Below are 54441 nucleotides of genomic sequence, written 5' to 3'. Positions count from 1 at the left end.
CGGGCCAGAAGGGTCATTTCCCGCATGGCGGCCTGCGGCACCTCGGCCAGGCCCGCATCGCTCAGCCAGCGACGGATCTCCTCCTCTCCGGGGGGATCGTCATAGATGGGGGCGCAGACGGCCTGGCCATGGGTTTCGAACAGCTTGCGCAGGGCGGAGGATTTCTTGAGGCTGCCCGCAGTGACCACCACGACCGCATCGCCCGCGCGCCATTCCGACAGCGCCTGGGCCACGGCGTCGGCGGCACTGTCGGGCGCGTCGTCGACCAGCACGACGCGCGGGCCGGGAAAGAAGCCCACCTCGCGGACGGCATCGACCAGCTGCGCGCGGTCCTTGTTCAGCCCCGCACCCGCCATGCGGGTCAGGCGCATCTCCTCGTCGGCCTTCTCGCCCACCAGCGCCTTCACGGCCTCGGCCCGCTTCAGGGCCACCCGCATCGCGTCCTGTCCGTGGATCAGCAGCCCCGGCCGCGACGGATCGGGCCGCGAAAGATAGCGCGCGATCTCGGCCCCCTTCAGCAGCATGTCAGCCCGGCAATCGCATCGAGGCCGCCAGAAGCCGCGTCACCACCTGATCGGCCAGCATGATCGCCAGCCGCTGACGCGCATCGGCTTCGGCCGACAGGGTCGAGACGGTCGTCCCCGTCGTGGAATAGGAGGTGAAGTTGCTGACGCGCCCGCGCGTGATCTGCGCGCCATCCGGTCCGGTCAGCACGAAATCCGCCGTGCCGTTCAGCGAATAGCGGGTCGTCACCTCGTCGGGGGTGATGGCCTGGCTGACCACGCCCACGCTGATGCGGTAATCCAGATCGTAGACCGGCGCATCCTCGGGGCCCAGCCGTTCGGACAGGCGGCTGTTGAAGAAGAAGTCGATCGGCGTTTCGGGGTCGCGAAGGCGGATCTTGCCCAGAAGCCTGGTGCCCCCGCCATCCGGTCCGTAGACCGGGGTCAGTCCGCAACCTGCCAGGGCCAGAAGCCCCAGCAGCGCGGCGCGGCGATGCGGTTCACGCGACCACATTGACGATCCGTCCCGGCACGACGATCAGCTTCCTGGGGGCCGCCCCTTCGAGGAAACGCTGCACCGTCTCGTCGGCCATGACCAGCGCCTCGATCTGATCCTTGGCCATGTCCTTGGGCACGGTGATCTCGGCCCGGCGCTTGCCGTTGATCTGGATGGGCATCGTCACGCTGTCATCCTGCAGCAGCGCCGGGTCGGCCTTGGGCCAGGGCGCATCGACGACCAGCCCCTGCCCGCCCGCCAGCGACCAGACGTCTTCAGCCAGGTGCGGGACCATCGGCGCCAGAAGCTGGGCGGTGATGCGCAACACCTCGCGGCGCTGTTCGCCCCCGGCCTTCGATTTGCCGATGGCATTGGCCAGCTCATAGAGCTTGGCGACCGCCTTGTTGAAGGCGAAGCCCTCGATCGCCTTGGTCACATCCGCGATGGCGCGATGGGCCGCGCGGGCCAGATCGGCATCCTCGGGGCCGTCGGCGGGCGCATCCTCTGCCAGGCGATGCACGCGCCCGAGGAACTTGGCCGCGGCCTCGGCCCCCGCCGCCGTCCATTCGACGTCGCGTTCGGGCGGGCTGTCGGACAGCATGAACCAGCGCGCGGTATCGGCGCCGAAGCCCTGCACGATATTCACCGGATCGACGACGTTCTTCTTCGATTTCGACATCTTGGCCGAGGGGATGACCGTCACCGCCCGACCGTCGGCCAGCTTGCCGTCGGTCACATCCTCGGGCAGGTGATAGACGGGCCGGTCGCGGTCGTCCCGCGTCATGTAGATTTCATGCGTGACCATGCCCTGCGTGAACAGGGCATCGAAAGGCTCCTTGGCCTTTTCGGGCAGATGGCCGGTCTTGACCATCGCGCGGGCGAAGAAGCGCGAGTACAGCAGGTGCAGGATCGCGTGCTCGATCCCGCCGATATACTGGTCCACGTTCATCCAGTAATCGGCATCGGCGCGGTTCGTCGGCGTGTCGGCACCGGGGCTGGTGAAGCGGGCATAATACCAGGACGAATCGACGAAGGTGTCCATCGTGTCGGTTTCGCGGGTGGCGGGTGCGCCGCATTTCGGGCAGGTGGCCTGCCGCCATGTCGCGTGACGGTCCAGCGGGTTGCCCGGCACGTCGAAGGTCACGTCCTGCGGCAGCAGCACGGGCAGGTTCTCCTTCGCCTCGGGGACGGTGCCGCAGCTGTCGCAATGCACCACCGGGATAGGGCAACCCCAATAGCGCTGGCGCGAGATGCCCCAGTCGCGCAGGCGGAACTTGGTCACGCCCTCGCCATAGCCCTGCGCCTCGGCATGGGCGATGGCGGCGTCCACCGCGGCCTCTCCGGTCTGGTCGGCATCGCCCGCGAAACCGCGGACATAGGTGACGGACTCGGACTTCATCGGCACGAAGGGCGCGGCGGCGACCAGCTCGTCCGCCTGTTCCAGCGTCATGCCCGGCTGCCCGAAGGTCGCGCGGATGGGCAGGCCGTACTTGGTGGCGAATTCGTGGTCGCGTTCGTCATGCGCCGGGCTGCCGAAGATCGCGCCCGTGCCGTAATCCATCAGCACGAAATTCGCGATCCAGATCGGCAGCTGCCAGTTCGGGTCCAGCGGATGGGTGACGGTCAGGCCGGTATCGAAGCCCAGCTTGGGCGCGGTCTCGATCGCCTCCTCGGTGGTGCCGATGCGCTTGCATTCCTCGATGAAGGCGGCGACCTCGGGGCGGGTTTCGGCCAGCTTCTTCACCAGCGGATGATCCGGCGACAGCGCGGCAAAGCTTGCGCCCATCAGCGTGTCGGGCCGCGTGGTATAGACCTCGATCGCGTCGAACCCTTCGGGCGCATCGACTGTGGCAAAGCGGAACTGCAGCCCGCGCGACTTGCCGATCCAGTTGGCCTGCATCAGGCGCACCTTTTCCGGCCAGCCCGACAGCCCGTCCAGCGCCGACAGCAGCTCGTCGCTGTAATCGCTGATCCTGAAGAACCACTGGGTCAGCTCCTTGCGCTCGACCGTGGCACCCGACCGCCAGCCCTTGCCGTCGATGACCTGCTCGTTGGCCAGAACGGTCATGTCGACCGGGTCCCAGTTCACCTGCGCCGACTTGCGCGTGATCAGGCCCGCATCCAGCATGTCGAGGAACATCGCCTGCTGTTGATGGACGTAATCGTCGTCGCAGGTCGCGAATTCGCGGGACCAGTCGATGGACAGGCCAAGCGGCTTCAGCTGATCGCGCATGGTCGCGATATTGGCATAGGTCCAGTCGCGGGGGTGGCCGCCCTGTTCCATCGCGGCGTTCTCGGCGGGCATGCCGAAGGCGTCCCAGCCCATCGGGTGCAGCACGCTGAAGCCCTGCGCGCGCTTGAACCGCGCCACCACGTCGCCCATCGTGTAGTTGCGCACATGGCCCATATGGATGCGCCCCGAGGGATAGGGGAACATCTCCAGCACGTAATATTTGGGGCGTTCGTCGCGGATGGCGGCAAAGCTGCCGGCATCTGCCCAGGCCTTCTGCCAACGGGCTTCGCTGCTGGACGGATCATAGGGCATATCGGACCTCGGGCATCATGACTTGCCCGCAGGGTTTATACGCGCCCGTTCAGCGGGTCCAGCCCGCCGCGGCCCTTACAGGCGACCGTCGCGGATGCGCAGCTGGCGGGCGCGGGTCAGGATCGCATCCTCGACCGCGCGCGAGGTGCCCGGCGCGACCGCGGCCCCGCCCGGACCCTGCAGCGACAGGCGCAGGCTGCGCGCGTCCAGCGCCGGGTCCGACACCTGGATCGTCGCGCGATAGGGGCGCCCCCCGCCCGGCGGCGTGCCATATCCGGTCTGGATCACGCCCGTGAAGGGATCGATCGTCTGCACCGGCAGAAAGTCCAGAACCTCGAGGCTGGCATTCCACAGATACTTGTTCACGCCCACGGTGCGGTTCGGATTCTCGGACCGTGCGAAGACGTCCTGGATCCGGGTCGAGCGCTGCGATTCACGCATGTCCGCGCTGGTCAGGATCGAGGCCGTCTCGTTCTGGCGCCCGGCATCGTTGCCGCAGGCGGCCAGCCCCGCGCAAAGCGTCGTGACGATCATCAGGCGCGCGGCGCGTGCGTTGGTCATGCGATCCCCCGGTCTTTCATTCGCGCCCAGCATTAGCCCGGAACAACCGGACAAAACAAGCGCCTTGACCCTTGGGCACGCCCCCCGGAACGGCAATTCGGCGGTAACATCGCACTCACGGAAAGGTGTGGCGCTTGTGCATCACAGGTTTCCGGATCGGCTCACGGCTGCTCGCGATTTCGTTGCATCACAAGTTCGAAAGCGCGAAACCTTGCACATCCCCAGGGCGGAACCCCGATCTGGGCATCAGAGAGACAAGAGGGAACACCACCATGAAAAAGGCTCTTATCGCCTCGACCGCGCTGGTTCTGACCGCCGGCATCGCCGCTGCAGACGTGACCATCTCGGGCTATGGCCGTACCGCCGTTGACTACCAGGAAGACCGCGGTGACGGTCAGGAAGATACGCAGATCTCCTCGCGCGTCCGCCTGAACATCCACGGCACCACCTCGACCGACCAGGGCGTCGACTTCGGTGCCCGTTACCGCATCCAGTGGAACCAGGGCGATGCAGGTGTCGACAACGTCGCTCCGGGCCAGATCTACGTCACCTCGAACGGCCTGACCGTCGCCGTCGGTAACGTCGGTACCGCCTTCGACAACGCCGGCCTGATCTACGAATCGGAAATCGGTCTGATCAGCCGTTCGTACGGTAACGCTCAGGGCGACTTCTACGCCTACAGCTCGACCGGCTACGGCGACGACAACGGTGACCGCCTCGGCGTCGCAGTCGAATACTCGGTCGACGCGCTGACCGCTCGCTTCTCGTATGTCGACCCGGACCAGAACACCACCGACAGCACCAACGAAGAGCTGGGCCTGTCGGTTGACTACCAGTGGAACGACATCGCGCTGTCGGCTGCCGCAGTCAAGAACGCCGCTGGCACCGCAGACGCTGACAAGTACTTCGTCGGCGCCTACTACACCATGCCCGGCACCGACAACGGCATCGGCCTGAACTACATCGACGAAGATTCGGATGCCGACAACTACGGCACCACCATCGTCCTGTACGGTGACTATGTCGTCGCACCGATGACCACCGTCAGCGCCTACGTCGCCAACAACGATGCAGACGGCAACGAAACCGACACCGCATTCGGCATCGGCGCACGTTACGACCTGGGCGGCGCCTACCTGGCCGGCTCGCTGGAGCGTAACTACGAAGAGAACCTGCGCGGCGACTTCGGCGTCCGCTTCGACTTCTGATCCACGGATCAAGTCGCTTCGACCGAGAGAGCGGGCCTTGCGCCCGCTCTTTTCTTTTTGTCTTCTGCGCCCATGGGACTGGATGACATTACACGCCGCCTGCGCGCGGCCGAACGGGATGCGGGCCGCGAAGCGGGCAGCGTGACGCTGATCGCGGTCAGCAAGGTGCAACCGAACGACCGGGTCGAATCGGTGCTGGATGCCGGCCACCGCGTCTTCGGCGAAAATTACGTGCAGGAGGCTCAGGGCAAGTGGCCCGACTGGCGCGCGCGCTTTCCCGATGTCTCGGTCCACATGATCGGGCCGGTCCAGTCGAACAAGGCCAAGCCCGCCGTCGCCCTGTTCGATGCGATCCACACGCTGGACCGCATGACCCTTGCCCGCAAGCTGGCCCAGCAGATCGACGAACAGGGCCGCAGTCCCGAACTGTTCGTGCAGGTCAATACCGGGGACGAGCCGCAGAAGGCGGGCATCCTGGTCGATGAACTGCCGACCTTCCTGTCGTCCTGCGCAGAACTGGGACTGCGCCCGCAGGGGCTGATGTGCATCCCGCCCGACGGCCAGGACCCCCGCCCGCATTTCCGCCTGCTGCGCGAACTGGCCACCGATCACGGGCTGCCCAAGCTGTCCATGGGCATGAGCGCCGATTTCGAGATCGCCGTGGCCGAAGGCGCGACCCATGTCCGCGTCGGTTCGGCCATCTTCGGGGCGCGCGATTACGGCTGACCGGCCAACCCTTCGGGAATGACGATTCGCGTGCCGGGAACGGCACGGGCGGCGATGTCGATCAGGTCGCGCCGCGCAAAGGCGATGCAGCCCTCGGTCCCGAATCGTGGGCGTCGCCACTGGTGCAGGAAGATCGCCGACCCCCAGCCCGGCACCGCGTCGGGCCAGTTCCAATCCGTCGTCAGGATCAGATCATAGAGCGGGTCCGCCCGGCGCAGTCTTTCATGGCTGACCTCCAGCGGGGCGCGCGCATGGTGGTTGTAGGCCGGATGCCCCGGCGCGTCGCACCACAGATCCCCGGGCCCGATGGGCCGCGCCCAGGGTGCCGGCGGCACCAGCCGATCAGGGCGATACCACAGGCCGGTGACATGCAGGATGCCCGCGGGCGTGGCCTTGTCACCCTCGCGCTTGTTGCGCGTCACGCCTGTCCTGCCGATGCTGCAGGGATAGATGCGCCCCTGGAAACGCAGCCCCTGCGGGGTCAGCACCATGTCGGCGGCGCTCATAGCAGGTGCCCCGACTTGCCCGCCTTCACGTCTAGGTAATCGGTGTTGTGACGATTGCGCGGCACGATCAGGGGCACGCGCTCGGCCACCTTCACGCCCTGGCCTTCCATCATGGCGATCTTGCGCGGGTTGTTGGTCATCAGCCGCACCGATGCGAATCCCAGCCGCCGCAGCAGCGCCGCGCCGATGCGGAAATCGCGCTCGTCATCCTCGAATCCCAGGCGGTGATTCGCCTCGACCGTGTCGAATCCCTGGTCCTGCAGGCTGTAGGCACGCATCTTGTTGGCCAGCCCGATGCCACGCCCCTCCTGGTTCAGATACAGCAGCACGCCCGCACCCGCCTGCCCCATCGCCGCCAGCGCGGCCTGCAGCTGCGGGCCGCAATCGCATTTGAGGCTGCCCAGCACGTCGCCGGTGAAGCAGGCCGAATGCAGCCGTGCAAGGACGGGCGCATCGCGGGGCGGATCGCCGATCTCGACCGCGTAATGTTCCTCGGCCCCGTCGTCGGGGCGAAAGATGTGCAGCCGCGAACGTTCCGCCGCCAGCAGTGGCACGCGCGCGCCCGCGACCGGGGCCATCGCGGTTTCCGCGGCCAGCTGCGCCAGCGTGGCCGCCGGGTTCAGCGCGGTCAGTCCGGGCATGTCGCCCGTCACTGGCACGACCAGCGCGGCGGGCAGAAGCTGCGCCGATTTCGCCATCGCAAGCGCCGCGCGATGGGCCGCGACATCGCCGTCGCGTTCGGTCGCAAGCGGGCCCTTCAGGGGCGACATCAGATCGCCCGCCGGATCGGCCAGCGCGCGCAGCCAGCGCAGATCGACATCGGATGGCAGGCGCACCCGCGCCAGGCCCTCATCATAGGCGCGCGCCTTCAGCGTCCCGGCCCTGCGTGCGGTCAGCGCGACAACGGCCGGTCCCAGGGCGCGCAGATCGGCCAGGCGTTCGGGGGACAGGGTCTCGACCGCGACGGCCAGGTGATCGCCAAGACGCACCGGCAACCCCATGCGCAGGTCGGCGCGGGCGCGGGCGATGGTTTCGGCAAGGGTCGGAATCAGGCTCATGGTGCCACGCGGTTTTGAAACATACTGAAACATAAGCCTGCGAAACCCTGAACTCCATGTGAGAATCCCGACATGTCGCTGGACGTGGCGCAGGGCCGTGCCCACTGATTGCCCCAAGCAAGTCAAAGGAGGCAACATGGCCGGACTCAAGAAAATCCTGCTGATCGACGACGAGGAAGACCTGCGCGAGGCCCTGGCCGAGCAGCTGGCTGCCACCGACGAATTCGACGTGACCGAAGGCGGCAGCGGGGCCGAGGCGGTCGAGGCCACGAAGAACGCCATCTTCGACCTCGTGGTGCTGGATGTGGGCCTGCCCGACACCGACGGGCGAGAGCTGTGCAAGAAGCTGCGCAAGCTGAACGTCAAATGCCCCATCGTGATGCTGACCGGGCATGACACCGATGCCGACACCATCCTGGGCCTGGACGCCGGCGCGAACGATTACGTCACCAAGCCGTTCAAGTTCCCGGTCCTGCTGGCCCGGCTGCGCGCCCAGCTGCGCACGCATGAACAGTCCGAGGACGCGATCTTCCAGCTGGGGCCGTACACCTTCAAGCCCGCGATGAAGATGCTGATCGATCAGAAGGACCGCAAGATCCGCCTGACCGAGAAGGAGACGAACATCCTCAAGTTCCTCTATCGCGCCCAGGACGGCGTGGTGCCGCGCGACGTGCTGCTGCACGAGGTCTGGGGATACAATGCGGGCGTCACCACGCACACGCTGGAAACGCATATCTATCGTCTGCGCCAGAAGATCGAACCCGATCCCGGCAATGCACGGCTGCTGGTGACGGAATCGGGCGGCTATCGCCTGGTATCCTAAGCCTTCGAAGGCCCGCCGCTCAGGCGGGCCTTTTCGTTCCCGCGCGACGCAGGCGCGGCATGGGCGCGGTCGTCCAGAACAGGCAGGCCACGATCAGCCCCACGCCGACCCAGCCATGTGCGGCCAGGCGTTCGCCCACCAGCGTGACGGCCAGCACCGCCGCCACGACCGGCTCGAACAGGGTGATGGTCGTCGCAAGGCTGGTCGAGATCGCGGCCAGCCCCAGCCCGAAGGCGACATAGCCCAGGAACATCGGCACCAGCGCCATGTAGGCCCCCACGGCAAGATTGCCCCCCGACGCCAGGAACGGCCCGCCGGTCACGGCCAGCACGGGCATCAGCAGCAGCCCGCCCAGCCCGAAGATCGCCCCCATCGCGGCACGGCTGGGGACGCCCGTCCGCATGATCCGGCGCGCGCACCAGCTGTAGGCCGCATAGGTCCCGCCCGCGATCAGCCCCAGCCCGACGCCCAGAGGCACGTTCGGCGCAAGCTGGTGATGCCCGCCCTCGGCCACGCTCAGCAGCGCCATCCCGACCAGCCCGATCGCCGCGCCGCCGGTCCAGCGCATCGTCAGGCGCTGCCCGTCCAGCCGGTTCTCGATCAGGGCGGATATCAGCGGCGCCGACCCGATCGAGATCACCGTGCCGATCGTCACCCCCGCCATCCGCATCGAGGAATAGAAGGCCAGCGGATAGACCGCGACCGCGATGGCCCCGATCGCCAGAAGCAGCGGGTTGGCCAGCAGCGCGGTGCGCGCCCGCCGCATCGCGCCAAGCGCGATCGCGGCCTGGAGGAACCCGCCGATACCCATGGCGGCGGCACCGATGGCGATGGCCGGAACGTCGGGCGCAAAGCTTGCGACGGTGCCGGTGGTGCCCCACAGGGTCGCCGCGATCAGGCAGAAGAAGACGCCTGCCGAATGCCCGGTCACGCGATGGCCCCGAGCATGTCGGCGGCCATCGCGCGGGCCTCGTGGACGCGGCGGCTGCTGCCGTCGAGACCCGCGCGGGTGATCGATCCTTCCAGCAGATAGGACAGATGATCGGCCATCCGCGCGCGGCGGTCCTCGTCCGGGATCAGGTCGGTCAGGGCGTCGGCCAGCATGGCCTCGACCTCTTCCTTGTGGCGTCGCACGGCGGCGCGGGCCGGGTCGTCGGCGGTCAGTTCGGCCGCGGCGTTCAGCAGCCCGCAACCGCGAAAGCCGCGCTCGTACGCGTCCTCGGCATGGTCGGCATAGGCGTCGAAGACCGCCAGGATGCGCGCCTTCGGACCAGCCGCTGCCGCATGTCGCCGCGCATGCAGGGCCAGCCATTCGGCATGGCGCGCCTCGACATAGGCGGCGATCAGGTCCGATTTCGATGCGAAATTGTTGTAGAGGCTCTGCTTGGCGACACCTGCCCGCCGGGTGATCGTGTCGATCCCCGTTGCGGCAATGCCATCGTTGTAGAACAGCGCAGCCGCCGCATGCAGCAGGCGGTCGCGGGCGGAAAGCGGCTTGTCCATCGAAAAACCCCCAGGGATTAGACAGACCGTTCTACCTAATTTCTGCCTCGCGTCAATACGACAACCTGACCGGGAACCCATCGCGATGTCGGGACGTTCAGATGACGAAGCCCAGTGGCCGGTGGATGCGGTCACACCCTCCCTCTACTCTCTGAACTCGCCCCGGCCTTGCGCCGGGGCTTCTTTCTTTGATGCGCCCGGACGTTCAGCGTCCGTGGGGCGCGTTCCAGTCGGCATCCGGCCCGATGGGGACGATCCGGTGCGGATTGATCATGTCGTGGCTGTAGTAGTAGTGGTGCATGAAATGGTCCCGATGGACCGTCCCCGCCACCCCCGGCCACTGATACAGCTCGCGCGCCCATCCCCACAGGTTCGGATAATCGACGATCCGCCTGCGGTTGCATTTGAAATGCGTGTGATAGACCGCATCGAAGCGCAGGACGCTGGTGAACAGCCGCCAATCCGCCTCGGTGATGCGGTCGCCGGTCAGGTAACGCCCCTCGCCCAGCAGCCCCTCGATCCAGTCGAGGCTTTCGAAAAGCGGCCCGACCGCCTTGTCATAGGCCTGCTGGCTGGTCGCGAAACCGGCCTTGTAGACGCCGTTGTTGACCGTGTCGTAGATGCGGGCGTTCACATCGTCGATGCGGGGGCGCAGGTCTTCGGGGTGATAATCGTCGCGATTGCCGGTGATCCGGTCGAAGGCGCTGTTGAACATGCGGATGATGTCCGCGCTTTCGTTCGACACGATGGTGTTCGTCCGGCTGTCCCACAGCACCGGCACCGTCACCCGCCCCGAGGCATCGGGCTGGGCACGCAGATAGACCTCGCGCAGGTAATCGTATCCGAATTGGCGATCGCCCGTCGCACCGTCGAAATCGGTGCGGAATTCCCACCCCTCGGACAGCATCTCGGGATGGACGACGGACACGCCGATGTGATCGTCCAGACCCTTCAATGCACGAAAGATCATCGTGCGATGCGCCCAGGGGCAGGCATGGCTGACATAGAGATGGTATCGCCCGCTCTCGGCCGCGAAGCCGCCTTCGCCGGTGGGACCGGGCGCACCGTCGGGCGTCACCCATGACCGGAACCGGGACGTGTCCCGGACGAATTCGCCCCCGTTGCTGTCGGTATCGTACCACTGGTCCTTCCAGACACCCTCGACAAGCTGACCCATGATCCGTCCTTTCTGCTGAAACGTCGCGGGCATCCGCCGCGACCGGCTGCCTTCACAGCGCGGCACGGCGGATGCGGGTTCCTGCGATCAGCCGATCGCCCTGTCGCGCGTATCGGTGCGGACCGCCAGCAGCGCGCCGGCTGCCAGCACCAGAAGGCCCGCGAAGACCCCGATGGCGACGCCGAACCCCTGGGCGAAGACGACCGCCAGCAGGCTGGGCGCCAGGATGCCCCCCGCCCGCGCCATCGCGCTGGCGGTGCCCATGCCGGTTCCGCGCAGATGCGTCGGATACAGTTCCGGCGTAAAGGCATAGAGCGCGCCCCAGCTGCCCAGCAGCGCGAAGGACATGATCAGCAGCGACAGCGCCACCATCACCGCCCCGCTGGACAGGGTGAACAGGAAGCATGCCGCCGCGCTGAGCAGCAGGAAGCCCATCAGCGTGGCACGACGGCCCACGGCCTCGACCCCCCAGGCGGCCAGCGCGTATCCCGGGATCTGGGCCAGCGCCAGCGCGACGATGAAGCCGTATCCCCGGATGAAGCCGAAGCCCTCGGCGGCCAGCTGCGCGGGCACCCAGATGAAGACCCCGTAATAGGACAGCGACACGAGGAACCAGACCGCCAGCACCGCGATGGTCGCGCGGCGCAGGGGCTCGGACAGGATGGATTTCGCGGCCCCGGCAGGCACGGTGGCCGCGACCAGATGCGCCTCGGCCGGCAGGGGATCGGCGCCGTTCACGCGCAGCACGCGGTCGATGACGGCGCGCGCCTCGGCCTGGCGCCCCTTGCGAACCAGGTACATGGGCGATTCCGGCACCCACATCCGCAGGACGAAGCCGATCAGCGCGGGCAGCGCGGCGATCAAGAAGATCCAGCGCCACGGCGCCTCGGCCCCCAGGGTGACGGCCAGCCAGGCGGTCAGGGCCACGACCAGCGTGCCGATGGCCCAGAACCCCTCCAGCCAGACCAGCCAGCGGCCGCGGTTCCGGGGCGGCAGGAATTCGGCCATCATCGCGTAATCGACGGGCAGCGTGCCGCCCACGGCGATCCCGGTCAGGAAGCGCAGCACCAGCAGCAGCGTGAAATCCCCCGCCATGACCGAGGCCAGCCCGAAGATCGCATCCATCGCCACGGTGCCGATCAGCACCCAACGGCGCCCCACGCGGTCGGCCACGCGCCCGAACAGGAACGCGCCCACGAACATGCCCAGGAAGAACACCGTCCCGATCTGGAATGCGGTCACCCGTTCGATCCCGAAGGTCGCCGCGACGGAAGGGGCCGCGAAGCCCACGGCGATGACCTGCATCGCATCGGCGGCCCAGACCAGGCCGAATATTCCCAGAAGCCGCCATTGGAACGGGCCTATGCCGCCGCGCCCCAGGGCCTCGTCGATGGTCAGTTTCATCGCGTCCCTCCGCTGTTCACGTCAATTTTTGGGACATGCATAGACCAGCCCCGGCATATGGCAAGCTTGCCGTGGCAGCCGCTCGACAGGGGGGCGGGCCGCCGCTAGGGTCTGCCCGCAAAACGGAGACGCCCCATGTTCACCATCGCCACCTGGAACATCAACTCGGTCCGCCTGCGCGAGGGACTGGTCGCACGCCTTCTGTCCGAGGAGGCGCCGGACGTTCTCTGCCTGCAGGAATGCAAGTCCCCGGTCGAGAAGATCCCCCTGACCGCCTTTGCGGAACTGGGCTATCGCCATATCGTGGCGCGGGGGCAGAAGGGCTATAACGGCGTGGCGATCCTGTCGCGCCTGCCGCTGGAGGATGCGGGCGACCGCGATTACGCCGGGATGGGCCATGCCCGCCATGTCGCCGCGCGGATGGAGAACGGCGTCACCATCCACAACATGTACATCCCCGCGGGCGGCGACGTCCCCGACCGCGAGGTGAACGTGAAATTCGGCCAGAAGCTGGATTTCCTGACCGAGATGCGCGACGTGTTCCACGCCGACAATCCCGCGAAGTCGATCATGGTCGGCGATTTCAACATCGCCCCGCGCGAAGACGACGTCTGGTCGCACAAGCATCTGCTGAAGGTCGTGAGCCACACCCCCATCGAGGTCGAGCATCTTCAGGCCGCGCAGGATGCGGGCAAATGGGTGGACATCACGCGCCAGGACATCCCGACGGGGCAGCTCTATTCCTGGTGGTCCTATCGCGCCAAGGACTGGGATGCGGCCGACAAGGGGCGCAGGCTGGATCACATCTGGGCTAGCCCCGACATTTCCAACGCGGCCCATTCCAGCCGCGTGCTGCGCCCCGTGCGCGGCTGGGAACAACCAAGCGATCACGTTCCCGTCTTCGCGACCTTCGACCTGTGACCCCGGCAAGGGCGGCATCCGCCCTTTCGTTCGCGCGTTCGAAGTCCCATATTGACGCCAGAAACAGGCACCGAAGACCGGGGACCCCATGACCATTCTTTTCGACGGACCGCAGGACGCGCCGAACACCGGCGATTTCATCAAGGACGTGACCGAGGCCGACTTCATGGCCGAGGTCGTCGAGGCCTCGATGCAGGTCCCCGTCATCGTGGATTTCTGGGCCCCCTGGTGCGGCCCCTGCAAGACGCTCGGCCCCGCGCTGGAGGCCGAGGTGGCCAAGCACAAGGGCCGTGTCCGCATGGCCAAGGTCAACGTGGACGAGAACCAGATGATCGCGGGCCAGCTGCAGGTGCAGTCGCTGCCGACCGTCTATGCCTTCTTCCAGGGCCGCCCCGTCGATGCGTTCCAGGGCGCCCTGCCCGCCAGCCAGATCAAGCAGTTCATCGACAAGGTCGTCGCGATGGGCGGCGATGACGGCGGGCTGGCCGATGCCATCGCCGCCGCCGACGAGATGCTGGAGAACGGCGAATTCGCCGATGCGGCCGAGACCTTCACCGCCATCATCGGCGAACTGCCCGACAGCCCCGAGGCATGGAGCGGCCTGATCCGCGCGCAGCTTGGCGCGGGCGACGCCGCCGCCGCATCCGCGACCCTGTCGCAGGTGCCCCAGCCCATCGCCGGCAGCGGCCCGGTCGAGGCCGCCCGCGCCCAGCTGGAACTGGCGCGCCAGGCCGAGGATGCAGGCCCGCTGGCCGATCTGCAGTCGCGCGTCGATGCGGACCCCGCCGATCAGCAGGCGCGGCTGGACCTGGCCCGCGCGCTGCATGCCGCGGGCCGGATCGAAGAGGCCGTGGACGTGCTTCTGGACAGCTTCCGCCGCGACCGCGAATGGAACGACGGCGCGGCCAAGGCGCAGCTGCTGACCATCTTCGACAGCCTCAAGCCCGGCGATCCCGTCGGCCAGAAGGGCCGCCGCCGCCTGTCCTCGCTGATCTTCGCGTGATCCCGGAGGGCCGTCGATGACCCTGCATTTCGACTTGCCCGATCGCGTGCCGCTGTTCCCGCTTCCGGGGGCGGTGCTGATGCCGCGTGCGCGCCTGCCGCTGCACATCTTCGAGCCACGCTATCTTCAGATGATCGAGGACGCGTTCAGGACCGAGCACCGCCTGATCGGGATGATCCAGCCCGAGGGCGACGGCCTGGCCACCATCGGCTGCGCGGGGCGCGTCGTCGCCTTCCAGGAGAACGACGACGGGCGGCTGATGATCACGCTGCAGGCCGTGTCGCGCTTTCGCCTGTCCGAGGCCGAGGAGGGCTTCGCCCCCTATCTTCGCGGCCGCATCGACTGGTCCAGCTTCGGGCGCGACCGTTCGGGCAGCGAACGCGATCCGGGCCTCGACCGGGACGCGCTGTTCCCGCTTCTGTCGCGCTTCATGGAATCCGAGGGCCTGTCCACCGATTGGGAAGCCGCCGCCAAGGCCGAGGACGAGATGCTGATCAACTCGCTCTCGATGATGCTGCCCTTCGGGCATGGCGACAAGCAGGCGCTGCTGGAATCCCCCACCCTTGCCGACCGGCGCGAATTGCTGGTCGGCCTCATCGAATTCGCGCTGCATGGCGGCGATACCGAGGAACCACTGCAATGAGCGAGACCCCAGGTTTCGACCGCCACATGCTCGAGGCGCTCGTCTGCCCCGTGACCCATGGCCCCCTGTCCTATGACGCCGACCGGCAGGAACTGGTGTCCCGCGCGGCGGGGCTGGCCTTTCCCATCCGCTCGGGCATTCCGATCATGCTGATCGACGAAGCCCGCCAGATCCGCGCCGATGACTGACGTCCCGCGCGTTTCCGCCCCAAGGCTGGCCCCGCCGCATCTGCCCGGCTGGACCAAGGCGGTCATCCTGGTCTGCTGCGCGGTCGAGCTGCTGCTGATGGCCGCACCCGTCCTGGGTTTTGCGCAGGGGCGTGTGACCTCGTCGCTGCTGGGCGGCTTCTGGTCGCCGCTGATGTGGGGCGCGACCGGGATCTATCCGGCGCAGGGCGTGGCGATGTTCGTCACCTACGGGTTCCTCCATGCGGGGCTGCTGCACCTGGCGATGAACATGATCTCGCTTGCGGCCATCGCGCGGGAACTGAACCGCATGATCGGCGCACGAGCGATGGCGCTGTCCTACGTGCTGTCGCAGATCGCGGGCGGGGTGGCATTCGCGGCCATGCTGCCCACGGGCGGGCCGATGATCGGGGCCTCGGGGGCGGTCTTCGGGCTGGCGGGCACGCTGGTCGGCTATGCCGCGATCAACCTGCGTCTGCGGGGGCGGTCGATGACGCCGCTGCTGCGATCCGTCGGCATGATCCTTGCGCTGAACATCGGGTTGACCCTGCTGATGCCCCAGATCGCATGGGAGGCGCATCTGGGCGGTGCGCTGATGGGCACGGTGATCGGCGCCGCCCTGGCCTTCCGGCGGCGCTGAGGGTTCAATCCGCGGGCTTGTCGTCCGCGGCCGTCGCCTGATCCTCGGGGTCCTCCGGCTCCTCGACGCCCTCGACGGCCATCAGGCGCCGCAGGGCGGGGCGGAAGGCATCGGCCCGCATCGCCAGCAGCGCGGCGTGTTCGGCGGGGCCTTCCTCGGACAGGTGCTGGGCGATCAGGCGATGCGCGATGGCCCAGCCCGTTCCCTTGCGGATCTTCCCGCGCCCGAGGAACCATTCGTCGAAGCTGAAATCGTGACGCGACCAGATGTTCGCCGCCTGCCGCAGCGATCCGCCGGCAGGACGGGCCGCATCGCGCGGATCGACCGGGCCGCCCAGGACCTGATGCGCGAAATGCCCGGCCAGACCCTCGCTGACCAGAACCTCGCCCAAGGAGCGACCGTAACCCGGACCCGCCCAACGCGCGACATGGTGCAGTTCCCGCATCAGGATGCGGCGCAGATCCTGCGCCGTCACCCGGTCGGGCGTCAGCGTCAGGTCGATCACGCCGGGCTGCGAATTGCGCGCCAGAAGCCCGCCATCGGGGATGGGGGTCTCGGATGCGCGCAGGACCAAGTCGAATCGCGGCAGGTCGATATGGGCCTCGGCCAGGGCGACGGCCTCTCGGGCGGTCGCGCGGGTTTCGGCCATGATGGGCGTCAGCGCGTTTCGCGCGTTCAGCATGTGGATGTGCCAGATCGTCATGCCCGCCATATACCCCCAGCACCGGGCCCGCGCCAGATCATGGCTCAGGCCTCGGGAACCAGCACCTCGCGCTTGCCGACATGGTTGGCCGAGCTGACGACGCCCTGCTCCTCCATCTGTTCGACAAGACGCGCGGCCTTGTTGTAGCCGATGGCCAGCTTGCGCTGGATGTAGCTGGTCGAGCATTTGCGATCCCGCGCCACGATCGCCACCGCCTGATCATAGAGCGCGTCGTCGCCGTTGTCGCCGCCGCCAAGGCCCAGCACCGCATCGATATTGTCGGCCTTGTCATCCTCGGGTCCCTCGACCACGCCGGACTTGTAGTCGGGCGGCCCGAAGGATTTCAGGTGGGTCACCACCTCCTCGACCTCTTCGTCGCTGCAGAAGGGGCCGTGGATACGCGTGATCCGCGCGCCGTTGCCCATGTAGAGCATGTCGCCCTGGCCCAGCAGCTGCTCGGCCCCCTGTTCGCCCAGGATGGTGCGGCTGTCGATCTTGGAGGTCACCTGGAAACTGATCCGGGTGGGGAAGTTCGCCTTGATCGTGCCGGTGATGACATCGACCGAGGGGCGCTGCGTGGCCATGATCAGGTGGATGCCCGATGCCCGCGCCATCTGCGCCAGGCGCTGGATGCAGGCCTCGATCTCCTTGCCCGCGACCATCATCAGGTCGGCCATCTCGTCGACGATCACGACGATATAGGGGAAGGTCTCGGGCTGGAATTCCTCGGTTTCCCAGATGGCGTCGCCCGTATCCTCGTCAAAGCCGGTCTGGACGGTGCGCTTGAACATCTCGCCCTTGGACAGCGCCTCGCGGACGCGGCCGTTATAGCCCTCGATGTTGCGCACGCCCATCTTGGACATCTTGCGGTAACGGTCCTCCATCTCGCCCACGACCCATTTCAGCGCGACGACGGCCTTCTTGGGGTCGGTGACGACCGGGGACAGCAGATGCGGGATGCCGTCATAGACGGACAGTTCCAGCATCTTGGGGTCGATCATGATGAGGCGGCATTCCTCGGGCGTCAGCTTGTAGAGAAGCGACAGGATCATGGTGTTGATCGCCACGGACTTGCCCGAACCCGTGGTCCCCGCGATCAGCAGGTGGGGCATCTTGGCAAGGTTGGCCACGATCGGGTCGCCGCCGATATCCTTGCCCAGTGCCAGGGGCAGCGGCTGGGTGCCGTCGCCGAAGGCACGGCTGGCCAGGATCTCTCGCAGAAGGACCTTCTCGCGCCGGACATTGGGCAGTTCGATCCCGATCACGCTGCGGCCGGGAACGGTGCTGACCCGCGCCGATAGCGCTGACATCGACCGCGCGATGTCGTCGGCCAGGCCGATCACGCGGCTGGCCTTCAGGCCCGGTGCCGGTTCCAGTTCATAGAGCGTCACGACCGGACCCGGACGCACCTCGGTGATCTGGCCCTTCACGCCGTAATCGTCCAGCACGGCTTCCAGCGTGCGGGCATTCTCCATCAACTGTTCCTGGGGGATCTGCTCCTCCTCGCCCGGAACGGGGGCCGACAGCAGCGCCAGCGGCGGGCGTTCGTAACCCGGCGTGCCACCCTGCAGCACCAGGGGCGCGGGGGCCGCCTTGCGGGGGGCCGCCGCCCTGGGGGCGGGGGCGGGGGCGGGTGCGGGCTCAGGCTCGGGCGCGATGTCGAACACCTCGTCATGCGGCGCATCGACCGGGGGAACGCCATCGCGGGCCAATCGCGAGGTGACCGCCGCCAGGACCGATGGCTTGGATTCGCGGCTGCGGATCGCGTCGCTGATGCGGCCCTTCAGCTCCTCGTCGTCGGGGGCCTCGCCCTCCCAGTCGCTCTCGCGCTCGATCAGCTCGGGCTCGGGCATCTCCTCCTCCAGCTCGAAGGCGGGGGCCGCGCGACGGGCGGGGGCGGGTTCGGAACGCTTCGGCGCGGGCGCTGTGGCGGCAGCGGCGCGCCGCTCGCGCAGGCGACGGATCAGTGCCGCGCCTGCATCGATGCCGCGCAGCGTCACCTGCAGCGCCGTCGCAAGTCCGATCAGGAATCGCTGCCACATCGCGCGCAGCTCGGCCCGGTCGAAGCCCAGCACGAAGGCCATGACCGCCACGACGCCCAGCGCGATCAGAAGCCCCGCGAAACGGATGCCGATCTGGGCCTTCATCGGCAGGATGTTCAGCACGGCCCCCATGGCCATGTCGCCGAAATGGCCGCCCAGCCCGTAATTCTGCTGCCATTCCGGCCCCGGAACCAGCGTGGCGGCATGGATCGACACCAGCGCCACCGCGATGGGCGTGAAGACCGCGCGCATGGCCCGGTCCTCGCCCTTGTGCAGCATCAGGCGCAGGCCCCAGACGATGGCCGCGACGACCAGCACCCATGCGCCCTTGCCGGCGATCATCATCAGCGGCGACGCGACATAGGCGCCGAAGCTGCCCAGCATGTTCTGCGCGGGCGCATCGGTCGCCGACAGGAAGCTGGGATCGTCGGCCGACCAGCTGCCCAGCATCATCGAGATCACGATCCCGAGGATGATCAGCACGCCCCCCAGCAATTCCTTGCCCCGGCGTTCCAGTGCCGCCTGCGTGGATTGATCGAACAGGGGGTCCCGTTTTCCTGCCTGCCAGCTTGCCATGTCCTCAGCCCCTCCCCGTCGTCTTGTCATAGAGAACCGATGCCAGTCGCCCCAACGCGGCCTCGGTCTCGGCCTCGGGGGCGACCAGCGCCACGCGCACGAAGCCCCGCCCCGGATTGAACCCATCGACCTCGCGCGCAAGATAGGCGCCCGGAAGCACCTGGATCCCCGCCTGTTCCCACAAGAGCCGCGCGGCGGCCTCTCCGTCATCGACCGGCAGCCACAGGAAGAACCCGCCCTGGGGCGAGGCATAGCCCGGCACATGGCCCAGCACGCGGTCGGCGATGGCGTATTTGGCCTGGTACATGCGCAGGCTGTCCTGCACGTGCCCCTCGTCCGACCAGGCCGCGACGCTGACGGCCTGCAGCGGCAGCGGCAGCGGCGCACCGGCATAGCTGCGAAGCCTGCGCATCTGGCGCAGTTGTTCGGGGCCGCCGGCGGCAAAGCCCGAACGCAGCCCCGGCAGGTTCGACCGCTTGGACAGCGAATTGAACATGACGACCCGGTCGGCCAGCCCCATCTCGGTCGCAACCTTCAGCGCGCCCGGCGGGGGCGCATCGCGCCAGATCTCGGAATAGCATTCGTCGGCGAAGACCAGGAAATCGTGCTTTTCGGCCAGCGCGATCACGGTCTGCAGATATTCGACATCCGCGACGGCCCCCTGCGGGTTCGCCGGCGAACACAGATAGGCGATGGCCGTGCGGTCCAGAAGCGCCGCGTCCAGCCCCGCGTAATCGGGCAGGTTCCCGGTTTCGAGCGTGGCCGCCACGAAGACCGGTTCGGCATTCACCGCCGCCGCCGCCACCGCATAGACCTGATAGAACGGGTTCGGGATCAGGACCGCCGGACGCTGCCCGTTCTTCGTCTCGGGACACAGTGCCAGGGCTGCGTTGAACAGCCCCTCGCGCGTGCCGCTCAGCGCCATGATGCGGTCGGGGGCGACATCCAGATCGTGCCTGCGCCCCAGCCACCCCGAGATCGCGCCCAGCAGATCGGCCGAACCTTCGTTCACGGGATATTTCGCAAAGCCCTGCAGATTGGCCGACAGCACGTCGGCCAGGAAGGGCGGCATGGGATGGCGGGGTTCGCCAATGGTCAGAATCTGCGGGGATTCGCCCGGGGCAAGCCCCGGTGCGACATCCGAAAGCAGCGCCCGCAGGCGCGGAAACGCGTATTCCGGCAGGTTCGAGAACCGCTCGGGGAATGCCATCTGTGCCTCGCTTTCCGGGGTCTCCGCCCCGTTACCTTGGCACAAACATTAGCGTGAGATGGGTCTTGCGTCCAGCACGGACCCCATTCTCAGCCGGCAAGCGCCGCTTCCGCTGCCGCCGCAACGCGCAGCAGGTGCCGGTCGCGGCCCGCATGGCCCAGCAGCGAAATCCCGCAGCCGGGCAGACCGGCGGGCAGGGTCACCGCGGGCAGGCCCAGAAGGTTCGCGATCCGGGTGTTGCGCAGCGTCAGAAGGTTGGCGCGCACGAACTCGGCCTCGTCCTTCATCAGGCGATCCGCATCGGGGGGCAGAATCGGGACCGTCGGCACCAGCACCGCGTCGTATCCGCCCACGACCTCCTTGATCCACTTGCGGCGAATGCGGGTCAGGGCCTCCCATGCGGCGACATATTCGGGGCCGCTGGTCTCCTTGCCGCCGCGGAAGCGATCGAGGATGGGCTTCCACATGAGTTCGGGCGCATCCTCGATCTGGGCGTGCCAGATGCCATAGCCCTCGGGGGCGAAGACCTGCGGGGACAGCGCCATCGCGCGATCCACCCAATCGCTGGAGGCATGGGCGATGCAGGCCCCCGCGCGGCCCAGCCGGTCCACCGCCTGCTGGAAAGCCGTTTCGGGCCCGGTCTCGATATCGTCGAAGGGCAGCCCTTCCAGCACGAGGAAACGCAGCCCCGCGACCGACGATTCGTTCAGGTCGGCGGCGGGCTGATCGGCCAGCAGCGCGAAGATCTCGGCGCAATCCTCGACCGTGCGGGCGATGGGGCCCGCGATGTCGAAGCGGCGGCACAGCGGAACGACCCCCTTTTCGGGCAGCGCGCCATGCGTCGGCTTGAACCCCACCAGCCCGTTCCACGCGGCGGGCACGCGAATCGAGCCGCCCGTGTCCGTTCCGATGGCCGCCGCGGCCAGACCCAGCGCGACGGACACCGCCGCCCCCGATGACGACCCGCCCGGTGCCAGCGCCGGATCCAGCGCATTGGGAGGGGTGGCGGTGATCGGGTTCAGGCCCAGCCCGCTGAAGGCCAGTTCGGTCATGTGGGTCTTGCCCAGGCACACCGTGCCGCGACGCGACGCGCGGGCCAGGATGTTGGCGTCCTTGCGCGGAACGCGACCGTCCAGCAGCTTCGATCCGGCCTCGGTCCTGGTGCCGCCGCTGTCGATATTGTCCTTCCAGCTGATCGCCACCCCGTCCAGCAGGCTGTGGCGGCGTTCCTGCTTGGCACGGTCATGGGCGGCGACGGCCTCGGACCGGGCGCGGGCCGCGGTCAGCCGGGCATAGATCCGGTCGCAATCGGGATGCGATTTCGCGGCGGCCAGATAGGCCTCGGTCTGGTCGATCGGGTCCAGAAGACCCGCCATGATCGCGCGGCCCTGCCGAACCGCCGAGGCCTTCAGCCAATCCATTCAGAAATCCACCGCCAGGCCGTTCTTCTCGTAATCGCCGAAGCGCACGGCCTCGGGGCCGTCGCGACCGCCATATTCGACCGGCAGCTCCAGTTCGCCCCGCGCCTTGCGGCGTTCCTCGGCCTCGGCCAGGGCGCGCTGCGCGGCGGGCGGCAGGTCGGCATGCCTATCGGTGATGCTGCGTTCATCGCTCATGGAAAGATCCCCCGAATGGGCGTATGTGTCCTGTTTCAGTCTTCAGGAATATCTAGGCGAAGGGAAGCGTTTTGGCAAAGCCGGGCGGCGACATGGCGCGGAAGGGCGCATTGCAATTGATCCAGGGCGTGCGCGACGGGCGCAGCCTTGCCGACCAACAGGGCAGGCTGTCGAAGCTGCCGGTGGCCGAACAGGCCCGCGCCGCAAGGCTTGCGGCCGAGACGCTGCGCCACCAGGGCCGGGCCGATCGCGTGATCGCCGGGCTGGTCGCGCGCAAGCCCGCCCCCCAGGTCATGGACGTGCTGCGCCTGGCCGTGGTGGAAATGCTGGAACTGGGCGCACCCGCGCATGGCGTCGTCGGCGCCGCGGTCGATCTGACCCGCACCCTGGGCAAGCGCGGCCAATCCGCCGCGGGCATGGTCAATGCCGTGCTGCGCAAGGCGGGTGCATACCAGGGCTGGACCGACCTGCCGCCGCAGGAACTGCCGGAATGGCTGCGCGAGCCGCTGTCGATGGCCTATGACGCGGACACGCTGACCGCGATCGAGGCCGCGCACCAAGCGGGCGCACCCTTGGACATCACGCCGAAACCCGGCGCCCAGCCCTTCGAGGGCGCGGAACCCCTGCCCACCGGATCGTGGCGCGTGGCGGGTCCGGCGCAGGTGTCCACCCTGCCGGGCTTCGATGCGGGCGAGTGGTGGGTGCAGGATGCGGCCGCAGCCCTGCCGGTGCGTCTTCTGGCGCCGCAACAGGGCGAAACAGTCGCGGATCTCTGCGCGGCACCGGGCGGCAAGACCATGCAGATCGCGGCCAGCGGGGCGCAGGTTGTCGCGGTGGACGTGAACGAATACCGCCTGAAGCGTCTGCATCAGAACCTGGAACGCTGCGGGCTGACGGCCACGGTCGTCACCGCCGATGCGCTGGAATGGCGCCCCGATGCGCCCCTGGACGCGGTGCTGCTGGATGCGCCCTGCAGCGCGACGGGCACGATCCGGCGCCATCCCGACATGCCCTTCATCCGCGACGGCCACGGCATCGCCGAACTGATCGAGCTGCAGGCCGCGATGATCGACCATGCGCTGTCCATCCTGCGTCCCGGCGGGCGGCTGGTCTTCGCGACCTGTTCGCTGATCCCCGACGAGGGCGAGGTCCAGGTCGACGAGGCGCTGGCCCGCCATCCCGGCCTGACCGTCGAACGCCCGGACCTGCCGGGCATCGATCCCGCCTGGATCACGGACGAGGGCGGCCTGCGCCTGCGGCCCGATCACTGGGCGGATCGCGGCGGAATGGACGGTTTCTACATGGCGCTTCTGCGAAAGCCTGCCTGAGGCGGTCAGGATGCTGGACCTTCGGCGCGGGCTTCGGTAACTGGGCGGCACATCCAGACATGAGGCTGCCATGACCCGTCCCGCCGAATCCCGTCAGGCCCTGAAACGCGCGCTTATCTCGGTCTCCGACAAGACCGGGCTGATCGATTTCGCCAAGGCGTTGGAGGCACGGGGGGTCCAGATCCTGTCCACCGGCGGCAGCGCCAAGGCGATCCGCGAGGCGGGCGTCACCGTGACCGACGTGGCCGATGTCACCGGTTTCCCGGAGATGATGGACGGCCGCGTCAAGACGCTGCACCCCAAGGTCCATGGCGGCCTGCTGGCGCTGCGCGACAATGCCGACCACGTTGCGGCGATGGAGGAACACGGCATCGGCGGCATCGACCTGCTGGTCGTGAACCTCTATCCGTTCGAGGAGACGGTCGCGAAGGGCGCGGAATACGACGACTGCATCGAGAACATCGATATCGGCGGCCCCGCGATGATCCGCGCCGCCGCCAAGAACCACGGCTTCGTCACGACCATCGTGGACGTGCAGGACTATGACGCGCTGCTGGCCGAGCTGGACGCGAATGACGGCGCGACCACCCTGCCCTTCCGCCAGCGCCAGGCCCAGATCGCCTATGCCCGCACCGCGGCCTACGATGCCGCCGTCAGCACCTGGATGGCCGGCGCCATCGGCGAGGAACAGCCCCGCCGCCGCGCCTTCGCGGGCACGCTGGCCCAGGGGCTCCGCTATGGCGAGAACCCGCACCAGTCCGCCGCCTTCTACGTCACCGGCGAGGAACGTCCGGGCGTGGCCACCGCGAAGCAGTGGCAGGGCAAGGAGCTGTCCTACAACAACATCAACGACACCGATGCCGCGTTCGAGCTGGTGGCCGAGTTCGATCCCGCCGAGGGTCCGGCCTGCGCGATCATCAAGCACGCCAACCCCTGCGGCGTGGCCCGCGGGGCGACCGCGCTCGAAGCCTACAAGCGGGCCTTCGACTGCGACCGCACTTCGGCCTTCGGCGGCATCATCGCGTTGAACGGCACGCTGGACGGCGCCACGGCCGAAGAGATCGCGGGCATCTTCACCGAGGTCGTCATCGCACCCGATGCCGACGAGGACGCCAAGCGCATCTTCGCCGCCAAGAAGAACCTGCGCCTGCTGACCACGGGCGGCCTGCCCGACATCCGCGCGGCCGGCACCGCCTTCCGCCAGGTCGCGGGCGGCTTCCTGGTCCAGGGCCGCGACAACGGTCACGTCACCATGTCCGACCTGAAGATCGTGACCGAGCGTCAGCCCTCCGAGGCGGAACTGGCCGACCTGCTGTTTGCCTGGACCGTCGCCAAGCACGTGAAATCGAACGCCATCGTCTATGCCAAGGACCGCGCCACCGTGGGCGTCGGCGCAGGCCAGATGAGCCGCGTGGACAGCACCCGCATCGGTCGCCGCAAATCCGAGGACATGGCCGAGGTGCTGGGCCTGTCGCAGCCGCTGACCAATGGCGCGGCCGTCGCATCGGACGCGTTCTTCCCCTTCGCCGACGGCATCGAGGCCCTGGCCGAGGCGGGCGCCCGCGCGGTCATCCAGCCCGGCGGGTCCATGCGCGACGCCGAGGTGATCGAGGCTGCAAACCGTCGTGGCCTTGCCATGGTCTTCACCGGCCAGCGGCATTTCCGCCACTGATGGCCGCGCCGCGTCAGGGGGCCGCCGGTTCGGGCGGCAATCCGGATCGGCCCATGCGCCTTGTCGTATGGGTCGCCTCGGCCATCTTCCTGATCGATCAGGCGCTGAAATACTGGGTGGTCCATGTCCTGAACCTGGACCGCATCCGCGAATACGACCTGCTGCCGCCATGGCTGAACCTGCGCATGGCATGGAACCAGGGGGTGAATTTCGGGCTGTTCGCCTCCAGCCAGTCCACCATGCGGTGGGTCCTGGTGGGCGTGGCCGTCGCGATCTGCCTGTGGGTGTGGATCTGGGTCTGGCGCGCGCGGTTGGGGCGGCTGGCCCAGGTGTCTGCGGGCCTGCTGATCGGCGGCGCGCTCGGGAACGTGATCGACCGCATCGCCTATGGCGCGGTGGCCGATTTTCTGAACATGTCGCTGCCCGGCTGGCAGAACCCCTACAGCTTCAACGTGGCCGACATCGCGATCTTCGCGGGTGCGATCGGGCTGGTCCTGCTGCCGCAGAAACCTGCGCAGGACGCCCCCAAGCCCAAGCCGAAGCCCGCGCGCCCCGCCAAGGCCGCCATCAAAGCCCCCGCCAAGCCCGCTGCCAAGCCGGCCCCCATGACCGCTGTGGACGATTTCCGTCCCGAACCGCGGCAGGGCGACCTGTTCCGCAGCGCGGCGAAAAAGCCTGCGAAACCGACGCGTGACGGCAGCGGGAAATCCCGCTAGAACGGGCCAAACGGCCAGAAGGATGCACCAGATGCGCAAGGCGTCGCTGATCTTGGGACTTGCCGCGATGACGGCGCTGACCGCCTGCGCGGGCGGATCGCAGCTGAACAACTTCCGCAAGGTGCAGTCCGGCCCGGACGAATTCGGCATCCTGCCGACCAAGTCGCTGTCGATGCCCCCCGATCTGGCCGTCCTGCCCCAGCCGACGCCGGGCGGTGCCAACATCACCGACCCCACCCCCAGGGGCGACGCCGTCGCGGTGCTGGGCGGCGATCCGTCGCGGCTGGCCGATCAGGGCATCGCCGCAAGCGATCAGGCATTGGTCGCCCATGCCGCGCGCCAGGGCAGCGACCCCGCCATCCGCGAGGATCTGGCCCAAAAGGACGCGCGCTGGCGTGAACGCAACGGCCGCAGCTTCTTCGAACGGATGCTGGGTTCCTCGGTCTATCAGCGCGCCTATGACGACGTTTCGCTGGATGCCGAGGCCGAACAGCTCCGCTGGCAGCGGGCAGGCGCGATCACCTCGACCGCGCCCTGACGCGACGCCCCCTCGCACATTCGCGCGAGGGTGGCTTGCGCGACCGACCTTCGGCGGGCCAAGTTCCCCGCAGCAAGAGGAGGTCGCACCACCGATGCGTTGCTTGGCACACAGCCCCCGACCCGTCATCGCAGCCCTGCTGGCCGCGCTGACGCTGTCCCCCGTCATCGCCGCCGCGCAGGATCCCGCGCCCGATCGGCCGCAGGCCCCCGATCAGCCGCAGGCCCAGGTCGCCGCCCCCGTGGCAGAGCCCGATGACATCACCCATTTCACCCTTCCGAACGGGTTGGAAACCGTGGTCATCCCCGATGATCGCGCCCCGGTCGTCGTCCAGATGGTCTGGTACAAGATCGGCGCCGCCGACGAGATGCCGGGCAAGTCGGGCATCGCCCATTATCTTGAACATCTGATGTTCAAGGGCACCGACAAGCTGGCCCCCGGCGAATTGTCCAAGACCGTCACCGCGAACGGAGGCAGCGACAACGCCTTCACCTCGTGGGATTTCACCGCCTATTTCCAGCGTATCGCCAGCGACCGCCTGCCCCTGATCATGGAGATGGAATCGGACAGGATGCAGAACCTGTCGATTTCGGACGACGACTGGAAGGCGGAACGCCAGGTCGTGCTGGAGGAACGCGCGCAACGCGTGGACAGCGACCCCGAGGCGCTGTTCCGCGAACAGATGAACGCGGTCGTCTACGACAACCACCCCTATGGCCGCCCCATCATCGGCTGGCGGGACGAGGTGTCGGCCCTGACCCTGGACGACGCCAATGCCTGGTATGACGACCATTACGCCCCGAACGAGGCCGTGCTGGTCATCGCGGGCGACGTCACCCCCGAACGCGCCCGCGAACTGGCCGAGGAATATTACGGGCCGGTGCCCGCCTCGGCGGAAGACGCGCCCCGGCTGCGTCCGCAGGAACCGCAGAAGCTGACCGACCGCCGCGTGACCATGTCGGACCCGCGCGTGGCCCAGCCGCGCTTCAGCCGTGCGATCCTGGCGCCCGAACGCGATCCCGGCGATCAGCGTCAGGCAGCGGCCCTGACCGTGCTGTCGGAACTGCTGGGCGGCTCGACCCAGACCTCGTTCCTGGCGCGCGAGCTGATGTTGTCGGGCAAGGCGCTGTGGGTGGGCGCGAATTACGACGGGCTGTCGCTGGACGACACGGAGTTCACCATCTCGATGGTGCCCGCGGACGGCCAGGACCCCCAGAAGGCCGAGGCCGATCTGGACGCAGCGCTGGCCAGGTTCCTGAAGGACGGCATCGATCCCGCCGATCTGGACCGGGTGAAGACCCGCATCCGCGCGGCGCAGGTCTATGCCCGCGACAGCGCGCATGGGCGCGCCTACGATTACGGGCAGGGCCTGTCGGTGGGCCTGGGCGTCGATGACGTGTCCGAATGGCCCGACATCCTGGGTTCCGTCACCGAGGAAGAGGTGATGGGAGCTGCCCGGCTGGTGCTGGAAGGCCCCGGCCATGTGACGGGCTGGCTGCTGCCCGAGAAACCCGAAGAACCGGAGGTGCAGAAATGATCCGCGCCGCATTCGCCGCGCTTCTGGCGCTGATGGCCCTGCCCGCCCATGCCGCGACCCAGATCGAGCAGGTCACCTCGCCCGGCGGGATCGAGGCATGGCTGGTCCAGGACGACAGCATCCCCTTTGTCGCGCTAGACATCCAGTTCAAGGGTGGCGCCAGCATGGACGCGCCCGGCAAACGCGGGTCCGTCAACCTGATGACGGGGCTGCTGGAGGAAGGCGCAGGCCAGCGCGATGCCACGGCCTTCGCCCAGGCGGTCGAGGATCTGGGCGCGCGCCTGTCCTTCGATGCGGGCGACGACACGCTGTCCATCGGCTTCCAGGCGCTGTCGGAAAACCGCGATCAGGCCGCCGACCTGCTGGCGCAGGCGCTGCGCGAACCCCGCTTCGACGACACCGCCGTGGAACGCGTGCGGTCGCAGGTGCAGGCGATCATCCGGTCCGAGGCGACCGATCCCAACAGCATCGCCGCCAAGGAAATGGCCGCGCAGGCCTGGGGCGACCACCCCTACGGCACCTCGATCAACGGGACGGCCGAAAGCGTGGCGGCCCTGACCCGGCAGGACCTGGTGCAGGCCAAGAACCGCGTTCTGGCGCGCGACCGCGTGGTCGTGGGCGCCGCGGGCGACATCACCCCCGAGGAACTGGGCCCGCTGCTGGACCGCATCCTGGGCGGGCTGCCCGAAAAGGCGACCGCGCCCCTGCCCGACAAGGCCGAACTGCAGCTGACCGGCGGCACGACCGTCATCGACTGGGACAGCCCGCAGACGGTCGTGTCCTTCGCGGGGCCGGGCCTTGCCATCGACGATCCTGACTATTTCGCGGCCTATGTCGCGAACCACATCCTGGGCGGCGGGGGCTTCAGTTCGCGGCTGATGACGGAAGTCCGCGAAAAGCGCGGCCTGACCTATGGCGTGGGCACCGCGCTGGCCCCGGGGCTGTTCGGCGATACCTGGCGCGGCGGCATGGCGGGATCGAACGCCACCACAGCGCAGGCGATCGACCTGATCCGCGCCGAATATGCCCGCATGGCCGAAGGCGGCGTCACCGATGCCGAACTGAACGACGCCAAGACCTATCTGACGGGGGAATACCCGCTGCGCTTCGACGGGAACGCGCGGATCGCCTCCATCATGGCGGGGATGCAGCTGATGGGCTTTCCGCCCGACTATATCGAGACCCGCAACGACCGGGTCGAGGCCGTGACCGCCGATGACGTCGCCCGCGTGGCGGCCCGGATGCTGGACCCCGATGCGCTGCGCTTCGTGCTGGTGGGCCGCCCCGAGGGCATCGCGGAATAACAGGCCCCGCGGCGCGAAGCTCTGGCAGATTCGCGCCGCGGGCATTAGGTTTCGGGGGCCATGAACGAAAATGCCCCCCAAGACGGCCCACAGACGCGCCCCGTCATCCGACAGCTGGACGAGACCACCGCCAACCGCATCGCGGCGGGCGAGGTGGTCGAACGTCCCGCATCCGCCGTCAAGGAACTGGTCGAGAACGCGCTGGATGCGGGCGCATCCCGCATCGACGTCGCGATCGAGGAAGGCGGCAAGCGCCTGATCCGCGTCACAGACGACGGCTGCGGCATGACGGGCGACGACCTGCCGCTGGCCCTGTCGCGCCATGCCACCAGCAAGATCGACGGCACCGACCTTCTGGCGATCCGCAGCTTCGGCTTTCGGGGCGAGGCTCTGCCCTCGCTCGGGGCGGTGGGTCGGCTGACGATCACATCGCGGGTCCAGGGCGGCGATGGGGCGCAGATCCGGGTCGAGGGCGGGCGCATCGCCCCCGTGCGTCCGGCGGGCGCCAATTGCGGCACCGTGGTGGAACTGCGCGACCTGTTCTTCGCCACGCCCGCACGACTGAAATTCATGCGCACCGACCGCGCCGAAACCCAGGCCGTGGCCGACGTGATGCGCCGCCTTGCCATGGCCGAACCCTATGTCGGCTTCCGCCTGACCGCCGATGGCCGAGAGATCTTCCGCACCGATGCCGAACAGGGCGAATTGTTCGGCGCGCTGACCATGCGCCTGACCCGGATCATGGGCCCCGAGTTCACCGAGAACGCATTGTCGATCGATGCCGAACGCGACGGGATCGCGCTGACGGGGCTGGCGGCGCTGCCGACCTATTCGCGGGGCGCGGCGGTGGCGCAGCATCTCTATGTGAACGGGCGGCCCGTGCGCGACAAGATGCTGACGGGGGCGCTGCGGGCGGGCTACATGGATGTGCTGGCCTCGGGGCGCTATCCGGCGGCGGTGCTGTTCATGAACTGCGACCCGCAGCTGGTCGATGTGAACGTCCACCCCGCCAAGGCCGAGGTGCGGTTCCGCGACAGCCAATCCGCGCGCGGCCTGATCGTGTCGGCGCTGCGTCACGCGCTGGCGGGGGCCGGTCACAGGGCGTCCTCGACCGTGGGGGATGCGACGGTGGCCGCGTTCCGTCCCGAACCGGCAGCGCAACCGGGCTGGCGGCCCGATCCGCCATCGCCTTCCACGCTGCGCGCCGCGCTGGATCTGCAAGCCCCGACCGCTTCGGTCGAACATGCCGATCCGGGCTTTGCCGAGGCGCCGTCCGCCAGATACGAGGAACCGCCCGAACAGGTGACCGACGCCCCCCTGGGCGCGGCGCGGGCCCAGATCCACGAGAATTACATCATCGCCCAGACCGAGGACGGCATGATCGTCGTCGATCAGCACGCCGCGCATGAACGCCTCGTCTATGAACGGCTGAAGGCGCAGGCCGCCGAACACGGCATCCGAACCCAGGCCCTGCTGATCCCCGAGGTGATCGAGCTGTCCGAGGGCGATGCGCAGCGCATCATGTCCATCGCCGATGAATTGGCCGAACTGGGGCTGGTGCTGGAACCCTTCGGCAATGGCGCGGTCGCATTGCGTGAACAGCCCGCCATGCTGACGCGGCTGGATGCCAAGGCGCTGATCCGCGACATCCTGGACGATCTGGCCGATCAGGGCAGCTCTGACCGGTTGCGCGGGCGGATCGACGCGGTGCTGTCCTCGATGGCGTGCCACGGTTCGGTCCGGTCGGGCCGCCGGATGAGCGCCGACGAGATGAACGCCCTGCTGCGCGAGATGGAGCGCACGCCCCGGTCGGGCCAGTGCAATCACGGCCGCCCGACATGGGTGAAGCTGCGCCTGACCGATATCGAGCGGCTGTTCGGCCGCAGCGGTTAACCCTCGGGCGTCACCCGGATCAGGCGGCCGTCGTCCTGGTCGGTGATCAGCATGATCGCCCCGTCGGACGCGACCTCGACCTCTCGGACGCGGCCGACGCCCTGCAGGTGGCGGGCCTCGCCGGTGACCTCGTCGCCCTCGATCCGCAGGCGGATGATCGATTGCGACTGCAACCCGCCCAGCAGCGCCTGCCCCTGCCATTCAGGGAACATCGCCCCGTCATAGAACGCCATCCCGCTGAGAGCGGGCGACGGGTCCCAGTAATAGATCGGCTGATCCGTCCCATCGACCTGCGTGGCCCCCATCCGCGCGCCGTCGTAATTCGTGCCATAGGTGGCCAGCGGCCAGCCGTGATTTTCGCCCTGCTCGATGAGGTTCAGCTCGTCCCCGCCCTTCGGGCCATGCTCGGTCGTCCAGATGCGCCCGTCGGGGCCGATCGCCGCGCCCTGGATGTTGCGATGCCCGATGGTCCAGATCTCGGGCAGCCAGCCCTCGATGCCGGCACCCGCGGGTGCGCCGTCCGAGGCACGGATCCGGATGACCTTGCCCAGGGTCGTCTGCGGGTCCTGCGCCAGTTCGCGCGGTTCGGGGTTCGACCGCTCGCCCAGCCCGACCAGAATGTGCCCCTGCCCGTCATGAACGATCCGCGCGCCGAAATGCTTGGTGGAGGCCCAGGCGGGCTGCTGCTGCCAGATCCGCTGCACCTGCTCCATCCGGGTGCCGTCCCCCGACAGGATGCCGGTGGCCACGGCGGTGGCATTCCTGCCGCCGTCGCGCGGCTCGGCATAGGTCCACCAGACGCGGCGGGTCTGCGCGAAATCATCCGCCACCGACACGTCGTGCAGACCGCCCTGATCGCGCGCATCGACCTGCGGCAGGCCCGCGATGGGCTGGGACAGGCTGCCATCCGCGCCCACGATCCGCATCCGGCCCGGTCGTTCGGTGACCAGCCAGCGCCCCTCGGGCAGTTCGGCCAGCCCCCAGGGATGTTCCAAGCCCCGTGCCACCACCTGCATCCGCAATTCGGGTCCGGGGGGCAATGCGGGCGCGCGCGTCTGGGCCGCAAAGGCGGGCGACTGGTCATAAGCACGCCCGTTCGGCGCACCGTCGAAATAATCCTGCGCGCAGGCGGCCGTGGCCAGAAGCGTCGCGGCGGCAAGGGTCAGGGGCAGTGATCTGGGGACAGGCATCGTATCTCCTCCGGTCGGATGCTTGGGGATGGAACCCTTCCGCCCCGGAAACGTTCCCGGCATTCAGCCGGGCGCATGTTCGTCGAACAACCGCGAGGCCCGCCCCCAGGCCCCGCCCTGCGGATCGTCCAGCCCCTCCAGCACCGGCAGAAGCTGCGCCGCGTAATCCTCCGAGCTTTCGCGCGGCAGCATCGAGGGCAGGTTGTCGATGGCCATCACGTCCAAGGGCGGATTGTCGGCCACCCGCCGCACGGGCGCGTCCCAATCCGTTGCCCGGTCATAGACCTTGATCGGTGAGAAGTCGCTGTCGGGGTCGCAGGCCACATCACCGATGACGCGCAGCGCGCGGGCCGGGCCTGTCGCATCCGCGGGCACGAAGACCGGCGCACCCGGGCGGGCCAGGATCGCGTTGACGAAGATCTGGTGCGCCAGCACTTCGGGAAAGGGGCCGCCATGCGCGGTCTCGGCCAGGTCCCATTCGGTGACGCGCAGCCCCATCGCGGTCATCAGGTCGCGCGCCCCGCGCCCCACGCGCCCCTTCGCGCCGATGACGATGGCACGCGGGCGCGGCCTGCCCAGCGCGTCCAGCCACGCGCGCAGCGATCCCTGCAGCGCATCCTTGTCGGGCCAGGCATGGACCGGGTCGCAGATCCCGCCGCGCATCTGCGCGATCCATGCCATCAGCGACACCGCCGCCCCGGCATATCCCGCCCAGTATCCGAAGGCCGCCAGCCTGCGGCCATCCTCGTCCGTCAGGTATTCCAGGTCCAGAAGCCGCCCGCCGCCATCGCGAAAGCGCCGCAGCAGCCGCTGCCCGGCGGATTGGCCCTTGTAGGCATGGCCGAACATGATGTGCCGGTGGACCAGGGGCGTTCCGTCATCCGGCAGCTCCTTGAGGCCGAAGACGATGGCATCGCGGGGGGCGTCGGGCCAGCTGCCCTTGGGGGCGATGATGGCCCCCGCCTTGCGGTATTCCTCGGTCGCGATGACGCGGCGGGCGCTGTCCTCGACCGTGATCCGGAAACCCCGCGCCGACAGGTGGCGCACGCCGTCCGGGGTGATCCCCACGCGATCCTCGTGCGGACGGCTTTCCGCCCTGACCCACAAATGCGTCATCCTGCCCCTCCTTGCCGCAATCCTGTCACGAATCGCAGGTTACACCCGGAAACGGGGCAAGGCACGGAACCCGGTCCCCCCCGTCGCGGTTTGGCGTCTGCTGAAATTCCGCAAACAACCCCGAGGATGCCATGCGTTTCACCCGTCGCCACAGCCTTCAGATCGCCGTCGCCACCCTGGGCGCCGCCATGCTGCCCAGATTTGCCGCCGCACAGGAGGCCGGGCCCTTCACCCACGCGACCGAGGCCGGCGACGTCGTGATCCACGCGGTCGATCATGCCAGCATGGTTTGGGAAACGCCCTCGGGGGTGATCTATGTCGATCCGGTCGGCGGCGCCGAGGCTTATGCCGACATGCCCGCCCCCGATCTGATCCTGATCACGCATGAACATGGCGACCATTACGATCAACCGACGCTGGACGCCCTGGCCGAGGTGCCGATGATCGTGAACCAGTCGGTCTTCGACAAGCTGCCCGAGGCGATGCAGGACCGCGCGACCGTCATGGCCAATGGCGATACCGGCACCGCGCTGGACCTGCCGATCGAGGCGATCCCCGCCTACAACATCACCGAGGACCGCCTGCAGTATCACCCCGAGGGCCGCGACAACGGCTATATCCTGACCATCGGCGACAAGCGGTTCCTGATCGCGGGCGACACCGAGGATACGCCGGAACTGCGCGCGCTGACCGATATCGACGTGGCGTTCCTGCCGATGAACCTGCCCTATACCATGACGGTGGAACAGGCGGCCGATGCCGTCACGGCCTTCGCGCCGGGCGTCGTCTACCCCTATCACCATCGCGGCAGCGACCTTGACGCATTCACCAAGGCGGTGGAGGCTGGCGGCTCGGGCGCGGAAGTGGTGATTGCCAATTGGTATCCGAACGGCGAAGAGTGAACCCAGCCTTCAAGGGCGTTCTGGTGCTGGCGGCCGTCGCGGTCGTCATCGCCGGGGCGCCGCTTCTCTGGCCGTCTCTGTCGGCGCTTCAGGCCGATCTGGACGAACTTCGCACCCTGCTGATCCGCGCCGAGATCTGGCGCGATGCGAACCCCACGCTGTCCCTTCTGTCATTCGTCCTGATCATCGGGCTGGGGGCATCGCTGCCCATCCCCGTGATCGTGCCCATGTCGTTGATCGGCGGCGCGGTCTTCGGATTCTGGCTGGCCCTGGTGCTGGTTCTTGCCGGCACGATGATGGCCGCGATCCTGACCTTCCTGTCGGGCCGCTACTGGCTGAACGGTCCCGTCCGGCGGGTCATGGGCAGCCGGGCCGACAGGCTGGATGCCCGCGTGGCCGAAAACGGTCTTCTGGCGCTGCTCAGCCTGCGGCTGACGCCGGGGCTGCCCTTCTTCGTGCTGAACCTGCTGTCGGGCCTGTCGCGCATGACGATGCGCGGCTATGCCGCCGTCACCGCCTTGGGCGTGCTGCCGAATACCGCCATCCTTGTCGGCGCAGGCACCCAGATCGCCGAGATCGAGCGCGTGCGCGACATCGTGGGCCCGCGCATCATCGCCATCGTGGCGCTGCTGGCAGTCTTTCCGTGGGTCGCGCGATGGGCCGCGCGCAGGCTGCGCCGCTAGAACGGCGCGGGAGAGGTGAAGCCCTGCTGCACGCCGCCATCGGGATGGGCGAAGCGCAGACTCTCGGCATGCAGCATCAGGCGCGGATGGTCACGTGCCTCGCCTGTGGCATAGAGCGGATCGCCCAGGATCGCGTGCCCCGTTTCCGCCATGTGGACGCGCAGCTGGTGGCTGCGACCCGTGACGGGCATCAGCCGGACCCGCGTTTCCGCATCATCCGCGCGCACCACGCGCCAGTCGGTCTGGGCGGGGCGGCCTTCGTCGTGATCGACCTTCTGGCGCGGCCTGTTCGGCCAATCCACGATCAGCGGCAGATCGACACGGCCCGTGCGCGGCTCCAGCCGCCCATGCAGACGCGCGACATAAACCTTCTTGGTGCGGCGTTCCTCGAACTGCTTGGACAGGTGGCGCTGCGCATGGGGCGTCAGGCCGAAGACCATCACCCCTGAGGTATCCAGGTCCAGCCGATGGACCAGCAGCACGGTCGGGAATGCCTCTCGCAGGCGGGCGATCAGGCAATCGGCCCGATCCTCGCCCCGGCCCGGCACCGACAGCAGCCCCGAGGGTTTCTCGACCACCAGCACCTCGTGATCGGCATGGATCACGCGCGGGGCGCCGGGGGGCGGATCATAGACGAAATCGCTCATGCCGTGGGGGTTACTTGGCCACCAGCCGGATGGCCAGCCCCGCAAACATCACCGCAGCGATCCGGTTCACGAGGCCAAGCCGCTTGCCGATGACCTGCCCCGCAACCCCGCCGACCACGCCATAGCCGATGGTGACCAGCGTGCCGGTAAAGGCGAAGATCAGGCCCAGCCCCAGGATCTGCTGCCAGATCGGGCCCCAGGCGACATTGGTGAACTGCGGCAGGAAGGCCAGCATGAACAGCACCGGCTTGGGGTTCAGCGCGTTGGACAGGAACCCGCGGCGGATGATGTTCCAGACGCGCACGCTGCCGCGCGCGCTCGGGTCGATCTCTCCTGCGTGCCAGCTTTTCCAGGCCAGCCACAGAAGATAGGCCGCGCCCGCATACTTGATCGCGCGCAGCGCCTCGGGGTGGGCGGCCACGACCGCGCCCAGGCCCACCGTCGCCAGCGTCACGTGCATCAGCACGCCCAAGCCCACGCCGAAGCCCGCCCAGGCGCCCGCACGCGGGCCGCCCTGGATGCCGCAGGCGCTGGCGAAGAACACGTCCTGCCCGGGGGCGAAGTTCAGCACCAGCCCGCCCAGGATGAAGGGCAGCATCTGGCTGGCGGGGATGTTGGCGATGGTGTCCCAGATCATGTCACGCTCCGCATCGGGGAATCAGAGGTCGCCGAAGACCTCGGCCAGGATGGCTTCCAGACGATCGGCGTCGGTCTGGTCGAAGGCATCGGGCCTGTCGCTGTCGATGTCCAGCACGCCGATCAGGCGGTCGTCGCGCCCGATCACCGGCAGGACGATTTCCGACCGCGTGCTGCTGGAACAGGCGATATGGCCGGGGAATTCCTCGACATCGGCCACGATCTGGGTCCGCCTTTCCCGCGCGGCCGCGCCGCAGACGCCGCGGGCGAAGGGAATCACCAGGCAGCCGTGACCGCCCTGATAGGGGCCGATCTTCAGCAGTTCCGGCCCCGTCACGCGGTAGAAGCCGGTCCAGTCGAACCGGTCGTCGGACTGGTGCAATTCGCAGGCGATGGTTGCCATCAGCGCGACCTCGTCGGTCTCGCCGTCACACAGGGCCCGGATGCGGGCGATCACGTCGTTATCGATGCTCATGGCGCAAGTCATACGCGCGCGGAACGGCGACGAAAAGCCGTCCCGTCACATGCCGTCGCGCAATGTCGCCAAGCGCGCCATGATCGGATAATGCTTGGGGCCGCTGCATCATGGGGGATGATCGAATGCTGGCCTGGTTCACCTCTGCCGCCGAAGACGCACCCGGCGCGGCCGACCGGCTGTTGGTCGATCTGGCGCGCGAATTGCAGCGCATGGGCGCGTCCCTGGGCGGCGCGATCCAGCACAACCACGACCTTGGGCCGGATCGTCCCTGCGACATGGAGGTCGAGGCCCTGGGCATCGAGGCGCCGCGATTCCGCATCTCGCAATCGCTGGGGCCGGGGGCGCAGGGGTGCCGGCTGGATGCGGGCGCGCTGGAACAGGCGGCGGGAATGGCCCTGCCGGGGCTTGCGGGCGCGGAACTGGTGATCGTGCCGAAATTTGCCCGGCAAGAGGTCGCGGGCCGCGGCTTCGTGGCCCTGATCGCGGATGCGATGGATCGCGACCTGCCCGTCATCCTGTATGTGCCGCGCCAGCAGGCCGATGCCTTCACGGAATTCGCGGGCGATCTGGCCCGACGCATCGAACCGGCGCAGGCCCGCGCCTGGGCGCTGGCGCAGCTGACACCGCCGCTGGATGCGCGCGATCTGCTGTGCCCCCTGCCGGTGCTGCGTCTGCGCAAGGCGCTGGAGGCCGCCGATCCCGGCGCGATGATCCGCATCCGCACGACCGACCGCATGGCCTTGGTCGATCTGCCGCATTTCTGCCACGAGGCCGGTCATGCCATGATCGCGCAACGGGACCTGCCCAGCGGCGTGACCGAGTTCACCGTCGCAAGGTCGGTCCGCAACCCTGCCAAGGCCGCGCCATGACCCTGCCCTTCCTGTCCAGCCGCAAACGCCTGTCCGACTTGTCGGAACGAGAAATCCTGGCGCTTGCCATCGCGTCGGAAGAGGACGACGCCCGCATCTATCGCAACTGGGCGGTCGAGCTGCGCGACGATTTCCCCGCGACCGCCGCCGTGTTCGAAGGCATGGCCGCCGAGGAGGACGGGCATCGCCGCCTGCTGATCGACCGCTTCACCGACCGCTTCGGCGACGCGATCCCGGTGATCCGGCGCGAACATGTCGCGGGCTACCTGTCGCGCAGGCCCGCATGGATGATGCAAAACCTGTCGCTGGACGCGATCCGCGCCGAGGCGGCGGGCATGGAACGCGATGCGGCCGAATTCTATGCCCATGCGGCGCAGCGCTGCCAGGATGCCGGCACGCGCAAGCTGCTGGGCGACCTGGCCGCCGCCGAACGCGGCCACGAGGACCGCGCGGGCGAGCTGTCCGAAGCCCACCTGACCCCCGATGCCCGCGCCGAGGAGGATGCCGTCGCCCATCGCGACTTCGTCCTGACCTGGATCCAGCCGGGGCTTGCGGGGCTGATGGATGGCAGCGTCTCGACCTTGGCGCCGATCTTTGCCACCGCCTTCGCGACGCAGGACCCGTGGACGACCTTCCTCGTGGGGCTGGCCGCCAGCATCGGTGCGGGGATCAGCATGGGCTTCACCGAGGCCGCCTCCGACGACGGCGTCATCTCGGGGCGCGGATCGCCGATCAAGCGCGGCATCGCGTCGGGGGTGATGACCATGGTGGGGGGCCTCGGCCATGCGCTGCCCTACCTGATCCCGGATTTCACGCTGGCCACGACCATCGCGATCCTGTTCGTCGCGATCGAGCTGTGGGCCATCGCCTGGATCCAGAGCCGCTGGATGGCCACCCCCTTCTGGCGGGCGACCTTGCAAGTGGTGCTGGGCGGTGGTCTGGTGCTGGCGGTGGGGGTGCTGATCGGACAGGGCTGACCCCCGGCCCGACCGGGGGGTCCCATGTTCGAGGTCTTTCTGAAGACGCTGCCCTTCTTCGGGCTGATAGGCCTTGGCTGGCTGTCATCGCGCATCCGGTTCTTCCCGCCCGAGGGCGCGGCATGGCTGACCCGCTTCGTCTTCTGGTTCGCGCTGTCGGCGATGCTGTTCCGCTTTGCCGCGGGGCTGGATCTGGGCGCGATCTTCGACGGGCGCTTCGTCATGGCCTATCTGACCGGATCGCTGGCGGTCTGGGCCGTCGCCATGGCCGCCGGCCGGTGGCGCGGCCTGTCCGTCCCCGAGGCCGCGATGGAGGCCCAATGCTGCATGATCGGGAATACCGGCTTTCTGGGCGTGCCAATGCTGGTCGTCCTGCTGGGCCCGGATGCCGTGGGTCCGGTGCTCATGGTCCTGATCATCGACACCATCGTCTTTGCCACGCTGATCACGCTGATCGTCCATGCCGCACGCAGCGGGGGCGTCAGGCCGCGCACCCTGCGCCCCATCCTGCGCGGGATCGCATCGAACCCGATGATCCTGTCCATGGCCGCGGGGCTGGCTTGGGCGGGGGCGGAACTGCCCATGCCGCGCCCGCTGGACGAATTCCTGTCGATCCTGGGTGCCGCCGCCACGCCGGGCGCCTTGTTCGCCATCGGCGCCAGCCTTGCAGGACTGCGGCTGGGGCGGGTCGCGGTGTCGGGCTGGCTGGGCGCGGCCAAGCTGGTCCTGCACCCGCTGGCGGTCTGGATCGCGGCGCGGGCCTTCGGGGTCGATCCCTTCGCGGCGGGGGTCATGGTCGCGGCGGCCGCCCTGCCGGTGGCAGGCAACGTCTATATCCTGGCGCAGCATTTCGGGCTGGCCGAACAGCGCACATCGGCCGCGATCCTGATCTCGACCGCGATCAGCATCGCGACCATCCCGCTGGTCATGACCCTGATCGGCGGCTAAGCCTTCGGGACGAGGGAAGAGGAGGAACGGGATGCGCAAGCTTGCGGATCTGGAACTGCGCAACATCGCGCTGGAGGTGGACAGCGCGGGCATCGCCACGGTGACGCTGAACCGTCCGGCCAAGCGCAATGCGCTGGACATCGCCACCATCGAGGAACTGATCGACATCTTCGCGGCCCTGCCCCACGAAGGCATCCGCGCCGCGATCCTGCGCGCCGAGGGGCCGCATTTCTGCGCGGGGCTGGATCTGGTGGAACATCACCGCGAGGAACGGTCGGCCGCGGATTTCATGCGCGTCTGCATGCGGTGGCACGAGGCGTTCAACAAGATGGAATATGGCGGCGTCCCGATCATCGCGGCCCTGAAGGGTGCGGTCGTCGGCGGCGGGCTGGAACTGGCATCGGCGGCCCATATCCGCGTCGCGGGGCCGGATTGCTATTTCGGCCTGCCCGAGGGACAGCGCGGCCTGTTCACCGGCGGCGGCGCGACGATCCGCGTCGCCGACCTGATCGGCAAGGCGCGGATGATCGACATGATGCTGACAGGCAGGCTCTATGCAGGCGAAGAGGCGGCCGCGGTCGGCCTGTGCCAGTATCTGGTGCAGGACCCCGAGGCCAAGGCCCGGGAGCTGGCGGAACGGGCAGCACAGAACCCAGCCCTGTCGAACTTCGCGATCTGCTCGGCCATCAGCCATATGCAGAACATGAGCGCGCTGGACGCGGCCTATGCCGAGGCGGTCGTCGCGGGGGTGGTGAACACGCAGGACGCGGCGCGCGAGCGGCTGGCGGCCTTCGCCGGTGGCACCGCCGCCAAGGTCCGCCCCGAGGGCTGAGGGAGGGGCACGCCACGGTGTCGGCCATCGAGGCCGACGCCGCGGCGGCGCGCGGTCCGGCCTCGATGGCCGGTCCGCGCGCACCCTGCCCCGCCGGTTCCGGTTCAGTGCAGAAGCGTCGTCAGCCCGGAATAAAGACCGCCGATCATCAGGAAACCCAGAATCGCGAACAGCCCGTCCCGCGCCAGCATCCCAAGCGCCAGCAGGCTGACCATGCCGCCCAGGATCGACGATGTGAAGGGCACCAGCTCCAGCACCGGCATCACCAACCCGCCGATCAGGCAGACCGCCTGCGTCACCCAGACAAAGGGCCTGCGTACCAGGAACTCCAGCCTGCGCGCAGTGATCCGATCGAGAAACCGTGCCGGGCCGCGCATCCATCGCACCGCCGCCTCGAGGCGCTTCGAGGGCACCTTGCGGCGCATCAGCATGTCGGGCAACCACAGGTGATCGCGCCGCATCAGCATCTGCGCGGATATCAGGAAAATCGCGACCCCGCAGACGGTCGAAAAGAGGGGCACGCCCGACAAGGGCGACAGGACCGCCAGCGAGGGCACCAGCAGATATGCAGACAGGGATCGCTGGCCCAGGGCCTCGACCACCTCGCGCAGGCTCGTCTTCTCGCCCGTGGCTGCCTGTCCGACCCGTTCGATCAGATCCTCGATACCGTCCTGCCGGTCCATCGCCCCTCGCATTCCGTCAGCCCGTGCAACGCATGGGACGGGCCGACGGTTCGGCGCGATGTCAGTCGCGCAGCAGCTCGTTGACCGAGGTCTTGGACCGCGTCTTCGCATCGACGCGCTTGACGATCACCGCGCAATACAGGTGCACGCCGTTCTTCGAGGGCATCGAGCCCGAAACGACGACCGATCCCGCGGGGACCTCGCCATACATGACCTCGCCCGTCTCGCGGTCGACGATCTTGGTGGACTGGCCGATATAGACGCCCATGCCCAGCACCGCGCCTTCGCGGACGATCACGCCTTCGACGACCTCCGAGCGCGCCCCGATGAAGCAGCCATCCTCGATGATGGTGGGGCCGGCCTGCAGCGGCTCCAGCACGCCGCCGATGCCCACGCCGCCCGACAGGTGGACATCCCGGCCGATCTGCGCACAGCTGCCGACCGTGGCCCAGGTATCGACCATCGTTCCCTCGCCCACATGGGCGCCCAGGTTGACGAAGGACGGCATCAGCACGGCACCCTTGCCGATGAAGGCGCTGCGACGCACGATGGCGCCCGGAACCGCGCGGAAGCCGGCCGCCTTCCACTGGTTGTCGCCCCAACCCGCGAATTTCGACGGGACCTTGTCCCACCAGTTGCTGCCCTGCGGACCGCCCGACATCTCTTCCATGTCGTTCAGGCGGAAGGACAGCAGCACCGCCTTCTTGGCCCACTGGTTCACATGCCAGTCGGCGCCGCGCTTCTCGGCCACGCGCAGGCTGCCGTCATCCAGCTGCGAAAGGGTCTCGGCCACGGCCTCGCGGACCTCTCCGGTGGTGGCGCTGGTGATCTCGGCGCGGGCTTCCCACGCGGCTTCGATGGCGTTTTCCAAGGCTTCGGTCATCGCGGCTCTCTCTTGTCGGTTGGGACGGAAACTGTCACCACTGGGCTATAAGGGTCACGCATGGCCCGCGCAATGCGCAGGGCACGCGCCAAAAAGAACCGAGGCAGAGATGAACGACATGGCCGAAGAAGAACGCGCGCACAGCTTCACCCATAGCGACGAGGATGCGGTCCGCGCCAGACGCACGCCGCAGACCGCACAGACCCGCGCCCCCGCCTACCGGCTGGCCTTCACCGACGAGGATTTCCTGCTGCGCGAAGAGCTGCGCCCCGTGCGCCTGCAGCTGGAGCTGCTGAAACCGCAGATGATCCTGGACGAACGCGGCATCGAATCCACCGTGGTGATCTTCGGGGGCGCACGCATCCCCGCCCCCGACGCCGCGGATCAGGCCCGCACCCCCACCCTGGGCGCGCTGTCGAAATATTACGAGGAGGCCCGCGTCTTCGCCCGCAAGATGACCGAGCGCAGCCTGGACAATTACGGGCGGGAATACGTCGTCTGCACGGGCGGCGGTCCCGGAGTGATGGAGGCCGGGAACATGGGCGCGGACGAGGCCGGCGGCCAGTCCATCGGCCTGGGGATCGTGCTGCCACACGAGCAGGCCCCGAACAGATACGTCACGCCCGATCTGTGCTTCAACTTCCACTACTTCGCGATCCGGAAGATGCATTTCCTGATGCGCGCCCGTGCGGTCACGGTCTTCCCGGGCGGCTTCGGCACCATGGACGAGCTGTTCGAGACGCTGACCCTGGTCCAGACCAAGCGCATGGCCCGCGTGCCCATCCTGCTGTTCGGCAAGGAGTTCTGGGAAGAGATCATCAACTGGAAGGCGCTGGCCAGGGCGGGCACCATCTCCGAGGACGATCTGGACCTGATCCGCTATGTCGAGACCGCCGACGAGGCGATCGAGATCATCGACGGCTGGCCGAAACCCTGCTGATACGCGAATCGAAAGGGGCGCCCGATGGGCGCCCCCTTGTCCGTCCGGGCCGATGGTCCGTCGTCCTTCAGCCCGCGGCCTCGGCGTCGATCTGGGCGCGGGACTTGCGGCCGCGTTCGGTCGCGGATTTCAGCTGCCCGCAGGCGGCCATGATATCTTCGCCCCGGGGTGTGCGGATCGGGCTGGCGTAACCGGCCTTGTAGACGATATCCGCGAATGCCTCGATCCGGTCCCAGCTGGACCGGTCATAGGGCGCGCCCGGCCAGGGGTTGAACGGGATCAGGTTGATCTTGGCCGGAATGCCGCGGATCAGCTTGACCAGGCGGCGCGCATCCTCGTCGCTGTCGTTCACGCCGTCCAGCATGACGTATTCGAACGTGATGCGTTCGCTGTTGGTCAGGCGCGGATATTCGCGCAGCGCCTCCAGCAGGGTCTCGATGTTCCAGCGCTTGTTGATCGGGACCAGCTTGTTGCGAACCTCGTCGGTGGTCGCGTGGAAGCTGACGGCCAGCAGGCAGCCGATCTCTTCGGCGGTGCGGGCAATTTCCGGCACCACGCCGCTGGTCGACAGGGTGATGCGACGACGCGAGAGCGACAGCCCCTCGCCATCCATGACCACCTTCATCGCGTCGCGGACATTCTCGAAATTGTAGAGCGGCTCGCCCATGCCCATCAGCACGACATTGCTGACCAGACGCGTCTCGTCCTTGGGCTTGCCCTGTTCGGGCCATTCGCCCAGATCGTCGCGCACCAGCATCAGCTGACCCACGATTTCGCCCGCGGTCAGGTTGCGCACCAGCTTCTGGGTGCCGGTATGGCAGAAGGAACAGGTCAGCGTGCAGCCGACCTGGCTGCTGACGCAGAGGGTGCCGCGGCCTTCCTCGGGGATGTAGACGGCCTCGACCTCGTGGCCGCCCGCGATGCGCAGCAGGTACTTGCGCGTGCCGTCGGTGCTGATCTGGCGCGTCACGATCTCGGGCAGCGAGATCTCGAACCGCTCGGCCAGCATGGCGCGGTAATCCTTGGCAAGGTTCGTCATCTGGGCGAAATCGCGCACGCCCCAGTAATAGACCCATTGCCAGACCTGCCCCACGCGCATCTTGGCCTGCTTCTCGGGCGTGCCCGCCTCGATCAGCGCGTCGCGCAGCTGGTCGCGGGTCAGTCCGACGATATTCGTCAGGCCGCCTTCGGGCAGCTTGCGGGGAATGGTCAGCACGTCCTGCGTGATCGGAGCGTTCATGGGATCACCGGTAAGTTGGCATGTGGATGGGGCGAAGACTGGCACATAAGCCAAAGAGGGGCGGAAATCAACAGATCCGCCCCATCCGGGATGCATGGCTGCCTTGGCGTGGCCGAATGGCCGCGGGTCTTACTTGCAGCGTTCCTGCGCGGTGTTCGTGGCCGCGGTGATGCCCGACAGGCTGAACGTGTCCTTGGTCGTGGTCCCGCGCGACGAACGCCCGGTCACGACCGCGGATGCGCCTGCGCGCAGCGCGCCGACCAGCGCCTCGTCATCCGAGGGGCTGCCGGTCCATGCGCTCTCGCCCTCGGTGAAGAGGTTGAACTTGCGCCCGCCGACATCGACCTCGACCGTGGAATCGGGTGCGAAGGGATAGCCGCCGGTAAAGGACACTTCGCCCTTCTGGCCGGGCCGATACGCGACATAGAGCCGGATATCACCGCGCGTCACTTCGACGGACTGGCCGTCCTTGGTGTTCAGCGTGGATTTCGGAGGCGAGACGGCCCAGCACTCGCGCGGGTTGTCCGCCGCGAAAACCGTCCAGTCGCCTTCCGTGGCGACGACATTCGTCGATTCCTGCGCCATCGCCGTGCCCATCCCGGCGATCAGGATCAAGCTGGCGCCGATGCCGCGCAGCGTGGTGGTAATCATGCTCTGGCCTCCTGCCATTCGTTTCGCCGCTTCAGGGGCGTTGTTCCCGATTGCAGTGGTCTTTTCAACCATCTCCGATCAGGATAGCGAAAATCATGTGCCGATAAAGGCCATGCTTCGGAATATCGCGCAATTGTCAGGGGGGTCGGGCCATGCAACCAGCGGAAATGATCGAATTGTGGCGGGGCGATCTGTGCGAGAGCCTGCATCGCGGCCACGCGGTCATCTGCGACCGGCATGGCGTGGTCGAGGCCTGGGGCAGCCCTTCGGAAATCATCCTGCCGCGGTCGTCCTGCAAGATGATCCAGGCACTTCCCCTGATCGAGAGCGGGGCCGCCGACGCGGCGGGCCTGACCGACCGGCAGCTGGCCCTGGCCTGCGCCAGCCATTCGGGCGCATCCATGCATGTGGACGCGGTGGACCGGTGGCTGACGGGTCTCGGGATGACCGAGGGCGATCTGCGCTGCGGCTGCCACATGCCGCGCGACCCGGACGAACGGCACCGCCTGACCTGCGGCACCCATCGCCCCACGCAGCTGCACAACAACTGTTCGGGCAAGCATGCGGGCTTTCTGACGCTGAACCGCCATCTGGGCGGCGGCTCCGAATATGTCGAGGTCGATCACCCCGTCCAGCAGGCCGTCCGCGCGGCCTTCGAGGAGGTGACGGGCGAGGAGAGCCCCGGCTTCGGCATCGACGGATGCTCGGCCCCGAACTGGGCCTGTTCGCTGACCGGACTGGCCCGCGCGATGGCGCGCTTCGCCCAGCCGCGCGACGATCTGCGCGGTCGGGCGATGCGGCGGCTGGTCGATGCGATGCGCACCCACCCCGAGATGGTCGCCGGCGAGGGCCGCGTCTGCACCGATCTGATGCGGGCCGGACGTGGGCGGATCGCGGCCAAGACCGGGGCCGAGGCCGTCTTCGTGGCCATCCTGCCCGACGAGGGGATGGGCGTCGCGCTGAAGATCACCGATGGCGCGACCCGCGCGGCCGAGGCCGCGATCACGGCGCTGCTGCTCTATCTGGGGGTGATCGACCGCAACGCCCCGGTCATCGGTCGCGTGCTGACCGATCCCATCCGGAACTGGCGCGGGATCGAGACCGGGCAGATGCGCCTTGCGCCGGGCTTTCCCGGCTGAGACGCCCGGCGTCACGAAAGCTTGGCATTCCCACGCTAATATGGGCCCTGCGGGATCGTCCCCCGCGACCCGCGATGCATCAGGCCGGCGCCCCTTGGCAGAGCGGGCGTCGGCAGCGCTTCAGAGCATCTGCCAGATCAGCCTGACCGCCAGGATCGACGATGTCGCGACCAGCAGCGGCTTGATCAGCCGCGCGCCGATCCGCGATGCAAGCCTTGCGCCCAGCATCGCCCCCGCGATCTGGGCCGCCCCCATCGCAAGGCCCAAGGTCCAAAGCGGTTTGCCGACCAGCGCGAAGGCCGCAAGCCCGCCCAGGTTCGACGCGAAGTTCAGCAGCTTCGTATGCGCGGTGGCCTTCAGCACGCCGTAACCCGCCAAGGTCACGAAACCGATCATGTAGAACGCGCCCGCCCCCGGCCCGATCAGCCCGTCATAGAAGCCCACCAGCGGCACGATGGTCGCGGCGAACATCCCCGCCCCCATGCGGCGGATGCGATCCAGGTCGTTCAGGCCGGGCTTCAACGCGAAGAACAGCGCGATCCCGATCAGGATCACCGGCAGCAGCAGGCGCAGCCCGTCCGTCGGCACCGACGAGATCAGCGCCGCGCCCACGGCCCCTGCCACGCCCGCGATCGCCGCCTGCCGCCACTGGCTGCGCAGATCGACCAGCCCGCGGCGGGCATAGCTGATGGCAGCCGTCCCCGCCCCGAACAGGCCCTGCACCTTGTTCGTGGCCAGTGCCTGCGCGGGCGGAATGCCCGCCAGCATCAGCGCCGGCACGGTGATCAGCCCGCCGCCACCCGCGATGCTGTCGATGAAGCCCGCGGCGAAACCCGCCGCGACCAGCAGCAGGAACAGATCCAGCGTCAGGTCCAGCATGGGGTCAGGCCGTCACGAAATCGGCGGCGGCATAGCCTTGCAGATAGAGAAGCGCGGTCAGATCGCCGTGGTTGATGCGCAGCTGCGCCTGCGCGGCCACTGCGGGCTTGGCATGCAGCGCGACGCCCGCGCCCGCAAGCTGGATCATCCCCAGATCGTTCGCCCCGTCGCCCACGGCCATCACGTCGGCGGGGGTCAGGCCCAGCCTTGCCGCGATCTCCTCCAGCGCCTCGACCTTGGCCTCGCGCCCGAGAACCGGCAGCGCGACATGGCCCGTCAGCACGCCATCCTCGGCCAGAAGCGTGTTGGCGCGATTCTCGTCGAAGCCAAGCTGCGCGGCGACCGATTCGGTGAAGGCGGTGAAACCGCCCGACACCAGCGCCGCATAGGTCCCGTGCGCGCGCATGGTGGCCACCAGCACCTGTCCGCCGGGCGCCATGGTGATGCGGCTGGCCAGCACGTCGTGGATCGTGCCCTCGGGCAGACCCGCCAGCAGCCCGACGCGTTCGACCAGCGCCTCGTGGAAGTTCAGCTCTCCGTTCATGGCGCGGGCGGTGATGTCGGCCACGCGCGGCCCCACGCCCGCGACATCGGCCAGTTCGTCGATGCATTCCTGCTGGATCATGGTCGAATCCATGTCCGCCAGAAGGATCCGCTTGCGACGGCCCTGCGTGGGCTGGACGGCAAGGTCGATGCCGATCTGCTGCAGGTCCGACCAGACCTGCTCGAAATCCGAGGGCTGGGTCGCCACGTCGAATTCGGCAGCGATGCCCGGCGACAGCCAGCGCGGATCGCTGCCCTGCCACTGGGCCGCAAGGCCGCCGGGAAGATCCTGATCCAGGTTGGCGGCACTGGGCGCGGCGATCAGCGAAACGGTGAACATTCGGGCGATCCTTTCCTGACTGCCCCATCGTCTAGGCCAAAGTTTTTCCTTGCGCCAGTGATGCCGTGGCCCTATCTCCATCCGCGGGACACCCTTCCCCAACGAAGGGCTTCTAGCTGGAAGGCTAAGCACATGACCGATCATGCGATCCCGGCCACGCGGCCGGCAAACCCGCGTTTCTCCTCTGGCCCCTGTGCCAAGATCCCCCAATATGACCTGAACATGCTGTCGGACGCGCCGCTTGGCCGTTCGCATCGTTCGGCCGTCGGCAAGTCCAAGCTGGCCGAGGCGATCGACCTGACGCGCAAGGTCCTGGGCGTTCCGGACGATTACCGCATCGGCATCGTGCCGGGTTCCGACACCGGCGCCGTCGAGATGGCGATGTGGACCATGCTGGGCGAACGCCCCGTGGAAATGCTGGCCTGGGAAAGCTTCGGCGAAGGCTGGGTCACCGACGCGGTCAAGCAGCTGAAGCTGGACGCCACCGTCCGCAAGGCCGATTATGGCCATATCGTCGATCTGGCAGAAGTCGATTTCGACCGCGACGTCGTCTTTACCTGGAACGGCACCACCAGCGGCGTGCGCGTCCCGAACGGCGATGCGATCCCCGCCGACCGCGCGGGCCTGACCATCTGCGACGCCACCAGCGCGGCCTTCGCGATGGAACTGCCCTGGGACAAGCTGGACGTGACCACCTTCAGCTGGCAGAAGGTCCTGGGCGGCGAAGGCGCGCATGGCGTGCTGATCCTGTCGCCCCGCGCCGTCGAGCGCCTTGAAACCTTCACCCCCGACCGTCCCCTGCCCAAGATCTTCCGCATGACCAAGGGCGGCAAGCTGATCGAGGGCATCTTCAAGGGCGAAACGATCAACACCCCGTCCATGCTTGCGGTCGAGGATTACCTCGTGGCGCTGAAATGGGCCGAAGGGCTGGGCGGTCTGAAGGGCCTCGTGGCGCGTGCCGATGCGAATGCCAAGGCGGTCGCCGATTTCATCGCCGACAAGGACTGGATCGCGAACCTTGCGGCCGATCCGGCCACCGCGTCGACCACCAGCGTCTGCCTGAAATTCACCGACCCGGCCATCAAGGACGGTGCGGCCTTCGCCAAGGCCGTCGCCAAGCGGCTGGAGAAGGAAGGCGTGGCGCTGGACGCCGGCGCCTATCGCGACGCGCCCGCGGGCCTGCGCATCTGGTGCGGATCGACGGTGGAAACCGCCGATGTCGCGGCCCTGATGCCCTGGGTCGAATGGGCCTATCGCGCCGAACTGGCCGCCCAGTAAGCGCCTTGCTGGGGGCCACGCGCCCCCGCATCCCACCTTTCCCGAACGAACACAGCATCCGCGAGGCAGCTGCCCGGATGCCGCATGCAAAGGATGAACGTCATGCCGAAGGTTCTCGTGTCCGACAAGCTGTCGGAAACCGCCGTCCAGATCTTCCGCGATCGCGGGGTCGAGGTCGACTACATGCCCGAACTGGGCAAGGACAAGGACAAGCTGGCCGAGGTGATCGGCCAGTATGACGGCCTTGCCATCCGCTCGGCCACCAAGGTCACCGAGAAGCTGCTGGAGCAGGCGACCAACCTGAAGGTCATCGGCCGCGCCGGCATCGGGGTCGACAATGTCGAGATCCCGGCCGCCAGCAAGAAGGGCGTGATCGTCATGAACACGCCCTTCGGCAACTCGATCACCACGGCGGAACATGCCATCGCGATGATGTTCGCGGTCGCCCGCCAGCTGCCCGAGGCCAGCGTCAGCACCCATGCCGGCAAGTGGGAAAAGAGCCGCTTCATGGGCGTCGAGCTGTTCAACAAGACGCTCGGCGTGATCGGCGCGGGCAATATCGGCTCGATCGTCATCGACCGCGCGCTCGGCCTGCACATGAAGGTCCTGGCCTTCGATCCCTTCCTGTCCGAGGAACGCGCCAAGGAACTGGGCGTCACCAAGGTCGAACTGGACGAGCTGCTGGGCAAGGCGGATTTCATCACCTTCCACGTGCCGCTGACCGAGAAGACGAAGAACATCCTCTCGCGCGAGAACATCGCCAAGCTGAAGAAGGGCGTCCGCATCATCAACTGCGCACGCGGCGGCCTGGTGGACGAGGAAGCCCTGGCCGAGGCACTCAAGGAAGGCCGCGTCGCCGGCGCCGCCTTCGACGTCTTCGCGGTCGAACCCGCGACCGACAGCCCGCTGTTCAACCTGCCCAACGTCGTCGTCACCCCGCATCTGGGTGCCGCCACCACCGAGGCGCAGGAAAACGTGGCCCTGCAGGTGGCCGAGCAGATGTCCGACTATCTGCTGACGGGCGCCGTGCAGAACGCGCTGAACATGCCCTCGGTCACCGCCGAGGAAGCCGCCGTCATGGGTCCCTGGATCAAGCTGGCAGGCCATCTGGGTGCCTTCGTGGGCCAGATGACCGACGAGCCGATCAAGGCCGTCAACATCCTCTATGACGGCGTCGTCTCGGAGATGAACCTGAACGCGCTGAACGCGGCCGTGCTGTCGGGCGTCATGCAGGCCACGAACCCGGACGTGAACATGGTCTCGGCCCCGGTCATGGCCAAGGAACGCGGCGTGCAGGTGACCACCACCACGCAGGACAAGGCGGGCGTCTACGAAGGCTACATCAAGGTGACCTGCGTCACCGCCACGCGCGAACGTTCGATCGCGGGCGCGGTCTTCAGCGACGGCAAGCCGCGCTTCATCCAGATCCGCGGCATCAATGTCGATGCCGAGGTCGGCGCGCATATGCTCTACACCCGCAACAAGGACGTTCCGGGCGTGATCGGTGCCCTGGGTTCGACCCTGGGCGGGCTGGGCGTCAACATCGCGAACTTCACCCTGGGCCGTGCGGCCAACGGTGGCGACGCGATCGCGATCCTGTACCTGGACGAGGCCGTCAGCCCCGAGGTTCTGGCCGCGCTGGAAGCCACCGGCAAGTTCCTGCAGGCCCGCGCCCTGCAATTCGAGGTTTGACCTCGCTGCCGTGCCCCCCTACCCAAGGGGGGCGCGGCACTGCCCGCCGCGCCAAGGGCGGGACATGCGATGCGACTTTACGCGATTGGCGACATTCACGGACAGATCGACCTGCTGAAGGATGCGCATGAACGCATCTTCCGCGATGGCGGACATGATGCGCTGATCGTGCATGTGGGCGACCTGATCGACCGCGGGCCGGATTCGCGCGGGGTGGTCGAACACCTGCTGCAGGGCCGTCGCGCGGGCCGCAACTGGATCGTGACGCGCGGCAACCACGATCGTTTTCTGCCGGCATTCCTGAACACCCCCGACTGGATCGATCCGGGCCTGGCCTCGGGCCGGCACTGGCTGGACCACGAGGGGCTGGGCGCGCGGGCCACGCTGGATTCCTATGGCGTCGATATCGACCAGCCGCACGAGGCCGTCCTGGTCGATGCCCGCCGCGCCGTCCCGCAGGCGCATTCCGATTTCCTGGGGACCCTGCCCCTGTGGTATCTTCACCCCCTGGCGCTGGTCGTCCATGCGGGGATACGCCCCGGCGTCGATCTGGCGCAGCAGGACGAACAGGACCTGGTCTGGATCCGCAAGGGGTTCCTGGAAAGCGAGGCCGATTTTGGACCGCTGGTCGTGCATGGCCATACCGCGCTGGACCGGCCCATGCGGCATCGCAACCGGCTGAACATCGATGGCGGCGCCGCCTATGGCCGCCCGTTGGCCGCCGTGGTGATCGAACCCGGCACCGTCGACCTGCTGACCGAAGACGGTCGCCAACCCATGGAGATCGAATGATCCGCCCCCTGATCCTGATCGCCGCCCTGCTGCCCCAGACCCTGATGGCCCGCGAAGTGGCCGAGGTCGGCGTGGACTGGGTCGGCAACGACATCGTCATCGAGGCCGTGACCGATCCCGACATCGCGGGCGTGACCTGCCACCTGGCCTATTTCAGCCGTTCGGTCATCGACCGCCTCAGCCAGGGAAACTGGTTCGAGGACCCGTCGAACAGCGCCATCGAATGCGCGCGCACCGGTCCCATCGACCTGACCGGGGTGGAACTGGACGAGGATGGCGACGAGGTCTTCCGCGAGGGGCGCTCGCTCATCTTCAAGTCGCTGCGGGTCCGGCGGGTCTATGACGCCGAGGCGCGGGTGCTGATCTATCTGGCCCACGGGTCCGAGCTGACCGAGGGATCGGCCAAGATGGCCATCGCGACCGTTCCGCTGATGCCGGACGACAAGGCCCCGTAACGGGGCCGCGGTGGACAGTCCCGACCTCAGCGGTTAGAAGGCTCGCTGTCTTTTCAGCTGCCGGGATTCGGGATGGAAGCGAAACACATGCCTCTGCAGGGCCGCCTCGCGAAGTACAGCCTGGGACAGGTGGTGCGTCACCGCAACCGCCCCTTCCGCGGCGTGATCTTCGACGTGGACCCCGAATTCGCGAATACCGAGGAATGGTACGAATCCATCCCCGAGGATGCGCGCCCGGCCAGGGACCAGCCCTTCTACCATCTCTATGCCGAAACCGAGGCGACCTATTACGTGGCCTACGTCTCCGAGCAGAACCTGGAACTGGACATGTCGGGCGAGCCGCTGGAACATCCCGAACTGGGCGAGATGTTCGACGAGTTCGCCGATGGCCGCTATCACCTGGGCGTGCCGGTCAACTGAGCGGGCGCCCGTCCATCCGGGTCGCGAAGGGCACGCTGAAGGCCAGATAGTTGCGTCCCCCTTCGCGATAGTAGCACAGCGCCTGCGTCAGATCCTGGATCAGGTACCAGCCGAAGCCGCCCTCGGGCATGTCCGTGGCCAGTGGCAAGTTGCGGGGGGCCAGGCATTCGGCGGGCAATGACGATCCGTCATCGGTCAGCGCGCAGGCCAGCCCGCCCACATGGCGCACCACGCACAGATGGATCACCGGCAGCCGCCCGATCACGACCGAAGGTGCATGTTCGGCCACGTTGTTCATCACCTCGGCCAGGACCAGTTCCAACCGCCCCAGCGCATCCTCGTCCACATCCTCGCGGAAGCGGCTGCGGATGTCCTGCAACGTGTCGCGCACCAGTTCGGGGCTGGCGCGCAGCACGCGGGCGAACATCGGCTGCGTGTCGGGCATCTGCTGCATTCGGGGATCGCTCTGTTCGGTCGGTGTCATTGCCGTCGCTCCTTCTGGGCGGGCGGTCCCTCAGGCCGCGCGGATGTCGAACACGCTGTCCATTCGGGTCAGCCTGAAGACGCGTTCCACATTGGGGGTCAGGGCCAGAAGGACCAGGGGCAGGTTCTCGGGCAGGCCCTTGCGGACGGCGATCATCGCGCCCAGCCCCGAACTGTCCATGAATTCCACCCGCGCCATGTCCAGATGGACGGGCTTGCGGTTGCGGTTGACGATCTCGCGCAGCTTGTCCTTGAACTGCGTGGCGATCGCCGCGTCGATCCGTGTCTCGGTGACGCTGATATGCAGATGGCTGTCCGCATCCTCGACGATGAACTGCATGGGCGACCCTTTTCTTCTTCGTTCCGGCATTCCTCCTGCACCATCATGGGTTAAGCTTCGGTAATTCGCGCCGTCCCTTCCTCATCGCATTTTACGCAAATGCCGATCGACCGGCGTTCTCACTGTCCGTTTCGCGGGCAGATACCTTGCATGATCGCTGCGTTTCTGTGCTGCATGGGGGCAATCTGCGGAACGGACAGGCATGAAGCGGGGTTCCCCTGTGGACTTCGCCGGGGGGCTTTCCGATCATCCATGGGCGGAAATGCGCGAATGACTGGGGGAAAGATGGGCCACTACAACGAGATGTTCGAGGGCGAGAGCGTCCGAGACCCTTACGCCCGGCTCAGCCAATGGGTCGGAACCATGCCCGACGACTTCCGACAGATGAAACAGGCCGAGGCCGAGGCCCTGTTCCGCCGGATCGGCATCACCTTCGCCGTCTATGGCGAAGGGGGCGATCCGGACCGGCTGATCCCCTTCGACATGATGCCCCGCGTCTTCGAACAGGCCGAATGGCGCAAGCTGGAACGCGGCATCAAGCAGCGCGCCCGTGCGCTGAACGCCTTCCTGCGCGACGTCTATGGCCGCGGAGAGATCATCCGCGCGGGACGCATCCCCGCCCGCCTCGTCTATCAGAACGAGGCCTATGAGAAGGCCGTGGTGGGCATCGTGCCCCCCCGCGGCGTCTACAGCCACATCATCGGCATCGACCTGGTGCGCACCGGCAAGGACGAGTTCTACGTTCTCGAGGACAATTGCCGCACGCCGTCGGGCGTCAGCTACATGCTGGAGAACCGCGAGATCATGATGCGCATGTTCCCGCAGCTGTTCCGCAACAACCGGATCGAGCCGGTGGACCAGTATCCGGCCCTGCTGCGGCGCACGCTGGAATCGGTCGCGCCGCCCAAATGCACCGACAGGCCGACCTGCGTGATCCTGACGCCCGGCCATTTCAACAGCGCCTATTACGAACACAGCTTCCTTGCGAACCTGATGGGGGTCGAACTGGTCGAGGGGCAGGATCTCTTCGTGGACGGCGAATTCGTCTACATGCGCACCACGACCGGCCCGCGCCGGGTGGACGTGATCTATCGCAGGATCGACGATCCCTTCCTCGACCCGCTCTGCTTCAGGTCCGATTCGATGCTGGGGGTTCCGGGCCTCATGGACGTCTATCGCTCGGGCGGGGTGTCGATCTGTTCGGCACCGGGCGCGGGCGTGGCGGACGACAAGGCCATCTATACCTTCGTGCCCGAGATGATCCGCTTCTACCTGGGCGAGGAGCCGATCCTGAACAACGTGCAGACATGGACGCTGTGGAAGGACGACGACTACAAATACGTGATGGAGAACCTGCCCGACCTCGTG

Annotated in this window: 57 protein-coding genes (2 of these 57 running past the window's edge); 29 read left to right on the top strand and 28 right to left on the bottom strand. The window is 67.8% G+C overall.

Features of this window, described 5'->3' with window-relative positions; genetic code table 11:
- The 4 genes from holA to KO490_RS06895 form a co-directional block, all read right to left on the bottom strand.
- On the bottom strand, nucleotides 1-524 hold the 5' portion of the coding sequence (gene holA, locus KO490_RS06910) for a DNA polymerase III subunit delta (protein WP_216018676.1). The gene continues 505 nt to the left of window position 1, outside the view; the window shows 524 of its 1029 coding nt (coding positions 1-524); the start codon lies at nucleotides 522-524; the stop codon falls past the left edge of the window.
- A gap of 1 nt (nucleotide 525) precedes the next feature.
- A complete protein-coding gene (gene lptE, locus KO490_RS06905) occupies nucleotides 526-1017 on the bottom strand; it encodes an LPS assembly lipoprotein LptE (protein ID WP_216018675.1) in 492 nt (163 codons plus the stop codon).
- The gene (gene leuS / locus KO490_RS06900; protein WP_216018674.1) at nucleotides 1004-3544 is read right to left on the bottom strand and encodes a leucine--tRNA ligase; all 2541 of its coding nucleotides are present in this window, start codon (nucleotides 3542-3544) and stop codon (nucleotides 1004-1006) included. Before leuS ends, lptE begins: the two co-directional genes overlap by 14 nt.
- A 75-nt stretch (nucleotides 3545-3619) precedes the next feature.
- Nucleotides 3620-4105 (bottom strand): DUF3576 domain-containing protein, encoded by a 486-nt coding sequence (locus tag KO490_RS06895; RefSeq protein WP_216018673.1) that lies wholly within the window; start codon nucleotides 4103-4105, stop codon nucleotides 3620-3622.
- Between the two features lie 272 nt (nucleotides 4106-4377).
- Here KO490_RS06895 and KO490_RS06890 point away from each other — a divergent pair, with 272 nt between their 5' ends.
- Complete coding sequence (locus KO490_RS06890) at nucleotides 4378-5313, top strand: porin (RefSeq protein ID WP_216018672.1); 936 nt, start codon at nucleotides 4378-4380, stop codon at nucleotides 5311-5313.
- A 72-nt stretch (nucleotides 5314-5385) separates the two neighbouring features.
- Nucleotides 5386-6039 carry a YggS family pyridoxal phosphate-dependent enzyme gene (locus KO490_RS06885; RefSeq protein ID WP_216018671.1) on the top strand — a complete coding sequence of 218 codons (654 nt, stop codon included), beginning with the start codon at nucleotides 5386-5388 and terminating at the stop codon, nucleotides 6037-6039.
- On the opposite strand, the gene KO490_RS06880 is transcribed toward KO490_RS06885, so the two are convergent.
- Both KO490_RS06880 and ribA read right to left on the bottom strand, forming a co-directional pair.
- Nucleotides 6030-6545, bottom strand: a complete 516-nt coding sequence (locus KO490_RS06880) for a L,D-transpeptidase (protein WP_216018670.1) — start codon at nucleotides 6543-6545, stop codon at nucleotides 6030-6032. The genes KO490_RS06885 and KO490_RS06880 overlap by 10 nt on opposite strands.
- Complete coding sequence (gene ribA, locus KO490_RS06875) at nucleotides 6542-7603, bottom strand: GTP cyclohydrolase II (protein ID WP_216018669.1); 1062 nt, start codon at nucleotides 7601-7603, stop codon at nucleotides 6542-6544. The genes KO490_RS06880 and ribA overlap by 4 nt, the downstream gene beginning before the upstream one ends.
- 136 nt (nucleotides 7604-7739) lie before the next feature.
- Between ribA and KO490_RS06870 the strand changes: the two genes are divergently transcribed.
- Nucleotides 7740-8426: a response regulator transcription factor gene (locus KO490_RS06870; RefSeq protein WP_216018668.1), complete on the top strand. Its 687-nt coding sequence runs from the start codon at nucleotides 7740-7742 to the stop codon at nucleotides 8424-8426.
- 19 nt (nucleotides 8427-8445) lie between these two features.
- Here the strand turns inward: KO490_RS06870 and KO490_RS16650 are convergent, their stop codons facing one another.
- The 4 genes from KO490_RS16650 to KO490_RS06850 all read right to left on the bottom strand — a co-directional run bounded on the left by KO490_RS16650 (nucleotide 8446) and on the right by KO490_RS06850 (nucleotide 12510).
- Entirely contained in the window at nucleotides 8446-9357 is a 912-nt protein-coding gene (locus KO490_RS16650; protein ID WP_216018667.1) for a DMT family transporter, read from the bottom strand.
- On the bottom strand, nucleotides 9354-9929 hold the full coding sequence (locus KO490_RS06860) for a TetR/AcrR family transcriptional regulator (RefSeq protein WP_216018666.1): 576 nt from the start codon (nucleotides 9927-9929) through the stop codon (nucleotides 9354-9356). Before KO490_RS06860 ends, KO490_RS16650 begins: the two co-directional genes overlap by 4 nt.
- A gap of 205 nt (nucleotides 9930-10134) precedes the next feature.
- A complete protein-coding gene (locus KO490_RS06855; RefSeq protein ID WP_216018665.1) occupies nucleotides 10135-11106 on the bottom strand; it encodes a glutathione S-transferase family protein in 972 nt (323 codons plus the stop codon).
- A gap of 87 nt (nucleotides 11107-11193) precedes the next feature.
- Nucleotides 11194-12510 (bottom strand): MFS transporter, encoded by a 1317-nt coding sequence (locus tag KO490_RS06850; RefSeq protein WP_216018664.1) that lies wholly within the window; start codon nucleotides 12508-12510, stop codon nucleotides 11194-11196.
- A gap of 135 nt (nucleotides 12511-12645) precedes the next feature.
- Here KO490_RS06850 and KO490_RS06845 point away from each other — a divergent pair, with 135 nt between their 5' ends.
- From KO490_RS06845 to KO490_RS06825, 5 genes are all read left to right on the top strand, one after another.
- Nucleotides 12646-13431: an exodeoxyribonuclease III gene (locus tag KO490_RS06845; RefSeq protein WP_216018663.1), complete on the top strand. Its 786-nt coding sequence runs from the start codon at nucleotides 12646-12648 to the stop codon at nucleotides 13429-13431.
- Nucleotides 13432-13519: 88 nt separating this feature from the next.
- On the top strand, nucleotides 13520-14434 hold the full coding sequence (trxA, locus tag KO490_RS06840; RefSeq protein ID WP_216018662.1) for a thioredoxin: 915 nt from the start codon (nucleotides 13520-13522) through the stop codon (nucleotides 14432-14434).
- A gap of 16 nt (nucleotides 14435-14450) precedes the next feature.
- Nucleotides 14451-15077 carry an LON peptidase substrate-binding domain-containing protein gene (locus KO490_RS06835; RefSeq protein ID WP_216018661.1) on the top strand — a complete coding sequence of 209 codons (627 nt, stop codon included), beginning with the start codon at nucleotides 14451-14453 and terminating at the stop codon, nucleotides 15075-15077.
- A complete protein-coding gene (locus tag KO490_RS06830; protein ID WP_216018660.1) occupies nucleotides 15074-15265 on the top strand; it encodes a Trm112 family protein in 192 nt (63 codons plus the stop codon). Before KO490_RS06835 ends, KO490_RS06830 begins: the two co-directional genes overlap by 4 nt.
- Entirely contained in the window at nucleotides 15258-15902 is a 645-nt protein-coding gene (locus KO490_RS06825; RefSeq protein WP_216018659.1) for a rhomboid family intramembrane serine protease, read from the top strand. Before KO490_RS06830 ends, KO490_RS06825 begins: the two co-directional genes overlap by 8 nt.
- Before the next feature lie 4 nt (nucleotides 15903-15906).
- On the opposite strand, the gene KO490_RS06820 is transcribed toward KO490_RS06825, so the two are convergent.
- The 5 genes from KO490_RS06820 to KO490_RS06800 all read right to left on the bottom strand — a co-directional run bounded on the left by KO490_RS06820 (nucleotide 15907) and on the right by KO490_RS06800 (nucleotide 22049).
- Nucleotides 15907-16605, bottom strand: a complete 699-nt coding sequence (locus KO490_RS06820; RefSeq protein ID WP_216018658.1) for a DUF2268 domain-containing putative Zn-dependent protease — start codon at nucleotides 16603-16605, stop codon at nucleotides 15907-15909.
- Nucleotides 16606-16649: 44 nt separating this feature from the next.
- Nucleotides 16650-19223 carry a DNA translocase FtsK gene (locus KO490_RS06815; protein WP_216018657.1) on the bottom strand — a complete coding sequence of 858 codons (2574 nt, stop codon included), beginning with the start codon at nucleotides 19221-19223 and terminating at the stop codon, nucleotides 16650-16652.
- Between the two features lie 4 nt (nucleotides 19224-19227).
- Nucleotides 19228-20433: an aminotransferase class I/II-fold pyridoxal phosphate-dependent enzyme gene (locus KO490_RS06810; RefSeq protein WP_216018656.1), complete on the bottom strand. Its 1206-nt coding sequence runs from the start codon at nucleotides 20431-20433 to the stop codon at nucleotides 19228-19230.
- Between the two features lie 89 nt (nucleotides 20434-20522).
- Nucleotides 20523-21854 carry an amidase gene (locus KO490_RS06805; protein ID WP_216018655.1) on the bottom strand — a complete coding sequence of 444 codons (1332 nt, stop codon included), beginning with the start codon at nucleotides 21852-21854 and terminating at the stop codon, nucleotides 20523-20525.
- Nucleotides 21855-22049: a DUF1674 domain-containing protein gene (locus KO490_RS06800; RefSeq protein WP_216018654.1), complete on the bottom strand. Its 195-nt coding sequence runs from the start codon at nucleotides 22047-22049 to the stop codon at nucleotides 21855-21857.
- A 92-nt stretch (nucleotides 22050-22141) separates the two neighbouring features.
- On the opposite strand from KO490_RS06800, the gene KO490_RS06795 reads away from it, so the two are divergent.
- The 7 genes from KO490_RS06795 to mutL all read left to right on the top strand — a co-directional run bounded on the left by KO490_RS06795 (nucleotide 22142) and on the right by mutL (nucleotide 31037).
- Nucleotides 22142-23377, top strand: coding sequence for an RsmB/NOP family class I SAM-dependent RNA methyltransferase (locus tag KO490_RS06795; RefSeq protein ID WP_216018696.1), 1236 nt, complete (start codon nucleotides 22142-22144; stop codon nucleotides 23375-23377).
- 70 nt (nucleotides 23378-23447) lie between these two features.
- The gene (purH, locus tag KO490_RS06790) at nucleotides 23448-25049 is read left to right on the top strand and encodes a bifunctional phosphoribosylaminoimidazolecarboxamide formyltransferase/IMP cyclohydrolase (RefSeq protein WP_216018653.1); all 1602 of its coding nucleotides are present in this window, start codon (nucleotides 23448-23450) and stop codon (nucleotides 25047-25049) included.
- Between the two features lie 53 nt (nucleotides 25050-25102).
- Nucleotides 25103-25765 carry a signal peptidase II gene (lspA, locus tag KO490_RS06785; protein WP_216018652.1) on the top strand — a complete coding sequence of 221 codons (663 nt, stop codon included), beginning with the start codon at nucleotides 25103-25105 and terminating at the stop codon, nucleotides 25763-25765.
- Between the two features lie 31 nt (nucleotides 25766-25796).
- Nucleotides 25797-26303 carry a DUF3035 domain-containing protein gene (locus KO490_RS06780; protein WP_216018651.1) on the top strand — a complete coding sequence of 169 codons (507 nt, stop codon included), beginning with the start codon at nucleotides 25797-25799 and terminating at the stop codon, nucleotides 26301-26303.
- Nucleotides 26304-26397: 94 nt separating this feature from the next.
- Nucleotides 26398-27840, top strand: a complete 1443-nt coding sequence (locus tag KO490_RS06775; protein ID WP_216018650.1) for a pitrilysin family protein — start codon at nucleotides 26398-26400, stop codon at nucleotides 27838-27840.
- On the top strand, nucleotides 27837-29144 hold the full coding sequence (locus KO490_RS06770; protein ID WP_216018649.1) for a pitrilysin family protein: 1308 nt from the start codon (nucleotides 27837-27839) through the stop codon (nucleotides 29142-29144). Before KO490_RS06775 ends, KO490_RS06770 begins: the two co-directional genes overlap by 4 nt.
- A 60-nt stretch (nucleotides 29145-29204) precedes the next feature.
- The gene (mutL, locus tag KO490_RS06765; RefSeq protein ID WP_216018648.1) at nucleotides 29205-31037 is read left to right on the top strand and encodes a DNA mismatch repair endonuclease MutL; all 1833 of its coding nucleotides are present in this window, start codon (nucleotides 29205-29207) and stop codon (nucleotides 31035-31037) included.
- Here mutL and KO490_RS06760 read toward each other — a convergent pair.
- Nucleotides 31034-32227: a PQQ-dependent sugar dehydrogenase gene (locus tag KO490_RS06760; RefSeq protein ID WP_216018647.1), complete on the bottom strand. Its 1194-nt coding sequence runs from the start codon at nucleotides 32225-32227 to the stop codon at nucleotides 31034-31036. The genes mutL and KO490_RS06760 overlap by 4 nt on opposite strands.
- A gap of 63 nt (nucleotides 32228-32290) precedes the next feature.
- Complete coding sequence (locus KO490_RS06755; RefSeq protein WP_216018646.1) at nucleotides 32291-33343, bottom strand: saccharopine dehydrogenase; 1053 nt, start codon at nucleotides 33341-33343, stop codon at nucleotides 32291-32293.
- Nucleotides 33344-33474: 131 nt separating this feature from the next.
- Here KO490_RS06755 and KO490_RS06750 point away from each other — a divergent pair, with 131 nt between their 5' ends.
- The gene (locus tag KO490_RS06750; protein ID WP_216018645.1) at nucleotides 33475-34245 is read left to right on the top strand and encodes an MBL fold metallo-hydrolase; all 771 of its coding nucleotides are present in this window, start codon (nucleotides 33475-33477) and stop codon (nucleotides 34243-34245) included.
- On the top strand, nucleotides 34242-34928 hold the full coding sequence (locus tag KO490_RS06745; protein ID WP_216018644.1) for a TVP38/TMEM64 family protein: 687 nt from the start codon (nucleotides 34242-34244) through the stop codon (nucleotides 34926-34928). The genes KO490_RS06750 and KO490_RS06745 overlap by 4 nt, the downstream gene beginning before the upstream one ends.
- Here KO490_RS06745 and KO490_RS06740 read toward each other — a convergent pair.
- The 3 genes from KO490_RS06740 to KO490_RS06730 are packed head-to-tail and all read right to left on the bottom strand — an operon-like array spanning nucleotide 34925 to nucleotide 36686.
- The gene (locus KO490_RS06740) at nucleotides 34925-35575 is read right to left on the bottom strand and encodes a pseudouridine synthase (protein ID WP_216018643.1); all 651 of its coding nucleotides are present in this window, start codon (nucleotides 35573-35575) and stop codon (nucleotides 34925-34927) included. The genes KO490_RS06745 and KO490_RS06740 overlap by 4 nt on opposite strands.
- Nucleotides 35576-35585: 10 nt before the next feature.
- Nucleotides 35586-36212: a LysE family translocator gene (locus KO490_RS06735; RefSeq protein WP_216018642.1), complete on the bottom strand. Its 627-nt coding sequence runs from the start codon at nucleotides 36210-36212 to the stop codon at nucleotides 35586-35588.
- A 21-nt stretch (nucleotides 36213-36233) separates the two neighbouring features.
- Nucleotides 36234-36686, bottom strand: a complete 453-nt coding sequence (locus KO490_RS06730; RefSeq protein ID WP_216018641.1) for a GAF domain-containing protein — start codon at nucleotides 36684-36686, stop codon at nucleotides 36234-36236.
- Between the two features lie 125 nt (nucleotides 36687-36811).
- Here KO490_RS06730 and KO490_RS16645 point away from each other — a divergent pair, with 125 nt between their 5' ends.
- The 4 genes from KO490_RS16645 to KO490_RS06710 are packed head-to-tail and all read left to right on the top strand — an operon-like array spanning nucleotide 36812 to nucleotide 40315.
- Nucleotides 36812-37558, top strand: a complete 747-nt coding sequence (locus KO490_RS16645; RefSeq protein WP_368500198.1) for a DUF2478 domain-containing protein — start codon at nucleotides 36812-36814, stop codon at nucleotides 37556-37558.
- The gene (gene mbfA, locus KO490_RS06720; protein ID WP_216018640.1) at nucleotides 37555-38535 is read left to right on the top strand and encodes an iron exporter MbfA; all 981 of its coding nucleotides are present in this window, start codon (nucleotides 37555-37557) and stop codon (nucleotides 38533-38535) included. The genes KO490_RS16645 and mbfA overlap by 4 nt, the downstream gene beginning before the upstream one ends.
- A 24-nt stretch (nucleotides 38536-38559) precedes the next feature.
- Nucleotides 38560-39483, top strand: coding sequence for an AEC family transporter (locus KO490_RS06715; RefSeq protein WP_216018639.1), 924 nt, complete (start codon nucleotides 38560-38562; stop codon nucleotides 39481-39483).
- A 31-nt stretch (nucleotides 39484-39514) separates the two neighbouring features.
- Complete coding sequence (locus KO490_RS06710) at nucleotides 39515-40315, top strand: crotonase/enoyl-CoA hydratase family protein (RefSeq protein ID WP_216018638.1); 801 nt, start codon at nucleotides 39515-39517, stop codon at nucleotides 40313-40315.
- 104 nt (nucleotides 40316-40419) lie between these two features.
- On the opposite strand, the gene KO490_RS06705 is transcribed toward KO490_RS06710, so the two are convergent.
- Together KO490_RS06705 and dapD are read right to left on the bottom strand one after the other, a co-directional pair.
- Nucleotides 40420-40998 (bottom strand): exopolysaccharide biosynthesis protein, encoded by a 579-nt coding sequence (locus tag KO490_RS06705; RefSeq protein ID WP_216018637.1) that lies wholly within the window; start codon nucleotides 40996-40998, stop codon nucleotides 40420-40422.
- Nucleotides 40999-41059: 61 nt separating this feature from the next.
- Complete coding sequence (gene dapD / locus KO490_RS06700; RefSeq protein WP_216018636.1) at nucleotides 41060-41881, bottom strand: 2,3,4,5-tetrahydropyridine-2,6-dicarboxylate N-succinyltransferase; 822 nt, start codon at nucleotides 41879-41881, stop codon at nucleotides 41060-41062.
- 118 nt (nucleotides 41882-41999) lie between these two features.
- Between dapD and KO490_RS06695 the strand changes: the two genes are divergently transcribed.
- Entirely contained in the window at nucleotides 42000-42821 is an 822-nt protein-coding gene (locus tag KO490_RS06695) for an LOG family protein (RefSeq protein ID WP_216018635.1), read from the top strand.
- 67 nt (nucleotides 42822-42888) lie between these two features.
- On the opposite strand, the gene rlmN is transcribed toward KO490_RS06695, so the two are convergent.
- Together rlmN and KO490_RS06685 are read right to left on the bottom strand one after the other, a co-directional pair.
- A complete protein-coding gene (gene rlmN, locus KO490_RS06690) occupies nucleotides 42889-44061 on the bottom strand; it encodes a 23S rRNA (adenine(2503)-C(2))-methyltransferase RlmN (protein ID WP_216018634.1) in 1173 nt (390 codons plus the stop codon).
- 129 nt (nucleotides 44062-44190) lie between these two features.
- Complete coding sequence (locus tag KO490_RS06685; RefSeq protein ID WP_216018633.1) at nucleotides 44191-44712, bottom strand: invasion associated locus B family protein; 522 nt, start codon at nucleotides 44710-44712, stop codon at nucleotides 44191-44193.
- Nucleotides 44713-44864: 152 nt separating this feature from the next.
- On the opposite strand from KO490_RS06685, the gene KO490_RS06680 reads away from it, so the two are divergent.
- The gene (locus KO490_RS06680; protein ID WP_216018632.1) at nucleotides 44865-45851 is read left to right on the top strand and encodes an asparaginase; all 987 of its coding nucleotides are present in this window, start codon (nucleotides 44865-44867) and stop codon (nucleotides 45849-45851) included.
- 120 nt (nucleotides 45852-45971) lie between these two features.
- Here the strand turns inward: KO490_RS06680 and KO490_RS06675 are convergent, their stop codons facing one another.
- Nucleotides 45972-46730 (bottom strand): TSUP family transporter, encoded by a 759-nt coding sequence (locus KO490_RS06675; protein WP_216018631.1) that lies wholly within the window; start codon nucleotides 46728-46730, stop codon nucleotides 45972-45974.
- A 4-nt stretch (nucleotides 46731-46734) separates the two neighbouring features.
- A complete protein-coding gene (gene serB / locus KO490_RS06670) occupies nucleotides 46735-47613 on the bottom strand; it encodes a phosphoserine phosphatase SerB (protein ID WP_216018630.1) in 879 nt (292 codons plus the stop codon).
- Nucleotides 47614-47745: 132 nt separating this feature from the next.
- Here serB and KO490_RS06665 point away from each other — a divergent pair, with 132 nt between their 5' ends.
- From KO490_RS06665 to hspQ, 5 genes are all read left to right on the top strand, one after another.
- Nucleotides 47746-48891, top strand: a complete 1146-nt coding sequence (locus KO490_RS06665; protein WP_216018629.1) for a phosphoserine transaminase — start codon at nucleotides 47746-47748, stop codon at nucleotides 48889-48891.
- Nucleotides 48892-48993: 102 nt separating this feature from the next.
- Nucleotides 48994-50583, top strand: coding sequence for a phosphoglycerate dehydrogenase (gene serA, locus KO490_RS06660; RefSeq protein ID WP_216018628.1), 1590 nt, complete (start codon nucleotides 48994-48996; stop codon nucleotides 50581-50583).
- Nucleotides 50584-50652: 69 nt separating this feature from the next.
- Complete coding sequence (locus KO490_RS06655) at nucleotides 50653-51375, top strand: metallophosphoesterase (protein WP_216018627.1); 723 nt, start codon at nucleotides 50653-50655, stop codon at nucleotides 51373-51375.
- Complete coding sequence (locus KO490_RS06650; protein ID WP_216018626.1) at nucleotides 51372-51830, top strand: CreA family protein; 459 nt, start codon at nucleotides 51372-51374, stop codon at nucleotides 51828-51830. Before KO490_RS06655 ends, KO490_RS06650 begins: the two co-directional genes overlap by 4 nt.
- A gap of 87 nt (nucleotides 51831-51917) precedes the next feature.
- Entirely contained in the window at nucleotides 51918-52250 is a 333-nt protein-coding gene (hspQ, locus tag KO490_RS06645) for a heat shock protein HspQ (protein WP_216018625.1), read from the top strand.
- On the opposite strand, the gene KO490_RS06640 is transcribed toward hspQ, so the two are convergent.
- Both KO490_RS06640 and KO490_RS06635 read right to left on the bottom strand, forming a co-directional pair.
- Nucleotides 52243-52734: an ATP-binding protein gene (locus KO490_RS06640; protein WP_216018624.1), complete on the bottom strand. Its 492-nt coding sequence runs from the start codon at nucleotides 52732-52734 to the stop codon at nucleotides 52243-52245. The genes hspQ and KO490_RS06640 overlap by 8 nt on opposite strands.
- Nucleotides 52735-52764: 30 nt before the next feature.
- Nucleotides 52765-53073: an STAS domain-containing protein gene (locus tag KO490_RS06635; protein ID WP_216018623.1), complete on the bottom strand. Its 309-nt coding sequence runs from the start codon at nucleotides 53071-53073 to the stop codon at nucleotides 52765-52767.
- Nucleotides 53074-53343: 270 nt separating this feature from the next.
- Here KO490_RS06635 and KO490_RS06630 point away from each other — a divergent pair, with 270 nt between their 5' ends.
- Nucleotides 53344-54441, top strand: partial view of a circularly permuted type 2 ATP-grasp protein gene (locus KO490_RS06630; RefSeq protein ID WP_252727051.1) — the 5' portion only. Its footprint extends 327 nt past the window's final position; only the first 1098 of its 1425 coding nucleotides appear in the window; the start codon lies at nucleotides 53344-53346; the stop codon falls past the right edge of the window.

This window comes from Paracoccus sp. C2R09 (assembly GCF_018860625.1).
Classification (GTDB): Bacteria; Pseudomonadota; Alphaproteobacteria; order Rhodobacterales; family Rhodobacteraceae; genus Paracoccus.
The sequence above is the reverse complement of the archived record's forward strand: the minus strand, read 5'-3'. Positions and strand labels throughout refer to the sequence as shown.

What these genes read in the sequence shown, in the direction of transcription:
- KO490_RS06835 (WP_216018661.1), top strand. Translation starts at nt 14,451, where the DNA reads ATGACCCTGCATTTCGACTTGCCCGATCGCGTGCCGCTGTTCCCGCTT.
- mutL (WP_216018648.1), top strand. Translation starts at nt 29,205, where the DNA reads ATGAACGAAAATGCCCCCCAAGACGGCCCACAGACGCGCCCCGTCATC.
- KO490_RS06810 (WP_216018656.1), bottom strand. Translation starts at nt 20,433, where the DNA reads ATGGCATTCCCCGAGCGGTTCTCGAACCTGCCGGAATACGCGTTTCCG.
- KO490_RS06675 (WP_216018631.1), bottom strand. Translation starts at nt 46,730, where the DNA reads ATGCTGGACCTGACGCTGGATCTGTTCCTGCTGCTGGTCGCGGCGGGT.
- KO490_RS06695 (WP_216018635.1), top strand. Translation starts at nt 42,000, where the DNA reads ATGGCCGAAGAAGAACGCGCGCACAGCTTCACCCATAGCGACGAGGAT.
- KO490_RS06795 (WP_216018696.1), top strand. Translation starts at nt 22,142, where the DNA reads ATGGCGCGGAAGGGCGCATTGCAATTGATCCAGGGCGTGCGCGACGGG.
- KO490_RS06750 (WP_216018645.1), top strand. Translation starts at nt 33,475, where the DNA reads ATGCGTTTCACCCGTCGCCACAGCCTTCAGATCGCCGTCGCCACCCTG.
- KO490_RS06895 (WP_216018673.1), bottom strand. Translation starts at nt 4,105, where the DNA reads ATGACCAACGCACGCGCCGCGCGCCTGATGATCGTCACGACGCTTTGC.
- KO490_RS06705 (WP_216018637.1), bottom strand. Translation starts at nt 40,998, where the DNA reads ATGGACCGGCAGGACGGTATCGAGGATCTGATCGAACGGGTCGGACAG.
- KO490_RS06760 (WP_216018647.1), bottom strand. Translation starts at nt 32,227, where the DNA reads ATGCCTGTCCCCAGATCACTGCCCCTGACCCTTGCCGCCGCGACGCTT.
- KO490_RS06715 (WP_216018639.1), top strand. Translation starts at nt 38,560, where the DNA reads ATGTTCGAGGTCTTTCTGAAGACGCTGCCCTTCTTCGGGCTGATAGGC.
- KO490_RS06680 (WP_216018632.1), top strand. Translation starts at nt 44,865, where the DNA reads ATGCAACCAGCGGAAATGATCGAATTGTGGCGGGGCGATCTGTGCGAG.
- KO490_RS06890 (WP_216018672.1), top strand. Translation starts at nt 4,378, where the DNA reads ATGAAAAAGGCTCTTATCGCCTCGACCGCGCTGGTTCTGACCGCCGGC.
- KO490_RS06755 (WP_216018646.1), bottom strand. Translation starts at nt 33,343, where the DNA reads ATGACGCATTTGTGGGTCAGGGCGGAAAGCCGTCCGCACGAGGATCGC.
- hspQ (WP_216018625.1), top strand. Translation starts at nt 51,918, where the DNA reads ATGCCTCTGCAGGGCCGCCTCGCGAAGTACAGCCTGGGACAGGTGGTG.
- KO490_RS06830 (WP_216018660.1), top strand. Translation starts at nt 15,074, where the DNA reads ATGAGCGAGACCCCAGGTTTCGACCGCCACATGCTCGAGGCGCTCGTC.
- KO490_RS06845 (WP_216018663.1), top strand. Translation starts at nt 12,646, where the DNA reads ATGTTCACCATCGCCACCTGGAACATCAACTCGGTCCGCCTGCGCGAG.
- KO490_RS06775 (WP_216018650.1), top strand. Translation starts at nt 26,398, where the DNA reads ATGCGTTGCTTGGCACACAGCCCCCGACCCGTCATCGCAGCCCTGCTG.
- KO490_RS06825 (WP_216018659.1), top strand. Translation starts at nt 15,258, where the DNA reads ATGACTGACGTCCCGCGCGTTTCCGCCCCAAGGCTGGCCCCGCCGCAT.
- serA (WP_216018628.1), top strand. Translation starts at nt 48,994, where the DNA reads ATGCCGAAGGTTCTCGTGTCCGACAAGCTGTCGGAAACCGCCGTCCAG.
- rlmN (WP_216018634.1), bottom strand. Translation starts at nt 44,061, where the DNA reads ATGAACGCTCCGATCACGCAGGACGTGCTGACCATTCCCCGCAAGCTG.
- trxA (WP_216018662.1), top strand. Translation starts at nt 13,520, where the DNA reads ATGACCATTCTTTTCGACGGACCGCAGGACGCGCCGAACACCGGCGAT.
- KO490_RS06770 (WP_216018649.1), top strand. Translation starts at nt 27,837, where the DNA reads ATGATCCGCGCCGCATTCGCCGCGCTTCTGGCGCTGATGGCCCTGCCC.
- KO490_RS16645 (WP_368500198.1), top strand. Translation starts at nt 36,812, where the DNA reads ATGCTGGCCTGGTTCACCTCTGCCGCCGAAGACGCACCCGGCGCGGCC.
- serB (WP_216018630.1), bottom strand. Translation starts at nt 47,613, where the DNA reads ATGTTCACCGTTTCGCTGATCGCCGCGCCCAGTGCCGCCAACCTGGAT.
- KO490_RS06730 (WP_216018641.1), bottom strand. Translation starts at nt 36,686, where the DNA reads ATGAGCATCGATAACGACGTGATCGCCCGCATCCGGGCCCTGTGTGAC.
- KO490_RS06885 (WP_216018671.1), top strand. Translation starts at nt 5,386, where the DNA reads ATGGGACTGGATGACATTACACGCCGCCTGCGCGCGGCCGAACGGGAT.
- KO490_RS06855 (WP_216018665.1), bottom strand. Translation starts at nt 11,106, where the DNA reads ATGGGTCAGCTTGTCGAGGGTGTCTGGAAGGACCAGTGGTACGATACC.
- KO490_RS06735 (WP_216018642.1), bottom strand. Translation starts at nt 36,212, where the DNA reads ATGATCTGGGACACCATCGCCAACATCCCCGCCAGCCAGATGCTGCCC.
- KO490_RS06880 (WP_216018670.1), bottom strand. Translation starts at nt 6,545, where the DNA reads ATGAGCGCCGCCGACATGGTGCTGACCCCGCAGGGGCTGCGTTTCCAG.
- lspA (WP_216018652.1), top strand. Translation starts at nt 25,103, where the DNA reads ATGCGCCTTGTCGTATGGGTCGCCTCGGCCATCTTCCTGATCGATCAG.
- KO490_RS06665 (WP_216018629.1), top strand. Translation starts at nt 47,746, where the DNA reads ATGACCGATCATGCGATCCCGGCCACGCGGCCGGCAAACCCGCGTTTC.
- KO490_RS06640 (WP_216018624.1), bottom strand. Translation starts at nt 52,734, where the DNA reads ATGACACCGACCGAACAGAGCGATCCCCGAATGCAGCAGATGCCCGAC.
- KO490_RS06650 (WP_216018626.1), top strand. Translation starts at nt 51,372, where the DNA reads ATGATCCGCCCCCTGATCCTGATCGCCGCCCTGCTGCCCCAGACCCTG.
- KO490_RS06800 (WP_216018654.1), bottom strand. Translation starts at nt 22,049, where the DNA reads ATGAGCGATGAACGCAGCATCACCGATAGGCATGCCGACCTGCCGCCC.
- mbfA (WP_216018640.1), top strand. Translation starts at nt 37,555, where the DNA reads ATGACCCTGCCCTTCCTGTCCAGCCGCAAACGCCTGTCCGACTTGTCG.
- KO490_RS06635 (WP_216018623.1), bottom strand. Translation starts at nt 53,073, where the DNA reads ATGCAGTTCATCGTCGAGGATGCGGACAGCCATCTGCATATCAGCGTC.
- KO490_RS06655 (WP_216018627.1), top strand. Translation starts at nt 50,653, where the DNA reads ATGCGACTTTACGCGATTGGCGACATTCACGGACAGATCGACCTGCTG.
- KO490_RS06815 (WP_216018657.1), bottom strand. Translation starts at nt 19,223, where the DNA reads ATGGCAAGCTGGCAGGCAGGAAAACGGGACCCCCTGTTCGATCAATCC.
- KO490_RS06820 (WP_216018658.1), bottom strand. Translation starts at nt 16,605, where the DNA reads ATGACGATCTGGCACATCCACATGCTGAACGCGCGAAACGCGCTGACG.
- KO490_RS06860 (WP_216018666.1), bottom strand. Translation starts at nt 9,929, where the DNA reads ATGGACAAGCCGCTTTCCGCCCGCGACCGCCTGCTGCATGCGGCGGCT.
- KO490_RS06805 (WP_216018655.1), bottom strand. Translation starts at nt 21,854, where the DNA reads ATGGATTGGCTGAAGGCCTCGGCGGTTCGGCAGGGCCGCGCGATCATG.
- KO490_RS06780 (WP_216018651.1), top strand. Translation starts at nt 25,797, where the DNA reads ATGCGCAAGGCGTCGCTGATCTTGGGACTTGCCGCGATGACGGCGCTG.
- purH (WP_216018653.1), top strand. Translation starts at nt 23,448, where the DNA reads ATGACCCGTCCCGCCGAATCCCGTCAGGCCCTGAAACGCGCGCTTATC.
- ribA (WP_216018669.1), bottom strand. Translation starts at nt 7,603, where the DNA reads ATGAGCCTGATTCCGACCCTTGCCGAAACCATCGCCCGCGCCCGCGCC.
- dapD (WP_216018636.1), bottom strand. Translation starts at nt 41,881, where the DNA reads ATGACCGAAGCCTTGGAAAACGCCATCGAAGCCGCGTGGGAAGCCCGC.
- lptE (WP_216018675.1), bottom strand. Translation starts at nt 1,017, where the DNA reads ATGTGGTCGCGTGAACCGCATCGCCGCGCCGCGCTGCTGGGGCTTCTG.
- KO490_RS06870 (WP_216018668.1), top strand. Translation starts at nt 7,740, where the DNA reads ATGGCCGGACTCAAGAAAATCCTGCTGATCGACGACGAGGAAGACCTG.
- KO490_RS06685 (WP_216018633.1), bottom strand. Translation starts at nt 44,712, where the DNA reads ATGATTACCACCACGCTGCGCGGCATCGGCGCCAGCTTGATCCTGATC.
- KO490_RS06850 (WP_216018664.1), bottom strand. Translation starts at nt 12,510, where the DNA reads ATGAAACTGACCATCGACGAGGCCCTGGGGCGCGGCGGCATAGGCCCG.
- KO490_RS06740 (WP_216018643.1), bottom strand. Translation starts at nt 35,575, where the DNA reads ATGAGCGATTTCGTCTATGATCCGCCCCCCGGCGCCCCGCGCGTGATC.
- leuS (WP_216018674.1), bottom strand. Translation starts at nt 3,544, where the DNA reads ATGCCCTATGATCCGTCCAGCAGCGAAGCCCGTTGGCAGAAGGCCTGG.
- KO490_RS06710 (WP_216018638.1), top strand. Translation starts at nt 39,515, where the DNA reads ATGCGCAAGCTTGCGGATCTGGAACTGCGCAACATCGCGCTGGAGGTG.